At 57.4% G+C, this 48,961-nt stretch carries 46 protein-coding genes and 3 pseudogenes; 34 read left to right on the plus strand and 15 right to left on the minus strand.

Annotation, left to right across the window (positions count from 1 at the left end):
- Positions 1 to 130: 130 nt before the first annotated feature.
- The 7 genes and pseudogenes from ACXAH8_RS21930 to ACXAH8_RS21960 all read right to left on the minus strand — a co-directional run bounded on the left by ACXAH8_RS21930 (position 131) and on the right by ACXAH8_RS21960 (position 6,734).
- A pseudogene (locus tag ACXAH8_RS21930) lies at positions 131 to 972 on the minus strand (fumarylacetoacetate hydrolase family protein).
- Positions 973 to 1,073: 101 nt separating this feature from the next.
- Positions 1,074 to 2,576, minus strand: a complete 1,503-nt coding sequence (locus ACXAH8_RS21935) for an aldehyde dehydrogenase (NADP(+)) (protein WP_475220649.1) — start codon at positions 2,574 to 2,576, stop codon at positions 1,074 to 1,076.
- A gap of 12 nt (positions 2,577 to 2,588) precedes the next feature.
- Complete coding sequence (locus tag ACXAH8_RS21940; RefSeq protein ID WP_475220650.1) at positions 2,589 to 3,701, minus strand: fumarylacetoacetate hydrolase family protein; 1,113 nt, start codon at positions 3,699 to 3,701, stop codon at positions 2,589 to 2,591.
- A gap of 1 nt (position 3,702) precedes the next feature.
- Entirely contained in the window at positions 3,703 to 4,533 is an 831-nt protein-coding gene (locus ACXAH8_RS21945) for an amidohydrolase family protein (protein WP_475220651.1), read from the minus strand.
- A complete protein-coding gene (locus tag ACXAH8_RS21950) occupies positions 4,530 to 4,958 on the minus strand; it encodes an RbsD/FucU family protein (protein WP_475220652.1) in 429 nt (142 codons plus the stop codon). Before ACXAH8_RS21950 ends, ACXAH8_RS21945 begins: the two co-directional genes overlap by 4 nt.
- Positions 4,948 to 6,000, minus strand: coding sequence for an aldo/keto reductase (locus ACXAH8_RS21955; RefSeq protein ID WP_475220653.1), 1,053 nt, complete (start codon positions 5,998 to 6,000; stop codon positions 4,948 to 4,950). Before ACXAH8_RS21955 ends, ACXAH8_RS21950 begins: the two co-directional genes overlap by 11 nt.
- Complete coding sequence (locus tag ACXAH8_RS21960; protein ID WP_475220654.1) at positions 5,997 to 6,734, minus strand: GntR family transcriptional regulator; 738 nt, start codon at positions 6,732 to 6,734, stop codon at positions 5,997 to 5,999. The genes ACXAH8_RS21955 and ACXAH8_RS21960 overlap by 4 nt, the downstream gene beginning before the upstream one ends.
- Before the next feature lie 83 nt (positions 6,735 to 6,817).
- Here ACXAH8_RS21960 and ACXAH8_RS21965 point away from each other — a divergent pair, with 83 nt between their 5' ends.
- The 4 genes from ACXAH8_RS21965 to ACXAH8_RS21980 are packed head-to-tail and all read left to right on the plus strand — an operon-like array spanning position 6,818 to position 11,929.
- The gene (locus ACXAH8_RS21965) at positions 6,818 to 8,371 is read left to right on the plus strand and encodes a UxaA family hydrolase (protein ID WP_475220655.1); all 1,554 of its coding nucleotides are present in this window, start codon (positions 6,818 to 6,820) and stop codon (positions 8,369 to 8,371) included.
- A 41-nt stretch (positions 8,372 to 8,412) separates the two neighbouring features.
- Positions 8,413 to 9,936 (plus strand): sugar ABC transporter ATP-binding protein, encoded by a 1,524-nt coding sequence (locus tag ACXAH8_RS21970; RefSeq protein ID WP_475220656.1) that lies wholly within the window; start codon positions 8,413 to 8,415, stop codon positions 9,934 to 9,936.
- On the plus strand, positions 9,936 to 10,943 hold the full coding sequence (locus ACXAH8_RS21975; RefSeq protein ID WP_419740786.1) for an ABC transporter permease: 1,008 nt from the start codon (positions 9,936 to 9,938) through the stop codon (positions 10,941 to 10,943). The genes ACXAH8_RS21970 and ACXAH8_RS21975 overlap by 1 nt, the downstream gene beginning before the upstream one ends.
- Positions 10,944 to 10,984: 41 nt before the next feature.
- Positions 10,985 to 11,929 (plus strand): ABC transporter substrate-binding protein, encoded by a 945-nt coding sequence (locus ACXAH8_RS21980; RefSeq protein WP_170378167.1) that lies wholly within the window; start codon positions 10,985 to 10,987, stop codon positions 11,927 to 11,929.
- A 92-nt stretch (positions 11,930 to 12,021) separates the two neighbouring features.
- On the opposite strand, the gene ACXAH8_RS21985 is transcribed toward ACXAH8_RS21980, so the two are convergent.
- Positions 12,022 to 13,068, minus strand: a complete 1,047-nt coding sequence (locus ACXAH8_RS21985; RefSeq protein WP_475220657.1) for a LacI family DNA-binding transcriptional regulator — start codon at positions 13,066 to 13,068, stop codon at positions 12,022 to 12,024.
- Between the two features lie 152 nt (positions 13,069 to 13,220).
- Between ACXAH8_RS21985 and ACXAH8_RS21990 the strand changes: the two genes are divergently transcribed.
- The 16 genes from ACXAH8_RS21990 to ACXAH8_RS22065 all read left to right on the plus strand — a co-directional run bounded on the left by ACXAH8_RS21990 (position 13,221) and on the right by ACXAH8_RS22065 (position 27,413).
- Positions 13,221 to 13,403, plus strand: a complete 183-nt coding sequence (locus ACXAH8_RS21990) for a hypothetical protein (RefSeq protein WP_170378170.1) — start codon at positions 13,221 to 13,223, stop codon at positions 13,401 to 13,403.
- Between the two features lie 26 nt (positions 13,404 to 13,429).
- Complete coding sequence (locus ACXAH8_RS21995) at positions 13,430 to 14,575, plus strand: TRAP transporter substrate-binding protein (RefSeq protein WP_170378172.1); 1,146 nt, start codon at positions 13,430 to 13,432, stop codon at positions 14,573 to 14,575.
- A gap of 115 nt (positions 14,576 to 14,690) precedes the next feature.
- Positions 14,691 to 15,206 carry a TRAP transporter small permease gene (locus ACXAH8_RS22000; protein WP_170378174.1) on the plus strand — a complete coding sequence of 172 codons (516 nt, stop codon included), beginning with the start codon at positions 14,691 to 14,693 and terminating at the stop codon, positions 15,204 to 15,206.
- A gap of 11 nt (positions 15,207 to 15,217) precedes the next feature.
- Positions 15,218 to 16,546, plus strand: coding sequence for a TRAP transporter large permease (locus ACXAH8_RS22005; RefSeq protein WP_170378176.1), 1,329 nt, complete (start codon positions 15,218 to 15,220; stop codon positions 16,544 to 16,546).
- A 10-nt stretch (positions 16,547 to 16,556) separates the two neighbouring features.
- Positions 16,557 to 17,864 (plus strand): histidinol dehydrogenase, encoded by a 1,308-nt coding sequence (gene hisD / locus ACXAH8_RS22010; RefSeq protein WP_170689176.1) that lies wholly within the window; start codon positions 16,557 to 16,559, stop codon positions 17,862 to 17,864.
- A 41-nt stretch (positions 17,865 to 17,905) separates the two neighbouring features.
- Entirely contained in the window at positions 17,906 to 18,628 is a 723-nt protein-coding gene (locus ACXAH8_RS22015; protein ID WP_475220658.1) for an SDR family NAD(P)-dependent oxidoreductase, read from the plus strand.
- Entirely contained in the window at positions 18,625 to 19,605 is a 981-nt protein-coding gene (locus tag ACXAH8_RS22020; RefSeq protein ID WP_475220659.1) for a zinc-dependent alcohol dehydrogenase, read from the plus strand. The genes ACXAH8_RS22015 and ACXAH8_RS22020 overlap by 4 nt, the downstream gene beginning before the upstream one ends.
- Positions 19,606 to 19,616: 11 nt before the next feature.
- Positions 19,617 to 19,907, plus strand: coding sequence for a UxaA family hydrolase (locus tag ACXAH8_RS22025; RefSeq protein ID WP_475220660.1), 291 nt, complete (start codon positions 19,617 to 19,619; stop codon positions 19,905 to 19,907).
- 12 nt (positions 19,908 to 19,919) lie between these two features.
- Positions 19,920 to 21,101, plus strand: coding sequence for a UxaA family hydrolase (locus ACXAH8_RS22030; protein ID WP_170467617.1), 1,182 nt, complete (start codon positions 19,920 to 19,922; stop codon positions 21,099 to 21,101).
- A 49-nt stretch (positions 21,102 to 21,150) separates the two neighbouring features.
- Complete coding sequence (locus ACXAH8_RS22035) at positions 21,151 to 22,161, plus strand: Ldh family oxidoreductase (RefSeq protein ID WP_475220661.1); 1,011 nt, start codon at positions 21,151 to 21,153, stop codon at positions 22,159 to 22,161.
- Between the two features lie 71 nt (positions 22,162 to 22,232).
- Positions 22,233 to 22,640: a universal stress protein gene (locus ACXAH8_RS22040; protein WP_475220662.1), complete on the plus strand. Its 408-nt coding sequence runs from the start codon at positions 22,233 to 22,235 to the stop codon at positions 22,638 to 22,640.
- A 281-nt stretch (positions 22,641 to 22,921) separates the two neighbouring features.
- A complete protein-coding gene (locus ACXAH8_RS22045; protein ID WP_475220663.1) occupies positions 22,922 to 23,566 on the plus strand; it encodes a lysophospholipid acyltransferase family protein in 645 nt (214 codons plus the stop codon).
- A gap of 572 nt (positions 23,567 to 24,138) precedes the next feature.
- Positions 24,139 to 24,507 (plus strand): hypothetical protein, encoded by a 369-nt coding sequence (locus ACXAH8_RS22050; RefSeq protein ID WP_475220664.1) that lies wholly within the window; start codon positions 24,139 to 24,141, stop codon positions 24,505 to 24,507.
- Between the two features lie 121 nt (positions 24,508 to 24,628).
- Positions 24,629 to 25,822 carry a YcaO-like family protein gene (locus tag ACXAH8_RS22055; protein WP_475220665.1) on the plus strand — a complete coding sequence of 398 codons (1,194 nt, stop codon included), beginning with the start codon at positions 24,629 to 24,631 and terminating at the stop codon, positions 25,820 to 25,822.
- On the plus strand, positions 25,819 to 26,538 hold the full coding sequence (locus ACXAH8_RS22060; RefSeq protein ID WP_475220666.1) for a TfuA-like protein: 720 nt from the start codon (positions 25,819 to 25,821) through the stop codon (positions 26,536 to 26,538). The genes ACXAH8_RS22055 and ACXAH8_RS22060 overlap by 4 nt, the downstream gene beginning before the upstream one ends.
- On the plus strand, positions 26,535 to 27,413 hold the full coding sequence (locus tag ACXAH8_RS22065; RefSeq protein ID WP_475220667.1) for a DMT family transporter: 879 nt from the start codon (positions 26,535 to 26,537) through the stop codon (positions 27,411 to 27,413). Before ACXAH8_RS22060 ends, ACXAH8_RS22065 begins: the two co-directional genes overlap by 4 nt.
- A gap of 100 nt (positions 27,414 to 27,513) precedes the next feature.
- Here the strand turns inward: ACXAH8_RS22065 and ACXAH8_RS22070 are convergent, their stop codons facing one another.
- Positions 27,514 to 28,296, minus strand: a complete 783-nt coding sequence (locus ACXAH8_RS22070) for an IclR family transcriptional regulator (RefSeq protein WP_475220668.1) — start codon at positions 28,294 to 28,296, stop codon at positions 27,514 to 27,516.
- Between the two features lie 244 nt (positions 28,297 to 28,540).
- On the opposite strand from ACXAH8_RS22070, the gene ACXAH8_RS22075 reads away from it, so the two are divergent.
- The 6 genes and pseudogenes from ACXAH8_RS22075 (at position 28,541) to ACXAH8_RS22100 (ending at position 33,607) form a co-directional block, all read left to right on the plus strand.
- Positions 28,541 to 29,260 carry an ATP-binding cassette domain-containing protein gene (locus tag ACXAH8_RS22075; RefSeq protein WP_475220683.1) on the plus strand — a complete coding sequence of 240 codons (720 nt, stop codon included), beginning with the start codon at positions 28,541 to 28,543 and terminating at the stop codon, positions 29,258 to 29,260.
- A gap of 5 nt (positions 29,261 to 29,265) precedes the next feature.
- A complete protein-coding gene (locus tag ACXAH8_RS22080) occupies positions 29,266 to 30,375 on the plus strand; it encodes a mandelate racemase/muconate lactonizing enzyme family protein (RefSeq protein WP_475220669.1) in 1,110 nt (369 codons plus the stop codon).
- Positions 30,376 to 30,395: 20 nt separating this feature from the next.
- Positions 30,396 to 30,703 (plus strand): annotated as a pseudogene (locus ACXAH8_RS22085) (L-rhamnose mutarotase).
- Positions 30,704 to 30,710: 7 nt separating this feature from the next.
- Positions 30,711 to 31,460 (plus strand): SDR family oxidoreductase, encoded by a 750-nt coding sequence (locus ACXAH8_RS22090; RefSeq protein ID WP_475220670.1) that lies wholly within the window; start codon positions 30,711 to 30,713, stop codon positions 31,458 to 31,460.
- Positions 31,461 to 31,475: 15 nt separating this feature from the next.
- Positions 31,476 to 32,321, plus strand: a complete 846-nt coding sequence (locus tag ACXAH8_RS22095) for a fumarylacetoacetate hydrolase family protein (protein ID WP_475220671.1) — start codon at positions 31,476 to 31,478, stop codon at positions 32,319 to 32,321.
- Positions 32,318 to 33,607: an L-fuconate dehydratase gene (locus ACXAH8_RS22100; protein ID WP_475220672.1), complete on the plus strand. Its 1,290-nt coding sequence runs from the start codon at positions 32,318 to 32,320 to the stop codon at positions 33,605 to 33,607. The genes ACXAH8_RS22095 and ACXAH8_RS22100 overlap by 4 nt, the downstream gene beginning before the upstream one ends.
- Positions 33,608 to 34,020: 413 nt before the next feature.
- On the opposite strand, the gene ACXAH8_RS22105 is transcribed toward ACXAH8_RS22100, so the two are convergent.
- From ACXAH8_RS22105 to dctP, 5 genes are all read right to left on the minus strand, one after another.
- Positions 34,021 to 35,535 (minus strand): malonate--CoA ligase, encoded by a 1,515-nt coding sequence (locus ACXAH8_RS22105; protein WP_475220673.1) that lies wholly within the window; start codon positions 35,533 to 35,535, stop codon positions 34,021 to 34,023.
- Positions 35,536 to 35,540: 5 nt separating this feature from the next.
- Entirely contained in the window at positions 35,541 to 36,797 is a 1,257-nt protein-coding gene (locus ACXAH8_RS22110; RefSeq protein ID WP_475220674.1) for a malonyl-CoA decarboxylase, read from the minus strand.
- A complete protein-coding gene (locus tag ACXAH8_RS22115; protein ID WP_170463731.1) occupies positions 36,794 to 38,110 on the minus strand; it encodes a TRAP transporter large permease in 1,317 nt (438 codons plus the stop codon). Before ACXAH8_RS22115 ends, ACXAH8_RS22110 begins: the two co-directional genes overlap by 4 nt.
- Before the next feature lie 5 nt (positions 38,111 to 38,115).
- On the minus strand, positions 38,116 to 38,658 hold the full coding sequence (locus ACXAH8_RS22120) for a TRAP transporter small permease (RefSeq protein WP_475220675.1): 543 nt from the start codon (positions 38,656 to 38,658) through the stop codon (positions 38,116 to 38,118).
- Positions 38,659 to 38,751: 93 nt separating this feature from the next.
- Complete coding sequence (gene dctP / locus ACXAH8_RS22125) at positions 38,752 to 39,738, minus strand: TRAP transporter substrate-binding protein DctP (protein ID WP_170467593.1); 987 nt, start codon at positions 39,736 to 39,738, stop codon at positions 38,752 to 38,754.
- 134 nt (positions 39,739 to 39,872) lie between these two features.
- Between dctP and ACXAH8_RS22130 the strand changes: the two genes are divergently transcribed.
- The 8 genes from ACXAH8_RS22130 (at position 39,873) to ACXAH8_RS22165 (ending at position 46,966) form a co-directional block, all read left to right on the plus strand.
- Positions 39,873 to 40,532 carry a GntR family transcriptional regulator gene (locus ACXAH8_RS22130; RefSeq protein ID WP_170681104.1) on the plus strand — a complete coding sequence of 220 codons (660 nt, stop codon included), beginning with the start codon at positions 39,873 to 39,875 and terminating at the stop codon, positions 40,530 to 40,532.
- A 184-nt stretch (positions 40,533 to 40,716) separates the two neighbouring features.
- Positions 40,717 to 41,391, plus strand: coding sequence for a Crp/Fnr family transcriptional regulator (locus ACXAH8_RS22135; protein ID WP_475220676.1), 675 nt, complete (start codon positions 40,717 to 40,719; stop codon positions 41,389 to 41,391).
- A gap of 102 nt (positions 41,392 to 41,493) precedes the next feature.
- Complete coding sequence (locus ACXAH8_RS22140; protein ID WP_475220677.1) at positions 41,494 to 41,703, plus strand: YgaP family membrane protein; 210 nt, start codon at positions 41,494 to 41,496, stop codon at positions 41,701 to 41,703.
- Positions 41,703 to 42,137 (plus strand): YeeE/YedE family protein, encoded by a 435-nt coding sequence (locus tag ACXAH8_RS22145; RefSeq protein WP_475220678.1) that lies wholly within the window; start codon positions 41,703 to 41,705, stop codon positions 42,135 to 42,137. Before ACXAH8_RS22140 ends, ACXAH8_RS22145 begins: the two co-directional genes overlap by 1 nt.
- 3 nt (positions 42,138 to 42,140) lie before the next feature.
- Positions 42,141 to 42,578, plus strand: coding sequence for a DUF6691 family protein (locus tag ACXAH8_RS22150; RefSeq protein WP_475220679.1), 438 nt, complete (start codon positions 42,141 to 42,143; stop codon positions 42,576 to 42,578).
- A gap of 24 nt (positions 42,579 to 42,602) precedes the next feature.
- A complete protein-coding gene (locus tag ACXAH8_RS22155; protein WP_475220680.1) occupies positions 42,603 to 43,487 on the plus strand; it encodes an MBL fold metallo-hydrolase in 885 nt (294 codons plus the stop codon).
- A 21-nt stretch (positions 43,488 to 43,508) separates the two neighbouring features.
- Complete coding sequence (locus ACXAH8_RS22160) at positions 43,509 to 45,188, plus strand: bifunctional protein tyrosine phosphatase family protein/NAD(P)/FAD-dependent oxidoreductase (protein WP_475220681.1); 1,680 nt, start codon at positions 43,509 to 43,511, stop codon at positions 45,186 to 45,188.
- Between the two features lie 23 nt (positions 45,189 to 45,211).
- Positions 45,212 to 46,966, plus strand: a complete 1,755-nt coding sequence (locus tag ACXAH8_RS22165) for a SulP family inorganic anion transporter (RefSeq protein WP_475220682.1) — start codon at positions 45,212 to 45,214, stop codon at positions 46,964 to 46,966.
- Between the two features lie 211 nt (positions 46,967 to 47,177).
- On the opposite strand, the pseudogene ACXAH8_RS22170 reads toward ACXAH8_RS22165, so the two are convergent.
- Positions 47,178 to 48,125: pseudogene (locus ACXAH8_RS22170) on the minus strand (IS5 family transposase).
- Positions 48,126 to 48,961: the final 836 nt, after the last annotated feature.

Consider the following 48,961-nt stretch of genomic DNA (forward strand, 5'->3'; position numbering starts at 1 on the left):
GCGTGACAAACACGCCGAGGCACCACAGGCCGCAGAATAAACCCACCAAAACACAAACAATCCAAGCGCCGCCCAAAAGGGCGGCGCTTTTCGTTGATACCGTGCTGTCTAATAGAAACGGCGCTATCGGTTATCCGGCGACGACACTCTGCCGTTGTACGCCCAATCCTTCGATTCCAAGCTCCATGCGGTCGCTTGGCTTCAGAAAGGTTTGCGGGTTCTGCCCCATGCCAACGCCGGGAGGCGTCCCGGTCGAGATCACATCGCCCGGTTGCAGTGACATAAATTGCGACAGGTGCGAGATCACCATCGCAACACCGAAATGCATCGTTCTGGTCGAGCCGTCCTGATAGCGATGCCCGTTCACCTCAAGATACATCGCCAGATTTTGCGGGTCCGAGATCTCATCCCGTGTCACCAGCCATGGGCCGATGGGGCCGAAAGTGTCAGCCGATTTGCCTTTGACCCACTGGCCCGAGCGGTGTAGCTGAAAATCACGTTCGGACAGATCGTTGACGACGCAGTAGCCCGCGACGTGGTCCAACGCTTCTTCTTCCGAGATATATTTGGCCTCTTTCCCGATGACGACGCCCAGTTCGACCTCCCAATCAGTTTTGACCGAGCCGCGCGGGATTTCGACGGTATCGTCCGGGCCCATGATTGCCGAGGTGGCTTTGAAGAAAATCACCGGCTCTTGCGGCAGTTCCATACCGCTTTCGGCGGCATGATCTGCGTAGTTCAGACCGATGCAAATGAACTTGCCGACTTGGCCGACGCAAGCACCGATACGGGGGGGCCTTCGACCGTTGGCAAGCTGGCGGGATCCAGCGCCCGCAACCTCGCAAGCGTTTCATCGCCCAGCGCTTCGCCCGAGATGTCACTGACGATGCCCGAGAGATCGCGGATCGCCCCGCCATCGTCCAGAAGCCCGGGTTTCTCGGCGCCTTTGGGGCCATAGCGGAGCAGTTTCATATCAGGTTCCTTCGTTGATTGGATCGTTCAGCCGCCGTCAAGGGCTACGGCTGTTCCGCGGTATTTCTGCTGACATCGCTCGCAAGGGGCATCCCGCAGCGTTAAACATCCTCGGGAAGCAGATCAGTGGGAATGTCCTGGTAGCACACCGGCCGTAGGAAACGACGTATCGACAGAGTGCCAACCGATGTCGCGCCGAAATTCGTCGATGCCGGGTAAGGACCGCCATGAACCATGCTGTCGCAGACCTCGACCCCTGTGGGGAAGCTGTTGGCAAGCAGACGCCCAGCTTTCCGCTCGAGCAGAGGCAGCAACGCCTGTGCGTCGGACTTATCGCTGGGGTCCAAATGCAAGGTGCAAGTCAGTTGGCCTTCGATAGCGCGCGCAATCTGCTGCATCTGAGCTGAGTCGCGGACGCGGACAACGATGCCGAGCGGGCCAAAGACCTCTTCTTGCAGTTTGTGGTTGGCCAGCCAGTCATCACCCGACACCGTGAACAAGTAGGGGGCCGCATCACGCGTCGCGCAGCTGGTACCCATGATCTGGGTGACTCCGGTGCCCGCTGCGACACGCGAAACCCCCTGACGGTAGGCATCGGCGATGCCATCGGTCAGCATGGTTTGCTCGGCTACGGCGGACAGGCCCGCCTCGGCGGCGGACTGGAATGCATCTGCCTCAGGGCCGTCAATGATAACCGCGATGCCGGGATTGGTGCAGAACTGCCCAGCTCCCATGGTCAATGAGCCAGACCAGCCGGTCCCGATCTCAGCCCCGCGCGCGGCGGTGGCTTGCGGTAGGATGAACATTGGATTGACTGAGCCAAGCTCACCGAAGAACGGGATTGGTTCATCTCGTTGCGCGCACAGATCGAACAGGGCGCGGCCACCAGCAAGGCTGCCGGTAAACCCAACCGCCCGGATCAGAGGATGCTGCACCAGACGCGTTCCCACATCCCGTTTACCGCCTTGCACCAATGAGAACACACCGGGATGAACGCCTGTCGCCTTGATGGCAGCGTCGATGGCCTGCGCGACGATTTCACCCGTACCCGGATGCGCCGAATGGCCCTTGACCACGACGGGGCAGCCTGCGGCCAAAGCCGCAGCCGTATCGCCCCCTGCGACCGAGAAGGCCAGCGGGAAGTTGGACGCGCCGAAGACAGCCACAGGTCCCAGAGGACGCTGGATCATGCGTAGGTCGGGGCGGGGCAGGGGAGCGCGATCGGGCATCGCCGGATCGTGGCGCATGTCCAGATAGTCGCCCGCCTCAATGTAATCGGCGAACAGACGCAGCTGACCGACGGTACGGCCACGTTCGCCTTGCAAACGGGCCTCGGGCAGGCCGGTTTCTTGCGTTCCGATTTCAGTGATCGCATCGCCACGTGCGTCAATCTCGTCGGCAATTTTGCGCAGCAAGGCCGCCCGCTCGGCCCGGGTTGACCATCCGAATGAGGCAAAGGCCTCCTCGGCGGCGTCTACGGCACGGTCAACCAACGCGGGCGTGCCAACGGCAAAGTCATGGCTGGGACCATGGGCAGGTTCCGATGCAAAAGTGGCGTCTGCGCCGACCCATTCGCCAGCGATCAGGTGTTTTCCGGTTAACATGTTGGTTCTCTCTTAAAGCAGGTCGCGTTGGGCGAGGTTTCGCATCAAATGTGAGGCCCCGAAGGTCCATTCAGGGCATTCCGTGGACAGGCGCACCGTGTTTGTCAGTGCCCCAAGCTGGCTGTTGGCGATGGTGACGATATCGCCAAGTTTATGGGTGAAGCCTCCTCCGGGCGTGTCGCGGTCCTGGGTTGGGGCAAAGAGCGTGCCCAGAAACAACATCAGCCCGTCCGGATATTGGTGGTGGCGTCCAATGGTCTGTTTCACAAGATCCGCCGGATCGCGGCTGATCTGGGACATCGAAGACGCGCCGTTCAGAACAAACCCATCGGGCCCGGTGACAGTCAGCGTCAACTCGGCCTTGCGCACGTCGTCGAGGGTGAAGCCATCGTCGAAGAGCCGGATCATCGGCCCGATCGCGCACGAGGCGTTGTTGTCCTTGGCCTTGCTGAGCAACAGGGCCGAGCGCCCCTCGACATCGCGCAAGTTCACATCGTTGCCCAAGGTCGCGCCCTTGATTTCGCCGCGAGAGGTTACGGCCACAACCACCTCAGGTTCGGGGTTGTTCCAGGTGGAAATCGGGTGCAACCCGATATCCGCATCCGAGCCGACCGAAGACAAAACCTGCGCTTTGGAGAATACCTCGGCATCCGGTCCGATTCCGACCTCGAGGTATTGGCTCCAGAGCCCTTCATCGATCAGCGCCTCTTTGACTTTTGCGGCCTCATCCGAGCCGGGCGTGATATTGGACAGGCTGTCGCCGATCCGCTCCCCGATGCGAGACCGTATCGCATCAGCTTTGGCTGGGTCGCCTGCGGCCTGCTCCTCAATTACGCGCTCGACCATTGAGCCGGCAAATGTGACGCCGCAAGCTTTGACCGCTTGCAGGTCGCACGGCGCGAGCCAGTGGTGATCCGCGTCAAACGGGCCAAGGTCTTCGCCTTGCGCTTTGCGGACGTAATCCGCTGCATCGTCCCGCTCGAGAATATCCCGAACGGTTGGCGCAGTTTTCGATGTGATATCGACCACGTGGCCATTTCGCAGGGTCACAACGCAGGGGCCGATCCCAGCGCGCTCAATACGTCCGAGCCACAGCCCGTTGGAGTCCAGATTTGGTAGAGTCATATCAATCCCTGAGGTTATAGGCCCGCGCGGCGTTGCCACCCATGACGGCATCTCGTTCGGAGCTGCTGAGTTGGCTCAGCAAAAGGTCCGTAGTTTCCAGCCAGCGTTCATAACTGCTGGCCAAGGTGCAAACCGGCCAGTCGCTGCCCCAGATCAGGCGGGACGAGCCGAAGGTATTCAGCAGGTGGTCCACATAAGGTCGCAGATCATCGACGGTCCAATCGGATGCCGCTTCGGTGACAAGACCGGACAGTTTGCACCATGCCTTGGTCTCGCTGGCCAGCGCTGCCATATCCTCAGCCCAACCCTCGAGTTTTGCGTCCCGGATCAGCGGCTTGGAGCCGTGATCAATGACAACCTTCATGTCCGGATGACGAGCCAGCAGTTTTCTGAGCGATCCCAAATGCTGCGGCAAGGTCAATGCATCGAACGTCAGTCCCCGCGCTGTGAGTTCAGCAAAGGCTGGAATCAGAGCGTCGCCGAGCATCCAGTGCGGGTCGATAATGTCCTGGATCATCGGACGAAGCCCAACCAGCGCCGGGTGCGCATCCAACGCAGCGATCTGGGTAGGCGCATCCGAGGCTTCGAAATCGACCCAACCCACAACACCTTTGATAAATGGGGTCTCATCGGCCAGGGACAGCATATAATCCGTCTCGGCCACTGTCGGTGCCGCCTGCACCAGCACGGTGCCTTCAATGCCTGCGTCTTTCAGCATCGGGGCCAGATCATTGGGGGTAAAATCGCGGTAGATCACGTCCAAGTCAGGCGTCAGCCAGCCATAGTCCCCCCGCGCCAAGGTCCAGAAGTGCTGATGCGCGTCAATCCTCATGCGACAACGCCCTTTTTCAGGATGATATTGCCATAGAGCCTGCGCTCACCCGTTTGGACGATGGCAAATGCGTAGGCCGCTCGTTCGTAGAATGCGAACCGCTCAAGCCCCCGTACTTTGGCCGGGTTGTCCGCTGTCGCGTCGATGATGTCCTGAAAATCGACGACGGCTTCGGGAATTGCGTCCGGATCACCGACCACCTGCATGGTCAGGGCCGGGTCGGTCACGAATGTATCAAGAGGCATCACGGACAGCACAGCCCGCAGCACTTCACTGGCGGTTGAGCCATCCGCTCGGATACACTCAGAGCCGGTGCTTGTGCCGGGAAAATTCGCATCCGCGATCACGATTTCATCACCGTGTCCCATGGCTCTGAGCGCATGCAGCAGGTCGGGCGAAAGAATGGGGTCGATGTTACGCAGCATCAGCAGCCTCACTCGGAAGCGGTGCATCCGGTCGGATCAGCCCCTCGGAGCGCAGATCAGACCAGAGGCCCGGAGGCACTTCCCGCTCTAGCAGGGCCACGTTGGACTGTACCTCGGCTGCGCTGACAGCGCCCGGCACGACTGTTTTGACGCACGGATGGCCCAAAACAAATTGCAGGGCCGCCGCGATCAGAGGGGTGTCATGCGCGGCGCAAACGGCCTCGATCTTACGAACCCGCGCCAGTATTTCCTCGGGCGCATCGGCGTAGTTGTATTTTGCACCCGGCACGGCTCCGGTTGCGAGGATGCCGGAGTTGTATGGCCCGCCCAGAATGATCCCCACGTCGCGCTTTTCACAAAGGGGCAGGAAGCTGTCCAATGCTTCTTGCTCAAGCAACGTATAGCGACCGGCCAGCAGGAAACCGTCGAAATCACCCAGGCCCAGCAGCTTTTCACATACCTGCCATTCGTTAACACCTGCGCCGATGGCGGCAATCTCTCCGGCGTCGCGCAGCTCAACCAGTGCCTTGTAGCCGCCACCGTCGAACAGCTCACGCACTTTGGCGTCCGACATTTCCTGACTGCCCTGGCTGAAGACGCAGACGTCATGCACCAGAAGGATGTCGGTATTTGCGACCCCGACCCGCTCACGGCTGGCTTCGTAAGAGCGCATCACGCCGTCATAGGTATAGTCGAACACGATCCGTTTTTGCGGAACGTCCACGAAGGCCTCGGGCGTGACCTCATGGGGTTCGCAATCCAGCAGCAGACGCCCGATCTTGGTGGACAGCTGGATGTTCTCGCGTCCAAAGCGGGCAATCGCCTCGCCAAAGCGGCGCTCGGACCGTCCAAGCCCGTATTGCGGTGCGGTGTCAAAGAAACGAATACCCGCATCATAGGCGGCCTGAAGCGCGGCCTGCGCGTCCTCATCCGACACTTTGCGGTACAGGTTTCCCAGCGGGGCGCCGCCAAATCCCATCCGGGTCAGGGGAACGGGCCGCGCGGTGCGGTTATTGAGCAATTCTGTCTGTGAAACGGTCATCCTGCCTCGCTATGCGACTGTTGGGTGAGGTTGAAAAGGTGGGGTTTTTGCTGCCTGAGTTCCTCGATGCGCGGCATCAGCTGTCCCAAATGGGCGCGCATGGCGTCCTGAGCGGTCTGTTCGTCGCGGCTGCAAATTGCGTCAAAAATGGCTTTGTGTTCTGCCAGCGTTTCCGCAATCCGGCCGGGGGTCGGCAACAGCAGCATCCGCGCCCGGCTCACTTGAAGGGAAACGTTCTGCGCCACGTTGGCGAGGCGGCGAAAGCCTGTGAAGTCCATCAGCATGCCGTGAAACTCTTCGTCGGCCTGATAGAAGCCAGGAATATCGTCATCTTCGATCAAAAGCTCTTGCAGGCGCATATTGCGGCTGAGACGTTTGCGCTGATCTTCGGTCAGGTCCCGCGTCACTTTGGCGACGGTTGCAAGTTCGAGTGCTTCGCGCAGAAAGGCACCTTCGCGGATTTCATCCATCGAGAAATAGGACACGCGCGTCCCCGATTGCGGGACCACATCCACCAAACCTTCAGATGCCAGTCGGGCGATGGCGTCCGCAACAGGCGCGCGTGACACGCCTAAACGCTCGCAAACCGGGGCCTTCCGTAGGTTCGCGCCTGGCGGAAAGTCCAGCGCTAGAATCGCTGTTTTCAAAGAGTGGTGAACCCGCTGAGCCAGCGATCCTTCGGTGACCGTAATCTCGGGCAGGAGAGAGGCATCAATATCTTGGAGCTTGTTCATAGCCAGGTTTTAACATTCTAACATGTTAGTTGACAAGAGAAGATCTACCACTTAGCAACATGGACCAAGCAAGCGGGGAAGTGATGCAAGCACACGACGGCATAAATGTTCTGGAAAAGGCGACGCGGGACGTCGTTCAGCTTAACCCTGATGACAATATTGTTATTGCCCTGCGTGACTTGCAGGCGGGCGAGCAGCCGTCACATGTGCCGACACCTCTGACCTCGCAAGTGGCCCGCGGGCACAAGATTGCGACGATGCCGATTCGGGCTGGCGAAAACGTGATCCGTTACGGCCAGATCATCGGTCAGGCCAAAAGCGACATCGCACCGGGTGAGCACATCCATGTCCACAATCTGGGGATGGGCGCGCATCAACAGGACTATGCGCATGCCAGCGCCAATGCTCCGCTGCCCGCGCTGACTGCGGATCGCACGTTTGACGGGTATCACCGTGCTGATGGCCGGGTAGGGACTCGCAACTATATCGGCATCCTGACCAGCGTGAATTGCTCGGGCTCGGTTGCAAGGTTCATTGCAGAGGCGGCCGAAAAGTCCGGGCTGCTGGATGATTTCCCCAATGTCGATGGGGTGGTGCCGATTGTGCATGGCACGGGCTGCGGCATGTCCGGCAAGGACGAAGGCTACGCCACCTTGTTCCGCACACTGGCCGGTTACGCGCAGCACCCGAACTTCGGGGGTATCCTGCTGATCGGGCTGGGCTGCGAGGTCATGCAGGTCGCTGACCTTGTCGGTGGTCGCCCGATCCGGTCAGACGGCGCGTCGCGCTACATGACCATCCAGAACGAGGGCGGCACGCGCCGCACCATCGAACGTGGCTTGGATGAGCTGCGGGGGATAGCCGAACTGGCCAATCAAGCTGAGCGCGCGCCCGCTCCCATCAGTGCAATCACGGTTGGAATGCAATGCGGTGGATCGGACGGGTATTCCGGGATCACGGCCAATCCGGCCCTTGGTTATGCATCGGACCTTTTGGTGCGCCATGGCGGAACAACGATCCTGTCCGAGACATCTGAAATCTACGGGGCGGAGCATCTTTTGACCCGCCGAGCCGAGACCATCGAAGTGGGCCAAAAGCTCATAGAGCGCATCCACTGGTGGGAAGACTATACCGAGCGCAATGGCGGTGAGATGGACAACAACCCAAGCCCCGGCAACAAGCGCGGCGGGCTGACGACAATTCTGGAAAAATCGCTGGGCGCTGTCGCCAAAGGCGGCACGGCACCGCTGCGCGATGTTTATAAGTTCGGCGAGAAGGTGGAAAAACACGGGTTCGTCTTCATGGACAGCCCCGGATTTGATCCATGCTCGGTTACAGGGCAGGTGGCCTCAGGCGCGAACCTGATCGTGTTCACCACCGGGCGTGGTTCGGTGTCGGGTTATCAGCCAACACCCTGCATCAAATTGGCGACCAGCTCGGAAATGTATGCCCGGATGGCAGACGACATGGATCTGAACTGTGGCGACATCGTCACCGATGGCGTCAGCATCGAAGCCAAAGGCGAAGAGCTGTTCGAAATTCTGATCCGTGTCGCCTCGGGCGAGAAAACCAAAAGTGAAGAACTTGGCTTTGGGGGCGTGGAGTTCGTTCCCTGGCAAATCGGCGCGGTGATGTAAGCCGCACCGCCCTTGGGGAGAGGGGCAGAATGGGAGGAAAAATGACGAAACTGGTCGACATGACGGGGATTGATAAGCACTTTCCCGGTGTGCATGCGCTGAAATCCGTGCAGTTCGATCTGTTTCCGGGTGAAGTTCACGCGCTGATGGGCGAGAATGGTGCCGGGAAAAGCACGCTGATGAAGATCCTGTCCGGGATCTATCAGCGTGACGGCGGCGATCTTGTGATCGAGGGGAAATCCGTTAGCCCAACCACCCCGCGCGAGGCGCAGGATCTGGGCATTGGCATCATCCATCAGGAACTGAGCCTGATGAATGACCTGACCGTCGCGCAGAATATCTTCATCGGACGCGAACCGCGCAAAAGCTTTGGTCGTCTGGACGAAGCCGCGCTGAATGCGCAAACGGCCGAGATCTTCGCCTCGATGAACCTGAACCTCGACCCCAAGGCGCTGGTCGGCAGCCTCACCATTGCAAAACAGCAGATGGTCGAGATCGCCAAGGCTTTGTCCTTCCGGTCGAAAGTTCTGATCATGGATGAGCCGACCGCGGCCCTGAACGACGCCGAAATCGCCGAGCTGTTCGTGATCATCCGCCGCCTCAAGGCGGAAGGTGTGGGCATCGTCTATATCAGCCACAAAATGGATGAGCTGAAGCAGATCTCGGACCGGGTCACGGTCATGCGCGACGGGGAATATGTCGGCACGGTGGGGGCCGCAGAGACCCCGATCAGCCAGATCATCGCAATGATGGTGGGGCGCGAGGTGAATGAGGAACCTCTGGACGTTCCCGATCTGGGCGATGCTGAGGTTGCGCTGCAGGTTTCGGGCCTGACCCGCAGCAAAGAGATACACGATGTCAGCTTTTCGGTTCAGAAAGGCGAGATACTCGGATTTGCCGGATTGATGGGCGCTGGCCGGACCGAGGTCGCGCGGGCAATCTTTGGTGCCGACCCAAAAGATGCCGGTGAAATTCGGGTGCATGGTCAGTTGGTTTCGATCAAATCGCCCACCGACGCGGTGAAGGCCGGGATCGGTTATCTATCTGAGGACCGCAAGCATTTCGGCCTCGCCACAGGGATGAATGTCCGGGACAATATCGCGCTGGCCTCGATGGATCTTTTTACAAGCACTGGCGGCGTTCTGAACGACAGTGAAATCAGTACCACCGCCAAAGGCTACATCGCGCAGCTGGGCATTCGGACGCCATCAGATGTGCAAGAGGTTCGGCTGTTGTCCGGCGGTAATCAGCAAAAGGTTGTCATCGCCAAATGGCTGCTGCGCGATTGCGATATCCTGATCTTCGATGAACCCACACGGGGCATCGACGTGGGCGCAAAATCCGAAATCTACAAATTGCTCGAGGAACTGGCAGAGCAGGGCAAGACGATCATCGTGATCTCGTCGGAATTGCCCGAGATCATGCGCCTCAGCCACCGCATCGCCGTGATGTGCGAAGGCCGGCTGACCGGCATTCTGCCCGGCGGAAAAGACACCACACAAGAAGACATCATGCATCTCGCCACGCAGCGGGCGGCGGCGATGCAGGTAACGGGGACAATGTAATGACCACAGCTACGGATATCGACAAGAAAAAGCCCCTTGGGGGGTTGTCGGAAAGCGGCGCCTACCAGAAAATGCTGGCTTTCGCGAGCCTTGTAGCGCTGCTGATCGGCTTTTCGATCGCATCGCCGAACTTCATGCAAACCTCGAACATGATTGCGATTTTGCAGGCGACCTCGGTCAACGGAGTGCTGGCGGTTGCTGCGACTTTGGTGATCATCACCGGCGGGATCGACCTGTCGGTGGGCACGTTGATGACCTTTTGCGCGGTGATCGCGGGGGTGGTGCTGACCTATCTGGGCATGCCGTTGCTATTGGGTGTCGCGGCCGCAATCGCGGCGGGTGCGTTCTGTGGCCTGTGTTCGGGGACCTTCGTCGCCAAGATGAAAATCCCGCCCTTCATCGCCACACTCGGCATGATGCTGATCCTCAAGGGGCTCTCGCTGGTGATCTCGGGGACGCGACCGATCTACTTCAACGACACGCCGGGCTTTGACCAAATCTCGCGCGGGTCGCTGATCGGAGAGGTTTTCCCAGCGCTGCCCATCCCCAATGGCGTGCTGATCTTGTTCATCGTTGCGATCGCTGCCTCGTATATCCTGAGCCGTACCGTTCTGGGCCGCTATACTTTTGCGTTGGGGTCGAACGAAGAGGCCGTACGCCTGTCGGGCGTCAACACCGATATGTGGAAGATCCGCATCTACGCACTGGCCGGAGCGATCTGCGGCATCGGCGGCATCCTGATCGCCTCGCGCCTGAACTCAGCCCAGCCTGCTTTGGGCCTTGGGTATGAGCTGGAGGCTATTGCGGCGGTTGTCATCGGCGGCACGTCGCTCTCGGGCGGTCGCGGCACGATCCTTGGCACATTGATCGGCGCCTTGATTATGGCGGTGCTGACCAACGGGCTGCGGGTCCTGTCCGTCGCGCAGGAGTGGCAGACCGTTGTCACCGGCGCGATCATTATTCTGGCGGTCTATGCCGACATGGCACGGCGCAAGAAATCCGGCTGAGAATAACAAAATAGAAAACGACCAACTGTGGAGGAGAAAACATGTTTTCACGTCGTTTCATTCTGGGGGCGCTGAGTGCCGCAACCCTGGCAGGTCCCGCCTCGATGGCGGCTGCCGAAGAAATCTATATCCCGCTGGTGTCCAAAGGCTTCCAGCACCAGTTCTGGCAGGCGGTGAAGTCCGGCGCAGAGCAAGCAGCGGATGAGTTTGACGTCACCATCACCTTCGAAGGCCCGGACAACGAAACTATGGTGGACCGTCAGATCGACATGCTGGCAGCAGCCCTGGCCAATAATCCCAAAGCCATCGGCTTTGCCGCGCTGGACAGCCAAGCGGCGATCCCGCTGCTGAAACAGGCCAATGACAAGGGTATTCCAATCATCGCCTTTGACAGTGGCGTCGACAGCGACATCCCGCTTTCGACCGCAACCACGGATAACCTTGCGGCGGCCGGTCTGGCAGCGGACAAGATGGCCGAGAAGATTGGCGGCAAAGGCAAGGTCGCCGTTGTGGCACATGACCAGACCAGCCGTACAGGGATCGACCGCCGCGACGGGTTTGTAAACCGTATCGCCGAGAAATACCCGGACATCGAAGTCGTTACCGTTCAATACGGTCAGGGCGATCACCTGAAATCGACCGAGGTCACCAAGGCAATTCTAACGGCAAACCCGGATCTGAATGGTATCTTCGGCACCAACGAAGGCTCAGCTATCGGCGTTGTGAATGGCGTTCAGGAACTGGGCACCGAAGGTCTGGTCATTATTGGCTATGACAGCGGCAAGGCGCAGAAAGACGCGATCAAAAGCGGTCTGATGGCTGGGGCGATCACGCAGAACCCCGTTGGTATTGGCTATGAAACCGTCAAAGCTGCCGTTTCGGCCCTGAAAGGTGAAGAAGTGCCGAGCCTCATCGACACGGGCTTCTACTACTACGATGCCTCGAACATCGACGACCCGAAAATCTCGGCCGTTCTGTACGACTAAGACCACTCACTCACGATGAACCGTTCGGCCTGCCCCAACTGGGTGGGCCGGATGCTCTAGAGGCAGCTCGCGCCAACTAGTGGCCATGGGTCCTAGACCTGGGGTGCAGGCCCGAGTGACTCGCGTATCTTTGTCGTGGCTTCGAGCTGTACACTTGACCCCGCATCCTCACCTTTGCGCAAAGCGACCAGCATACGAGCGGCCCCTTTACCCATGTTTCGATGAGGAACATGAACCGTCGTCAGGGTCGGTGTTACGATCTCTGCTATTTCAATGTCATCAAACCCGGTGATGGACACATCTCTCGGCACTTCAAGGCCCATTTTCCGGGCCTGCCTGAGAGCACCGGCGGCAAGAACATCGTTGCCGCACAGGATCGCAGTCGGCCTCGGGTCCAATTCCATCGCCGCCTCAAGGGCGCGCGCTCCGTTGTCGATCGAGTAGGGCGTTTCGATGACGTGCAGGTTGCCGACATCTAGGTTCCGAGACAGCATCGCTTGCTCGACGCCTTCACAGCGCAACCGAGCTCTGTCGTTGCCGTCCCTCTCTGCCGTGACAAAGGCGATGGTGCTATGTCCCAGGTCGAGTACCTGTTCGGCCAGTGCACGCATGGCTCTTCGGTTGTCAAACCCGATGGACAGGTGCGTTTGGTCAGGATCATATACCCAGGCGACCACACACGGGATCCGTTGTTTCTTAAGGAAATCGTAAACCTGTGGGGTTCGGTCAAAGCCTATCAGTAAAAGCGCATCCGCACCGCGTGCCACGAGGCTGCGGATCTGCTCTTCTTCAAGCTCAGGGTTATATGAAGAGCTGGCGACAAGGAGGGTTATGCCATGCCTCTGAAGTTCTTCCTGAAAAGCTTGGAGGCCACGTGCGAAGATGGCGTTTTCCATCGTCGGTATAATTGCGCCAAAGGTTCTGGTGCGTTTGGCGGCAAGGGCCTGAGCCCCGAAGTTCGGTGTGTAGCCAAGTGTTTTGACTGCGCTGAGGACCCGTTCTCGGGTTTTCTCGGACACCATCTTAGGATTGTTGAGGCACCTCGAAACAGTGGCCGTGGAAACGCCTGCACGCTGCGCAACGTCTTCCAGTGTCGGTGACGCCCGGCTTGGCTCGTCTGGAAATGGTGCCTTCGTCATCTACCTAACTACACTCGTGGCTTTGGCGCTCCATTTGCGCCCTTCGGAATGCGGGGTCAACTAGGGTGTCCTTCTAGGTACAGTGTAAGCGCTTGCAATGCAAAATGTAAGCGCTTACAGTGACCTCGAATCGGAGAAGGGGGGATTTGGCAATGTTCATTTTCGCGGCCATTGCGCTTTTTCTGGCGTTCCTGATCAACGTCGTCGCGGGCGCATTTGGCTACGGCCAATTCCTGGGCGACGTCGGAGAGATGGTGTTGCTGTTCGCGGCATCGCTCGCATTCGTTGTCGTCACGCTTAGGAAAGAGGCGGCTGCAAAATCAAAAAAACAATAAATGACATGACCCATAGGGAGGAAAACATGGATCGTGAAAAGCAGGAATTGACTTCGGCTTCACGCCGGAACTTCTTGAAGCTGGCAGGAAGCGGTAGCTTCACCGCAGCTCTGGTTGCAGGCGCTGCGGGGACCTTGTGGTCCAGCGAGGCCGCGGCACAGACCGCCAAGGAAGAGCGTGAGCGCGAGGATGCAGCGGAATTCACGATGACCCTTGCGACAGCGTATGTCTTGGGTGCGTCGCGCAGCTATCCGATCATGCAGCTGGACCTGAAGGAAAACATCCAGAACGCCACCAATGGCAAGGTCTATGTCAAGCTGGCACCGGGTGGTCAGCTCGGGGCAGGTGGTGCCTTGGTGCAGGCGGTGCAGGCTGGCACCATCCAATGCGCACAGCATTCCCTGTCGAACTTCGCGCCCTATGCGAGCGCGGCTGACCTGATCAACATGCCCTATTTCTGTGGCTCGAACCAGCGCTTCACCAACCTAGTGACCTCGGATGCGTGGAAAGCCGAAGTACACCCCAAGATCGAAGCCGCAGGTTTCAAGGCGCTTTTCTACATCAATATCGACCCGCGCGTTGTGGCCGTGCGCAAGGGCGGAAACGCAGTAATCACGCCCGGCGACATGGCGGGGGTCAAGTTCCGAGTGCCCGGCTCGAAGATGCTGCAGCAGTACTATCGCATGGTCGGCGCGAACCCGACGCCGGTGGCCTGGGGCGAAACGCCTTCGGCGATCAAGCAGGGCGTGGCAGATGCTCTCGACCCGTCGGTTGGGGCGCTCTTTGTGTTTGGTTTCAAGGACATCCTGAGCCATGTCACCTTTACCCAAGCGGTGCCGGACAGCCAGATTTACTCGATGAACCTGGAATGGTTCAACTCGCTACCCGCAGATGTGCAGGAAGGCATCGAGTTCGCGGGCGAGCTGACCTCGCATCAGAACCTGGCCAAGGTTCCATCTGCGCGCACCTACGCAATGGCGGAACTGCGCAAAGCAGGTGTCGAGTTCCACAGCCTCAGCGAGGATCAGCTGGCTGAATGGAAAGCCGCTGGTGGGTACCAATTGTCCGATTGGGACGAATTCAAGGTCGAGCTTGCCGGTTCCATGGACAACTTTGCCAAGCTGGAAGAAGCGGCTGGCACGAAAGGGCGCTACTACGTCCACGATGCTTGATACGCCTCGTCGCGTTTCAGGGGCGGCATAGTTACCGGCCGCCCCAAAAATCTGACGACAACTTGGAAATCCGGCTGCCGGCTGCCCTTGAGGTGCCGGTGAACGGGAGGATTGTATGCAACGAATACTGCAAGAACTGAACCGGAATGCCGAGCGCTGGCTGCTGCTCGTGTTCTACACGATGCTGGTGGCGACGATGTTCATCGAAGTGCTTCGGCGCGAGTTGTTGTCCTATTCCTCGATTTGGGGCGAGGAAATCGTCCGATACTCGTTCATCTACCTCGCGTGGATCGGCGCTGCCGCTGCGGTTCGTGAACGCGGACATATCCGCATTGACGTGATCATGCACTATGTCAGCCCGCGGATTAAGGCGCTACTCTATCTCTTTGGGGATTTTGTGATGGTCGCCGTGTCGGTCGTGGCGCTCTACTATTCCTACGAAACAGTTCACGTTTCCGCGAAATTCGGATCTGTCACAGACGGTCTGCGCATCAGTCGCGTCTGGTTTCTGATGGCCGTTCCAATCGGTTTCGCGCTGGTTTTGCTTCGCCTCTTCCAATCCATCCTCCGCGACATCGCGGACCTTCGTGCGGGTCGTCCCGTTTACGAAGGTGACAAACTGTTCGACTGAGGGGGCTGGACATGCTTTGGAATCAACTCGATCAATCCGTTGTCCTCGGCTGGGATTTTTATGGTCCGGTCATCCTGTTCGTCGTACTTGTCGCACTTGCCGTTCCCGTCTGGGCCGCCATCGGTTCTGCCGCGATCCTGATGCTTGTCTGGTCAGGGGCTTTGCCTTTGAGCCTCGTCGGGGAAAAGCTGTTCTCTGGCATCGACTTTTTCGCGCTGACGGCTGTGCCGCTGTTTATCTTAACGGGCGACGTCCTAGTAAGAACCGGGCTCAGTCGAAAATTTCTTGATGTGGCCGAGGCTCTAACTCAGTTCGCCAAGGGCGGCTTTGGATCGGCCACGGTGCTTGTCTGCGGGATGTTCGCCGCGATTTCGGGCTCGGACGCCGCAGGGGCAGCAGCTGTTGGCCGCATGACGATCGACCGACTGGTCGAATCCGGATACCCCCGGCCATATGCCTGTGCTCTTGTTGCTGCGGGTGCCTGTACCGGTATCCTGATCCCTCCATCGATCGCATATATCATCATCGGCCTTGTTTTGGGGATTTCTGCCTCGACACTGTTTCTGGCCGCTCTGATCCCTGGCATTGCGATCCTGCTGTCCATTCTTGCCACCAACATCATCATGAACCGCCTCAAAGGCTGGGAAGGTGGGGGCAACATCAGCATGGGCGAATACTTCTCGCGGCTTGGCAAAGCCCTGAAGTCCGGTTGGTATGCCTTTCTGGTGCCCGGCATCATCTTCTACGGCATCTTTTCGGGTCGTCTGACGCCGACCGAAGCAGGCGCGACAGCCGTAGTGGTAACGATCGTCATGGGCTTCATCCTGCGCACTCTGAGCCTGAGCGATTTTCCAGCGATGCTGGTCAGTTCAGCCAAAGTGAACGGGGTCATTCTGCCGATCATCGCCTTTTCGGCCCCTTTGGCAGAAGCCCTAGCCATCATTGGTGTACCGCAGGGCTTTGTAGCAGCCGCCACCTCGGTTAGTGACGAACCACTTGTCCTGATCTTGATGATGGTCGGCATTCTGATCGCAGCGGGCTGCGTGATGGAGACCACCCCAAACATCGTGATCCTCGCGCCGATCCTAAAGCCGCTGGCGGATGACATCGGTATGAACGAGATCCAGTTCTGCATCATGATGATCACCGCTTTGGGCGTTGGTTTTATCACGCCACCCTTGGGGCTGAACCTTTTCGTGGTCGCAGGAATAACGGGCGAGTCGATCCTGAAGATCGCTTATCGCGCCATTCCGTTCGTCCTGTTCATGCTGATCGTCACCCTGTTCATCGCTTACGTGCCGACGATCTCGACCGTTCTTCTGCCAGATATTTACAAATAGGAAGCAATCAATGCCGAGAGAATATCTCAAAAAAGCGACGCTGACCTCGAAAAGCGATGCTTCAGAAACCAAGAAAATCGTCCGCGACATTCTTGATGAAATTGAGGCCGGCGGGGATGAGGCAGCCATGGCCTACGCCCGGAAGTTTGACAATTACGATGGTGAAATCCTGTTGTCACCTGAGGCCATCGAGGCTGCCTCGGCCCTCGTGCCCGAAAAGCTGAAGCAGGACATCCAGTTCAGCCACGCCAACGTTAAGAAGTTCGCCGAAGCGCAGTTGGGCACGGTCAAAGACTTTGAAACTGAGGTTGTGCCGGGCTTTATCGCCGGTCAGAAGGCGATCCCGGTGGATGCTGCAGGCTGCTATGTGCCCGGCGGGCGGTATAGCCACATCGCAAGCGCGATCATGACCGTCACAACGGCGAAAGTCGCTGGGTGCAAGCACATCGTCGCTTGCTCGCCGCCACGTCCTGATGTGGGTATCGCGCCTGCCATCATCTATGCGGCGCATATCTGTGGTGCAGACAAAATCTTGGCCATGGGCGGTGTTCAGGGCGTTGCGGCGATGACGTTTGGCCTGTTTGGCTTGCCCAAGGCCAATATTCTCGTAGGTCCGGGAAACCAGTTCGTGGCTGAGGCGAAGCGGATGCTGTTCGGCCGTGTCGGCATCGACATGATTGCCGGCCCGACCGACAGCCTGATCCTGGCCGACAATACAGCCGATCCGATGGTGGTTGCAGCCGATCTCGTGGGTCAGGCCGAGCATGGTTATAACTCGCCGGTTTGGCTGGTCACCGATGACCGCGCGCTGGCTGAAGAGGTCATGCGGCTGGTGCCAGAGCTGATTGCCGATCTGCCAGAAGTGAACCGCGACAATGCCACCGCCGCCTGGCGCGATTACGCAGAGGTCATCCTTTGCGCGGACCGTGAGGAAATGGCCGCAACATCCGATGCTTATGCACCCGAACACCTGACGGTTCAGGCGGAGGATCTGGAGTGGTGGTTGGATCGCCTCAGCTGCTATGGCTCGTTGTTTTTGGGCGAAGAAACCACCGTGGCCTTTGGCGACAAGGCGGCAGGCACGAACCACGTCCTGCCGACCTCTGGGGCGGCCAGCTACACAGGTGGCTTGAGTGTACACAAGTACATGAAAATCGTGACCTGGCAGCGCGCGACCCGTGAAGGAGCCAAGCCCGTCGCTGAAGCGACCGCACGGATTGCACGCCTCGAAGGCATGGAAGGCCACGCGCGCACGGCTGACATCCGCCTGAAGAAGTACTTCCCAGACGAAGAATTCAACCTGACGGCGCAAGGCTAAAACACTTGTCTTCCTCACGATTATTTAGCGTTGACGGTCACGTGGCCGTTGTGACCGGGGCCAGTTCTGGCCTCGGACAACAAGCGGCAACGATCTTGGCAAAGTCCGGTGCAAAGGTGGTGGGCGTCGCCCGCCGCGCCGAAGCCTTGGCAAGCTGGGCGGACGAGATGGGCGGAAACGTTGCCGTGGTCGCAGGCGATGTGGCCGATCTTGAAAACCAACCGGAGCTGGTGCGCGAAATCGCTGCTCCGTTCGGCGCGCCGGATATTCTTGTTCACGCTGCGGGTCTCAACCCAAGATTGCCTGCCGAGGACCTGTCACCAGACATTTGGAACGCGACCCTCGCGGTCAACTTGTCTGCCCCCTTCTTCCTGAGCCAGGCTTTTGTTCCGGCCATGAAGGCAAAAGGCTGGGGACGGATCCTCAATTTTGCGTCGCTGCAATCCTTTCGGGCCTTTCCAAACGGGCTGCCCTATGGGGCGTCAAAGGGCGGCGTGGCCCAAATGACCCGCGCCATGGCCGAAGCGTGGTCGTCTGCGGGGATCAATGTGAATGCAATTGGTCCGGGCTTTTTTGAGACCGAACTGACTGCGGCGGTCTTTGCTGATCCCGAACGGGCCGAACGTAACGCAGCTCAAACTTGCATTGGCCGCAACGGGGCGCTCGGAGATCTCGATGGGCCTCTGCTCTTTCTGTGTTCAGAAGCCTCTCGCTACGTGACCGGCCAAATCCTGATGCTGGATGGAGGGTTCACCGCCAAATGAAAGCTCTTGTTTATACAGAAGTTAAAGCCCTGTCTTACGAAGAGACCAGGGACCCAACCCCACAGCTGGGCGAGGCGCTGATCCGGGTGGAAAGCGTGGGCATCTGTGGCTCGGACATGCATGCCTATCTGGGTCACGACAACCGTCGCCCGGCCCCTCTTATCCTTGGGCACGAAGCGGCTGGCACCATCGTTGGCGGACCTCGCGCAGGTGAGCGTGTGACGATCAACCCTCTGGTCAATTGCGGTGCATGTCCGGCCTGTGTTTCCGGACGTGAAAACCTGTGTCCAACGCGGCAGATCATCTCGATGCCCCCGCGCGAGGGCGCTTTCGCTGAGCTTGTACGCATCCCCGAAGCCAATTTGGTCACGGTTCCTGACGATGTTTCACTGGCCAAGGCAGCACTGGCCGAACCCATCGCCGTCGGCTGGCATGCGGCCCGACTTGGCGTTGAGGCGCTGCATCCATCGGAATCTCGCCACGCGCTTGTCATTGGTGGTGGCGCAATTGGAGTGGCCGCCGCTTTGTCCCTGCAAGCGATGGACTTTGAGGAAGTTTTAATCGTCGAGAGAAATGACATCCGCCGAGAATACCTCTCCTCCACCTGCGGGATGCAAGTCGCCAAGGAGGTTCAGGGCGAGTTCCCTGTTGTTGTCGACGCTGTCGGATTTGCGGCAACAAGGGCAGCTGCTTCTGCAGCTGCCAAGCCTGGAGGTGTGGTTCTGCATATCGGCCTGGGTGAAGACACAGGCGGTCTGGATGTGCGTCGCATGACCCTGCAAGAGATCACCTTTATCGGCACCTACACCTATACCGCACAAGATTTCCGCGACACCGCCGCCGCCATGTTCGAGGGCAGGCTGGGCGCGCTGGACTGGGTGGAAAGCCGCCCGTTGTCAGATGGCGCGCATGCCTTCGAGGACATTCTGGCAGGGCGCGTTGCGGCCCCGAAAATCATTCTAAAACCTGACGCCTGAGGAGACTACAAATGGCTGAAATCCCCCACTTGCTCGTCCACGAACATGCCGACAATGTCGGTGTTGTCGTGGTCGAGGGCCTGACGGCCGGCACCGATATGCTGGTCTGCGTAACCCATGACAATTCGACCTTCCGCCTCACATCGGGCGCTGATGTGCCAATCGGCCACAAGATCGCGCTGAAAGACTTCAAGGACGGCGATACCGCGATCAAGTATGGCGAAGACATTGGCAAGATTGTCGCTGACATTCCCAAAGGCGGTCACGTCCACACCCACAACTGCAAAACAAAGCGCTGGTAAGGAGTCCTCTTCATGGCACTCGATTTTAAAAATATGTCTGTGCATGCTTACCGTCGTGAGAATGGCCGTGTCGGTGTTCGAAACCACGTGGTTATCCTACCGGTCGACGATATCTCGAACGCGGCCTGCGAAGCCGTTGCCAATAACGTCAAAGGCACACTGGCCATCCCGCATGCCTATGGCCGCCTGCAGTTTGGCGCGGATCTGGAGCTGCACTTCCGGACCATGATTGGCACCGGGGCGAACCCCAATGTAGCTGCTGTTGTCGTGATCGGCATAGAGCCCGGTTGGACCAAACGGATTGCGGACGGCATTCGCGAAACCGGCAAACCGGTGGCCGAATTCTCGATCGAGCAGAAAGGGGACTTTGAAACCATCCGTCAGGCCAGCTGGGCCGCGAAGGAATTCGTGCATCTGACTTCGGAGTACCAGCGCGAAGAGTGCGCGCTGAACGAGCTTTGGATCTCGACCAAATGCGGTGAATCCGACACCACCACCGGTCTAGGGTCCTGCCCGACGGTTGGCAATATGTATGACAAGCTGCTACCCGAAGGCATCACCGGCTTTTTTGGCGAAACTTCGGAGATTACCGGCGCTGAGCACATCTGCCAGAAGCGCGCGATCAACGAAGAAGTGGGCGAACGCTGGTACAAGATGTGGAAAGCCTATCAGGACGACGTGATCTTTGCGCACCAGACCGACGACCTGTCGGATTCCCAGCCGACCAAAGGCAACATCGAAGGCGGCCTGACCACGATTGAGGAAAAAGCCTTGGGCAACCTCGAAAAGATCGGTCGGACCTCGCAATATATCGACATCCTCGATGCCGCCGAAGCGCCAAGCTCGGGCGCAGGGCTTTACTTCATGGACAGTTCCTCGGCCGCTGCGGAGTGTGTGACCCTGATGGCGGCCGGTGGCGCAGTCATCCACACTTTCCCTACGGGTCAAGGCAATGTGGTGGGCAACCCGATTGTTCCGGTTATCAAGATCACTGCGAACCCTCGGACTGTGCGGACGATGGGAGAGCACGTGGACGTCGACGTTTCGGGTATCCTGCGCCGGGAACAGACCATTGACGAAGCGGGCGATGCACTGATCGACATGATCCGCCGCACAGCCAATGGCCGCAACACAGCCGCCGAAGCGCTTGGCCATCGCGAATTCTCGATGACCAAGCTCTATCGCAGCGCCTAAGTCGGGCAGGGGCGGCCCAAAGGTGCCGCCCCGCCACAAAAACAACACCATGGAACACGCGGAAAACATCAGCCTTTCCGAGGCTAAGGCCCTCATTTCAGGTGCATTGATGGCTCAGGGGGTTTCCAAGGAACACTCTGAGTCCGTCGCAAATGCGCTGGTGGCGGCAGAAGCCGAAGGCCAGGCGGGTCACGGGTTTTCGCGCCTCGGGGACTATGTCGCGCAGGTGCGCAGCGGAAAGATTAACCGGGACGCAAAAATTACTTCTCGCCTGACCAGTCAAACAGCGATTTCCACTGACGCCGATTTCGGTTTTGCGTACCCGGCGCTGGATCATGCCATCTCACAGGGCATAAGCGTGGCGCGTTCATACGGCACGGCCACGATGTCGGTCAAAAATTCACATCATGCGGGGACGTTGTCGGTGCAAGTCGAAAGGCTCGCTGCTGAGGGTCTTGTCGGCTTGATGTTTGCCAATGCCCCTCCGGCAATCGCACCCTGGGGCGCCGCGAGCCCGGTTTTTGGCACCAACCCCATCGCCTTTGCAGCTCCGCGGCGCGATGCGCCGCCACTGGTGATTGATCTGGCGCTTTCGAATGTTGCGCGCGGCAAGGTCATGCATGCTAAAAAGACATGCCAGCCCATCCCTCCGGACTGGGCCTTTGACAAAGACGGCAAGCCCACGACCGACCCAGCCGCCGCATTGGCTGGTTCTATGGCCCCAGCCGGAGGTGCAAAGGGAACCGTCCTCGCCTTGATAGTCGAGGTTTTTGCCTCGGTTTTCACCGGTGCAAACCCCAGCTTGGGCGTGGCTTCTTTTTTTGATGCGGAGGGTCCTTCTCCGGGGTCCGGGCAGTTCCTGCTTGCCATGAGCCCGAGCAATCTGGACGCCTTCACGGATCGTCTCGAAATGGTGCTAACGGCCATCGAAAGCCTCGAAGGCGCACGGCTTCCGGGGGATCGGAGGGCAAACTCGATCAGCCGCGCGCAGGCGCATGGCATAGCGGTTCCCGGTCAATATCTTGATCTGGCTCGCGAACTCGCGCGTGCAAGTGTCTGAGGCCACCAAGATGATCGTTTCCCGCGGCACGGCCGCCACAAACGCCCCCTAAATCGACAAAGGAACTGACTATGTACAAGCACATTCTCATCCCGGTTGCTCTGGACCACGAAGGCGTTGTCGCCAACAAAATCGCCGCTGGGCGCCGTCTGCTTGCCGAAGACGGCCGGATGACCTTGTTGACAGTGCTGGAAGACATACCCGGTTTCGTCGCCGAATTCGTGGAGTCGAAACCCGAGAACCACCTAACAGCGCGCATCAAGGACGAACTGGATCGCCTTGCGAACGGCGCGGACGACATCTCGACCGAGGTTATCACTGGCAAGCCCGGCCTGAAGGTTGCGGAGTTTGCCCGCGAGAACCATGTTGATTTGGTTATTGTCGGATCTCACAAACCTGGCGTTCGAGACTATCTTCTGGGCTCGACGGCGTCGCGTATTTCACGCCGCGCGCCGTGCTCCGTCTTTATCCTTCGATGAGAGGTAAGGGGTCTCAGACCCTCAAAAGGCCCGGTACTGGCCGCCCGGACAAAGAGACTCGGCTTTTGCTTGGCCAGAGCGACGGAACAAACCTGAGCGAGCAGCCCTATGATCGGCGCCGCTTGTCTTATGCGTCCACATTCAGCAACCCGGTACAGCGATGGGCGATCAAAGCTATTGAGCTGACTACAAGCAAATTCCATTTGTTGCGTCGCATCCGAAAATTCGAGGCAATGGGCGTGCCCGTTGGGCAACCCTTCTGGGGGCAGGCCCTCGAGGTGATGGGCATCGCGCTGCAAACACCCGATGAAGAAATTCGTCAAATCCCGAGCAAAGGGCCCGTGGTGGTTGTCGCCAATCACCCGCACGGACTTGTCGACGGCATGATCCTGGCCGAACTGATCGGTCAGGTCCGAACCGACTATAAAATTCTAACGCGTTCTCTGCTGACGGGTGTCGTTGAGATTGACCAGTTCATGATCCCGGTCCCCTTTGATCATGAACCCGACGCTCTTGAAAAGAGCCTGGAAATGCGCCGAAAAGCTATGGAGCATCTTGCGAACGGAGGGTTAATCGCATTGTTCCCTTCCGGGGTTGTTGCCTCGTCGGGCAGTTGGTGGGGGCCTGCGGTCGAACGCGAATGGAATCCCTTTACAGCCAAGTTGATCCAGCGCTCTGGGGCCACAGTTGTCCCCATTCACTTTCCCGGACGCAACAGTCGCGCATATCAAATCGCCAGCAATGTCTCCGCCACGCTGCGCCAAGGGTTGCTTTTGTACGAAGTGCGGCATGCCTTGGATAAACCCCAGCGCCCGATCGTCGGTGACCCTATCGAGAGAGACGAGATTGAAAAACGGGCCGGCAATCCACGGGACCTACTCAGCTTTCTAAGAAGGCACACTGTCTCTTTGACCAGTCGGCGTTGATCTCCCTTAGGGCCAATCAAAAAGAGAGCGACTTGGGTAGGCGAGACTGTTTAGTGCATACAACTATTGCTCATTGCACCTTGCACACAGCGTTCGGTTCATGGGCTTGGAAGACATGCAGTTTGTTCTGCATTGTGGTCTGCGCTTTTGCCGCAAACACAGCTTCAAATAGAAAGAATATCGACTGCGCAGACCATTCGAGTTTGTGCCTGGAGAGGTGACAGCGAGTCAATCGACAGTTGCGCAGACAGCGACCAATGCCAGAAAACTAGGTCACGCCCGGCCAAATTTGACGGCCCCGTTTCGGCCGATAGTGCCGAAATTCGTCACGCAATGAAGGAGCACCAAACAACAAGTTTTGCTTTAGGTTTGAGAAGGCTTACAGCTCCAAAGTCTGTCAAACCGATGCCTTTCCTTTTGGCCTGAACGTAGGTTCTCATTCCAACTCATCTGGAAAAGCGCCAGTCATGCGCCTTGGTGATCATGCAAATTCTATGTTAGTGAAAGGCGCGCTCTGGTTCTTGAAGTGCAAAACAAATTTGAACGACGATTCCAACAAAGGGAGAAATTAAATGTTTGAAAACAAAAGAACTGTTCGTGCGCCTGATGGCCGTCTGATCACCATCGATCAATCCGGAGTTTTTGCTCAGCCAGGTACCAATTCTGCACATCGCCACTCTGCGATCACTACCGAAGACGTATGCCACGGTGACCCTTCGCAGGTCGGTGCCAAGATTGACCCCGGCCAGCATGGAGCCAAAATTGACCCGTCTCAGCTGGGTGCAAAGATTGACCCGGGCCAAATCGGGGCCAAGATCGATCCACGCCAAATTGGTGCCAAGATTGACCCCGGCCAACACGGAGCCAAAATTGACCCGTCTCAACTGGGAGCAAAGATTGATCCGGCCCAAGTCGGGGCGAAGATTCAACCAACTGCTTAAAACCAGTCCAAACAACGTATTTGAGTGTTGGCTCAAGCCTTTGAGCCAACATTCGTGTCGCGCAGTATGAATCGTCATTGCGCGCACTGATAGGTTGTTCCCAGTCGCGTGAGAACTTGGTTTGAAACAATATTTTGATGGGACACATCGCATTCGCTCGCCCAAGCAGACGGTTGAGCTTTTGCGGGACCTGTTTCCGGTTTTTGGCATCACGCGTATAGCGGATGTCACGGGGCTTGATCGTGTTGGGCTACCGACAACCGTCGTATGCAGGCCAAACTCGCGATCAATGGCCGTTTCTCAAGGGAAGGGCGTGACATATGACGCTGCGGTCGCTTCTGCCGTGATGGAGTCCATCGAGATTTTCCACGCGGAACGCATTGTGGCTCCGGTCATACTCGCGAGCCTTGAAGATATCAGATACACACACAGTGTTTTGCCAGTTGATCAGTTGCCGCTTAGCAATGAGTTGGAGTTTGATCCTTTCGCACCGAACCTCTGGATCGAAATGCAACTATTGACGGGTTCCGGAAATGTGTGGGTTCCCTACGAATTGGTACATACAAACTACACGCGCCCTCTCCCACCCGGGAGCGGGTTCTTCCTGTCGAGTTCGAACGGTCTGGCCTCGGGCAACTCACTTTCCGAGGCAAAGATACACGGCTTGTGCGAGGTGATCGAACGGGACGCTGTTGCGCTATGGTCGCGTTTGCCGTGGCAAGAGCGTGACGCACGTCGAATTGATCAACGGACGATCGAAGATCACGGTTTGTGCCAGACCCTAAGCAAATTCAAGGACGCAGACATAAACTTGGCGATCTGGGACGTGACGACGGAAATCGGCGTGCCCGCCTACTTGGTATGGGCATGTGAAAACGGAAACGTGCCGATACTTCTCTCGCGCCCATCTGTCGGCGCAGGGTGTCACCCTTGTCGGCAGATCGCGCTCTCGCGCGCCCTGACAGAAGCTGCACAGGAACGACTGACATTGATCACAGGCGCGCGCGATGATCTGCACTCGGACTACTACTCTGAGATGAAGTTCCAAGAAACGATTGCCCGACCTGGATGCCTGAGTTTTGACTCCAGGCAGTCGTATGAAAGCAAATCTCCCGAGGGAGATCTTGTTTGGCTCAAATCGCGATTGATTGCAGCTGGGCTTGACGGCGCCTGCTTCATCGACATTACAGTCGACTATGTTTCCGCCCACATTGCTGTTGTAAGGGTTCTTGTTCCCGGGTTGGAGGGGCCGCATGACGACCCGCGCTACACGCCGGGATTGCGTGCGCAAAATGCGACAGAGTTAATGCAATGACCGTTTTTGTTTTCTGCGGCCCCACCATTCACGAAAGTGAAGCCAAACAGATTTTAGCGGGTGAGTATCTGCCGCCGGCGGCTCAGGGGGATGTATTGGATGCGGTCGCGCGAAAGCCACGCGCCATCGGAATAATTGACGGCTATTTTCAGTTCACACCGTCTGTCTTGCACAAGGAAATACTCTGGGCGCTTGATCAGGGTGTACATGTATTCGGCAGCTCCAGCATGGGCGCCTTGAGGGCAGCGGAACTGCATAGTTTTGGCATGCAAGGGGTTGGCCGCATCTTTGAGGAATACCGCGACGGTCTATTGACGCGTGACGACGAGGTTGCTTTAAATCACGGACCTGCAGAACTGAAATACCCGTCGCTGTCAGAGCCGCTTGTAAACATCAGAGCAACACTTGAAGTTGCTTCGGAAAACAAAATAATTTCTCAAGGAACGGCCGATAAGCTCCTGATTCTTATGGATCAAGAGTATTTCTCCAACCGCTCGTACAAACACATGCTGCACCTCGGCGAACAGGACAATGTTCAACCCGATGAATTGCTTCGGCTTGAACGATGGCTTGAGAACAATACGGTCAATCTGAAGAAAATTGATGCGATCGAAATGCTTAAGTCTATGAACGCATTTCTACGCGAAACACCTGGTCCGTTCACTGCGCGCTTTCGGCTGGAACGCACGTCGATTTTTGATCAGCTCACGTCATGATCGCCCGCCTCAAATCATCGCAACTCTACGCCAATGGTCCAGCTTACTTTGCGCTTGGCGTGTTTTTTATGTCTGCGATGGACGCGGTCGCCAAGGTATTATCCGAGACGTATTCCGGGCTTCAGATCATCTTGTTTGAAAGCGCCTTTGGCCTTGTGTTTTTCCTTATGTTCATTGCGCCTCGAAACTGGAGATCTTTGGCCTCACCAAGATGGCTACTATTGATGGCCAGGGGATTGCTGACCCTAGGCACAATGTACTTTTTCATTTCCGGCCTTCAAAATTTGCCGCTTGCCGAAGTGACCATGATTTTCATGGTCGCGCCTATCTTTTCGATGGTCTTGTCTTCACTTGTGTTTCGAGAACATCCCGGGCTTCCACAACTACTTGCACTCGTTTCAGGTGCTATGGGCGCTTTACTTTTGATACGCCCGCCGGGCCTAGGTCTTAACGTGGCAGCCTTTTTTCCATTGGCGGCGGCGTTGTGTAGCGCACTCGGCTTAATCACAGCGCGTGCCCTTTCAAGACGGGATAAACCGGAAGCAATCGCTGGATATGAGTATCTCATGGTCTTTGCCGCAGCCGCTGTTTTGGTTCCCTATGGGAGCTACGTTCCAAGTTCTTCCGACATCTGGCTCGTTGGCTTGCTGGGTGTTTGTGGCGCTTTGTGTGTGTATTTCAGAACGTCAGCATGTTCCTTCTCACCAATTAGTACACTGGCCTCGATTGAGTATTCCGGAATGCTCTGGGCAGTATTCTTCGGATATTTGATCTGGAATACCTTGCCCGATTTGTGGGGCTGGATAGGCGCTGGTCTCATCACAGTTGGCGGTCTTTTAGCTAACAAAACCAAAGAGAGCGCAACTCTTGTTTAAAGATGCGATTTTTGGCGAAAACAGCCTCTTCTCACATGAACCAGGACGGATATGTACTAGCCTGCCTGACCTTATCCCGTGGTGACAAGCGACTGGTAGGTCAGGCTTGCGACTTGCCCGTATAGAAATTGGTCAATTCTTCCGCCAGCGATTTGTAGAGTTGATGCACGTCTTCAATTCCCGGAACTTCAAGCTGATCGATCCTTTCCAAAAATGGGCAGTTCACAACGCTGATTGCCTGCCCTTCTTGGTCCAGCACAGGGTAGGCGAGGTTCGTCACACCAACAGCTGTGGCTGACGGCATTCGCTCGTAGCCCAATTCGCGTATGCGGGCGACATGTTCCTTGAATTCAACGACGTCCAATTCCGGCTCACCTTGCGCAAGCCTGTGATTGTCCAGCAGGTCGTCAAGGTCGGCGTCACTGCGAAATGCAGCAAGAACGCGGCCGGTGCCGGTATTCCCAAGGCCAATCACGGTTCCGACGCGCAACGCCAAGCCCCAGTTCCCGGGCGAGGCGATCGAGGCGACAACAACTATGTCTCCATTGCTTTCCATCCCCATATGGCAGGATTGCCAGGCCTTTCGCGTTACGGCGCGCATTTTGGGTGTCGCCATCTCAAGCAACCGCTCGACCGGAGGATACCTTTGGGAAATCGCAAACATCTTCAGACTGAGTGAATAGAGATCATCTTCATGGGACCGGATCACATAACCGCGCCGCACCAGCGTGGACAACATCCGGTAAATCTCGCTCTGGGACCGATTCAGAGCGCGTGCAATGTCACCTTGCGCCAGCCCATCTGCATGCTGCGATAGCAACTCAATAATGTCCAAACCCTTCTCAAGTGCAGGGGCACGATATTTCTCTGAAGTAGCCGGCACGTTTTCCTCCCAATTCGCGCTTGCGTGCGAATGCGTGGGCAAAGTGACTTGAATGCGCAGTAGATGTCAATGTTGATTTAAAAGTGAATAACTGATTTACATGCAAAAAACAATGGCACGCGAGAGCTGCCAAAAAAGAATTCAGGGAGTAGCAAGTGATGAATTCGTTCCGTAAAATATGTAGCTTGCTTGAAAGCCGCGCCGTTTTGCGAGTAGCGGCAACGCATGCCGAATCGAACTGTGGATCGTTCGCCGAAGCTGCAGAAAGTCCACAACTTTACGCATGATCACGGGGTTCGAGGATAAATCCGATGGTGAGATTTCCATCGGCAGCCGGGCGGTCAACGACCTGCCTCCGCGTGAAAGTAACATCGCGATCATGTTCCAGAACTACGCGCTGTACCCGGATATGACCGTGCGCGAGAATCTGGGCTTCACACTTCAGATCGCCAAACGCCCCGAGGCCGAAATCACCAAGGTCGAGACCGAGGTCGCGGCGATCCTTGAGCCGGACGAATTGATGGGCGACAAACCAGCGGAACTGTCCGGTGGTCAGCGCCAGCGCGTCGCCAATGCCATCATCTACGTGACCCATGATCAGGTCGAGGAAATGACGCTGGCTGACCGCACCATTCTGAAGGATGCGCTCACGGTCCCGGCCTCGACGCGCGACCTTGTAAGAGCGGGACATGTGGTTCAATACGGCTACCGCGCCGACAATCTCATGCAGGTCGGCCACGCGGTCGAGGAAAAGGGCGCTTTGGTCGATCTGGAGCTCACGGTTGCACTGGAAGAACCGTTGGGCACCGAAACCCCGCTGCTTGCCGATCTGGCAGGGGTCGAGGTCCAGGCCAAGATGTTCAACCCGCGCCCAGTGGATCCGGTTGAGACGCTGCCATTCCATCTGGTTCCCGACAAATGCCACGTCTTGGACGCGGGCACCGGCGAGGCGCTGAGAGGGTAAGCACCATGGCCACCATCACCCATATCGAACTGCGCATGTTTGACCTGATCCCAAAGGTCAAACGTGTAGATGCCATCCAGTCCTTCGTCAGCCAGGAAACGCCCATCGTGACCGTGACCGATAGCGACGGGGCGCAGGGTGTGGGCTACTGCTATACCATCGGCACCGGCGGCCCGTCGGTTATGGCGCTGCTTGAAAAAACGCTGGCACCCGCTCTGATAGGGCAAGATGCGGATCGGATCGAAGGCATCTGGCGCGATCTGTTGTTCCTGACACATGCGACGGCGGTGGGGGCGATCACTTCGCTTGCTTTGGCCGCGATTGATACCGCTCTTTGGGATTTGCGCTGCCGCAAACAAGGGCTACCGCTGTGGAAAGCCGCGGGGGGATCGCGGGATCGCATCCCGCTCTATTCGACCGAGGGCGGTTGGCTGCATCTGGACACACGGGCCTTGGTCGATGACGCGCTGGCGATGCAGGGGCAGGGGTTCCGCGGCTCGAAAATCAAGATCGGGCGAGACCACCTAAGCGAGGATGCCTCCCGTTTGGCTGCGGTGCGTGAAGCGGTTGGGCCGGGATATGAAATCCTAACCGATGGCAATCAGGGCTTTACCCTGTCTGAAGCGATCCGCCGAGCTCAGGTTTTGGAAGACTATAATATCGGCTGGTTCGAGGAGCCTTTGCCCGCAGATGACGTCGCAGGCCACGCCGAGCTGTCGCGCCGGACTTCGATGCCGATAGCCGTCGGCGAAAGCATGTACTCGCTGAGCCAGTTCAAAGACTATCTGCACGCGGGCGCGGCCAGTATTGTGCAGGCTGATGTGGCGCGGATCGGAGGCATTACCCCATGGTTGAAAGTGGCGCATCTGGCCGAGGCGTATAACGTCATGGTCTGCCCGCATTTTTTGATGGAACTGCATCTGCCACTGGTCTGTGCGGTGCCAAATGCAAAATGGCTGGAATACATCCCACAGCTCGACAGCGTTACGACGGACGCGATACGCATTGAGGATGGGCTTGCCTTTCCGTCAGATGTGCCCGGGCTTGGTATCGCGTGGGACTGGAAGGCCATCGCCGCCCAGTCCACGCCGATTGAGATCAGGGAGGGCGCATGATGCAAGGTATGGCCATGGTGATGGCAGCGAAGCCCAAAAAGCTATGCGAATACAAGCGTCTGCACGCTGCCTTCTGGCCGGATGTGCTGGCTCAGATCTCCAAAAACAATATCCGCAACTACACGATCATTTTGCGTCAACCCGAGAACCTGCTGTTTGGGTACTGGGAATATCACGACACCGATTTCAAAGGGGATATGGCCGCATGGCGCAAGACCCCAAAACGCGGGAATGGTGGAGTTTCACCGACCCTTGCCAAAACCCTCTGCCCAGCCGCGCCGAAGGCGAGCAATGGGCACCCATGATTGAAGTATTCCATACGGATTGAGGACGACATGACCAAATCACAGGGCCGTCTGGCCGGAAAGAAAGCACTGATAACCGCAGCAGGGCAGGGCATCGGCCGCGCCAGCGTCGAGAAATACGTGGTCGAAGGCGCGCAGGTGATTGCCTGCGATATCAATGATGCAACGCTTGCAGAACTGGCTGCGATCGAGGGTGTCACGGCTCTGAAGCTGGACGTCACCGATGCGGACGCGGTGGCCGAGGTGGTCGCGACCGCCGGAGAGTTGGACGTGTTGTTCAACTGCGCAGGTTTCGTTGGCGCCGGTTCGATCCTTGAATGTGACGATGACCAATGGGATTTCAGCTTTGATCTGAACGTCAAGGCAATGTACCGGCTAGCAAAGCTGGTTCTGCCCGGCATGTTGGAGAATGGCGGTGGCTCGATCATCAACATGTCCTCGGTCGCCTCGTCGATCAAAGGCGTGCCGAACCGTTTCTCGTATTGTGCGTCCAAAGCGGCTGTGATTGGCCTGACGAAATCCATCGCTGCCGACTTCATCACGCAGGGCATCCGCTGCAACGCGATCTGCCCCGGCACCGTCGACAGCCCCAGTCTGCACGACCGCCTGCGCGCCACCGGCGACTACGAGCAGGCAATGAAAGACTTCATCGCGCGCCAGCCCATGGGCCGCATCGGTCACGCGGACGAGGTTGCCGCCTTGGCCGTCTATCTGGGCAGCGATGAGACCGCATTCACCACCGGACAGACCTTCGCCATCGATGGCGGCTGGACCGTTTGATCAGGGAGATTTGAGATGAAACTGCTGCGTTACGGTCCGTTTGGACAAGAAAAGCCCGGCCTGATGGATGAGAGTGGCACGATCCGCGATTTGTCGGGTGTCATTGGCGATATCGCGGGCGACGCGCTGTCGGATGCCGGACTTGATGCCCTGCGCGCTTTGGATGTGGATGCTCTGCCCGTGGTCGAAGGTACGCAGCGCATTGGGGCCTGTGTCGGTCAGGTGGGCAAGTTCATCTGCATCGGCCTGAACTATGCCGACCATGCCGCTGAATCCGGCATGGCGCTGCCCGAAGAGCCGGTGATCTTCTTCAAGGCGACCTCGGCGATCATGGGGCCTGATGACACTGTGGAAATACCCCGAAACTCGGTCAAGACTGATTGGGAGGTCGAGCTGGGCGTCGTCATCGGCAAGCATACCAAATACGTATCCGTTGAGGACGCGCTGGACCACGTTGCGGGCTATTGCGTGGTCAACGATCTGTCCGAACGCGACTTTCAGCTGCACCGTTCGGGCCAGTGGGTCAAAGGCAAGTCCGCCGACACGTTTGGCCCCATCGGCCCATGGCTGGTGACGCGCGATGAGGTCTCGGATCCGCAAAACCTGCCAATGTATCTTGAGGTGAACGGGCATCGCTATCAGGACGGCTCGACCAAGACGATGCATTTTGACGTAGCAACCGTGATCTCGCATCTGTCGCAATTCATGTCGCTGCAGCCGGGCGATGTGATCTCGACCGGGACGCCTCCGGGCGTGGGCATGGGGCAGACCCCGCAGACCTACCTCAAGCCCGGCGACCGGATGGAGCTGGGGATCGAAGGGTTGGGCGTTCAGCGCCAAACCGTTGAGGCCAGCAAGTGACCCGGATTACCGGCATTCGGACCGAGGATCTGAGGTTCCCAACCTCGGACAGTCTGGACGGGTCGGATGCGATGAACCCCGACCCCGACTACTCGGCGGCTTATTTGGTGCTGGAAACCGACGGCGCGCATGAGGGCCACGGGCTGACCTTCACCACCGGGCGCGGCAATGAGATCTGTGTGGCCGCGATCCAAGCCCTCGGTGCGTTGATCAAAGGGCTGGAGCTGGACTGGATCGCCGAAGATATGGGCCGGTTCTGGCGTCATATCACCGGCGACAGCCAACTGCGTTGGATTGGTCCCGACAAGGGGGCGATCCACCTAGCGACCGGCGCGGTCGTGAACGCCGCGTGGGATCTGTGGGCCAAAGAGGCGGGCAAACCCGTCTGGCAATTGGTCAGCGAAATGACCCCCGAAGAGATCGTGCGCCTGATCGACTTCCGCTATCTGACCGATGCGATCACTCCGGATGAGGCGCTGGCGATGCTGCGTGTCTCTGAACCGGGTAAAGCGGAACGCATCGCGAAACTGAGGGCCGAAGGCTACCCCTGCTACACGACCTCGGCGGGCTGGCTGGGCTATCCCGACGACAAGCTGCGCCGTCTATGTCAGGAGGCCAAGGAAGCGGGCTTTACCCACACCAAGTTCAAGGTTGGCCGCGATCTGGATGACGACATTCGCCGCCTGACCATCGCCCGCGAAGTGCTGGGCGACGACGTGAACATCATGATCGACGCCAATCAGGTTTGGGAGGTCGATCAGGCGATCGACTGGGTCAAGGCGCTGTCCTTTGCGCGGCCCTTCTTCATCGAAGAACCCACCAGCCCCGACGACATATTTGGCCACAAGGCGATCCGGGAAGGTGTCGCTCCGGTCAAGGTGGCGACGGGCGAGATGTGCCAGAACTGGATCATGTTCAAGCAGTTCATCAAGGAAGGCGCGATCGATATCGTTCAGATCGACGGCTGCCGGATGGGTGGGCTGAACGAGGTGCTGGCGGTCATGCTGATGGCCGCGAAATACGAATTGCCGGTTTGGCCCCATGCCGGGGGCGTGGGCCTGTGCGAATACGTCCAGCATATGTCGATCATCGACTACGTCGCGATCTCGGGCGAGAAGGATAGCAAGCGGATCGAATATGTCGATCACCTGCATGAGCATTTTATCGACCCCTGCCTGGTGAAGAACGGGGCCTATTTGGCGCCAACGCAGCCCGGGTTCTCGATCGAGATGAAACGCAACAGCATCAGAGATTTTCGGTTTCTGTCCCCAATGGCAGCCGAATAAACCCCTATGGCCTGCCTCTAATAACATCAATCGGGCTGCGCTTTACCCGACCTGAAGGAGATACAAAACGTTCAACTTTGGGAAAACGGCCTTTAGGACCGCCCGTTTGTTTTGCTTGGTACAACCGAGGCTCTGGCGCAACGCCGGTTTACTGAAGGAAACTTTGACCCGCCATGCGCTATACATGACATCATCCAAGTATTGGCTCAAGTTTTCGAACCATACCATGACGCATGGCCAGCTGATTCGTCATGCGGGTTAAGAAAATATGTATATCTGCGAACAGACCGAGACTCCTCGACAGGTTTGACTAAGTGACATCTAACGTGTTTTTCGCGCACGGCTTTTGCAAAATTGGGGCAAGCCGCAGTTACCCCGACGTTGCATTGTTTGATCGGAAAAACGGCATCCTCTCATGCGGCCACGAACATATCCTTGTACTGTTCACGTAGGATGTTCTTTTGAACCTTGCCCATGGTGTTGCGGGGAAGTTCATCCATCAGGATCAACTTGCGGGGGTGTTTGAACCGCGCGAGGCTGTTGCATACCGCAGCCTGCATCTGTTCAAGGTTTGGGGTCTCGCCCGTTTCCGCGACAATCACACCAAGAACCGTTTCTCCGAAGTCTGGGTGGGGTACGCCAACGACGGCGCTTTCCAGCACGCCGGGTTGGTCATCGAGCACCAGTTCAATCTCCTTGGGGTAGATGTTATAGCCACCTGAGATGATCAGGTCTTTGTTTCGGCCTACGATCTGGACATAGCCCTCTTCATCGATCCGGCCCAGATCGCCGGTGATGAAAAAGCCGTTCTCCCGTAGCTCGGCCGCGGTTTTTTCAGGCATTTGCCAATAGCCTTTGAATACGTTTGGTCCGCGCACCTCGATCTCTCCGATCTCGCCATTGGGCAGGGCGTTGCCGTCAGAGTCGCAGATTTTCAGTTCAACCCCGGGCAGTGGCACGCCAACGGTGCCTGCGCGACGCTCCCCTTCATAGGGGTTTGACGTATTCATGTTGGTTTCGGTCATGCCGTAGCGTTCGAGTATGCGGTGTCCGGTGCGCTGTTCGAACTGCACATGCGTTTCCGCCAGCAAGGGCGCGGAACCGGAAACAAACAGGCGCATGTGTTCGGCCAGTTCGCTTGTGAACCGATCGTCATCCAACAGGCGGGTATAGAAAGTGGGTACGCCCATCATCGTCGTGGCCTGAGGCAACTGACGGATAATCTCATCCAGATCGAACTTAGGCATGAAAATGATGCTGCTGCCCGCAGCCAGGGACACATTGGTTGCCACAAACAGTCCGTGAGTGTGAAAGATCGGCAGCGCGTGCAGCAGCACATCGTCGGATGTGAAACGCCATTCTTCGACGAGCGTTTCGGCATTCGACAACAGGTTGTTCTGGGTCAACATCGCGCCCTTGGACCGGCCCGTGGTGCCCGATGTGTAGAGGAATGCCGCCAAATCCTCGCCGTCCCGATCGACTGTGTCGAAACTGATAGGCATAACCGATGCCTTTTCCATCAGGCTACCGCTGCCATCCGCGTTCAGGGTCTCTACGCGCGCGCTCAGTTGCGCGCCAATGGGGGCAAGTTTCTCTTCACTTTTGGCGTCACAGACAATCAGCGAGGCACCGCTGTTTTCAATAAAGTAGGTCAGCTCATCGACGGTATAGGCGGTATTCAAGGGTAAAAACACCAGGCCGGCCTGCGCGCAGGCGGCATAGAGGGCCAGCGCTTCTGCTGATTTCTCGATCTGCGCCGCAACCCGGTCGCCGGGTTTTAGGCCTAACTGTGTGGTCAGGTGGGCGATCTGCGCTGCGGTGTTCAGAAAGTCCTGATGCGTTATCACCGAACCGTCGAGCAGATGCAAAAAAGGTGTGTCCTTACCGGCGTGAGCGCCGAACAAACCGTCATAGAGAGGATTGGCCATAGGGATTACCTTTCCTGTGTCGATGTGAGAGAGGCGGACGCGGCAAGCGATTTGACCTCGGTCGAGGCGATCACCTCGCGGGTATTCGCAAATTGCTCGTGGTTCTGCGCCACGCGGCTAAGGTCATAGAGATAGTTGACCATGGTGCCGCCGGACTGTGCCCGCCCCTTGTCCGAAGTATCGGCATCGGCATGAACCGCGTGAATCAGCGCACCGTTGCCAAGATGGAACCGCGCCACCGGGTCGAAAGGCATTTTGCCCCGACCCTTGGCGTTCAGCAGGTAATGCGCCGCCAGTGCCTTCATCTGATCGGGCTTTTCGATGTCCCATTCGATGTTTTCCTGCGTCAGCCACTGGCTCAGGCCAGGAATGGGCGACAGGGTGACAAAGGTCTTCAGCCCCGACATTTCCGCCGCCAAATCCGAGGCCACTTGCTTGATCAGCGAGTTGCCGAACGAGATGCTGGCCAACCCGGCCTGACAGTTCGAGATCGAGTAGAACACAGCCGTATCTGCCTGATCTTGCGGCAGCGGATCGCGGTCTTCGGCAAGCAGCGCCTGAACCGAGCCCGGGATACCTTGGTTCAGCGCCACTTCGACAAAGATCAATGGCTCATCGGGCATTGCGGGGTGGAAGAAGGCAAAACAGCGCCGGTCAGTGGGCTCGAGTCTGCGGCGCAAGTCATCCCAGCTGTCGATGGCATGGACCGCCTCATAAGCGATGATCTTTTCCAAAATATGCGCCGGGCTTTCCCAATTGATCGGGCGCAGCACCAGAAAGCCACGGTTGAACCAGCTGGCGAATAGATGCCGGAAATCCAAATCCAGCGCCTGCAGTTCAGGCTCCTTCCCGCCCAGTCGCAGCAGATCGGCACGCATTTGTACCAGCGCGCCGGTGGCACCGGGCACCCTGTTCAATCGGCGGATCAATTCCTGTCGGGCCGGTTCCACCGCAGCCGCAAAGCTGCGATAGGTCGCTTTCGAGGGGTCGCGTTCGTATTCATCCAGCGACGAGCGCACCGCCTCGGGGTCGATATTCATGGCTGAGGCGATATAGCGGAAGAACTCCAGCTTTTCGTCGTCGTCCAGGGTATCGAACCGGGTCAGGATTTCCTCGGCCAGCGCCAGCCCCGAGGTCTCGCCCGCTGACCCGACCAGCGCATCGGCCAACTCGGTCAGCGGGCGGCCATCTAGGGCCGCTGCGCCCGAGCGGCGGTAGCGTCGCTCAAACACGGTGGACAGAAGATCCGCCAATAGGGTCATACCGCCGCTCCCATCACCAGGTCAGGCAACCAGGTGGCAAGACCGGGGAACAGGCAGAGCAGGACAATCGCAATTACCATGCAGGCCACGAAGGGGAGGGAGCCGGTCAGGATGGTTTTCAGCGAGATGTCGGGCGCGATGCCGTTGATCACATAGAGGTTCAAGCCGACGGGGGGTGAGATCAGGCCAATCTCCATGTTGATTGTTAGTACAACCGCAAACCAGATCGGATCAAAGCCAGCGGTGGTGATGATCGGCAGCAGGATCGGTGCCGCCATAAGGATCACAGCCACGGGCGGCAGGAAGAACCCGGCGATCAGCAGGAACACGTTGACCGCACCCATCAGAACCCAGCGGTTCACATCCAGCGTACCGATCCATTCAGCAATCGCCTGCGTGATGAACAGCGAACTGAGCATGTATGAGAACACACCGGCAGCGGCGATGATGAAAAGGATCATCACGCTTTCCTTGGTGCTGTCGCGCAGCACGACCCAGATGTCCTTGGGGTTCCACAGCTTGTAGATGATCATTGCGATCAGCAGGCAGAGCAGGGCGCCAACGGCAGCGGTTTCCGATGGCGTGGCGATCCCACCATACATTGCATAAAGCACGCCCAGAATGATGCCGAGGAAGGGTAGAACCCGCGGTAGGATCTCGAAACGTTCGCGCCAGGTGTAGCTACCAGACCCCAGACGGGTGGCGTCACCGGATTTCCAGGTCGAATAAAGCGACCAGGCCATGAACAGACCAACCAGCATCAGGCCGGGGATCACGCCGGCCAAAAACAGGCGACCAATCGAGGTCTCGGTGGCGATGCCGTAGACGATCATGGTGACCGAGGGCGGGATCAAGATGCCAAGCGTACCACCTGCAGCGATGGAACCTGCGGCAACGCCGTCGGGATAGCCGCGCTTGCGCATCTCGGGAATGCCCATCTTGCCGATGGCGGCACATGTGGCAGGTGAAGATCCGGACATGGCTGCGAACAAAGCGCAGGCGCCAAGGTTGGATACGACCAACCCTCCGGGTACACGGGTCAGCCAGCGTTCCAAGGCTTCATAGAGGTCAGCTCCGGCCCTCGTCGACGCAATGGACGCCCCCATGATGATGAACATCGGGATCGACAGAAGGGCAAAGTTATCCAGCTTTCCGAACAGAATCTCAGGCATCAGTTCCAGCGAGCGCGGACCGTCGAAGACAATCAGAAACCCGGCTGAAACGATCAGCAAACCGATGGCGACCGACACGCCCGAAAACAGAACAAGGATGGTGGCGATGGCGACAATGGCGCCGAGCAGAAGGGGATCCATCGGCTTTACTCCAGACCAAAGGGTTTATCGATACCAAGCAGGACGGCGACGAGGTCAGCGATTAACTGAAGCAGCAGCAGTCCAAAGCCGACCGGGATAGACAGGTAGGGAATCCACAGCCGCACACCCCATACGGTGTCGGATTTCCAGCCACGCTCCCATGCGAAGTGCCAATACTCGTAGCCGTAGAACAGCATGACCGAGACGATGGCGATGGACAGGGCCGAGGTCAGGATCGCCATAAAATAGCGGGGGCGCGGGGCCAGCGAGATCGGGATCAGGTCGACATTCACATGCCCGCGCAGGCGTTGCACATAAGGTAGACCGACGAGGGTGGCGGCGATGACAAGATAGATGACCGCTTCGGTTTGCCAGATGGTCGAACCATTCAGGATAAAACGCACGACGATCATTTGGCAGGTGATGGCGACGGCAGCAACGATCATGGCTGCGGAACACCATCCGGCCAGTGTTGAAAGCGCAGCGACAAGACGAAGGAAAGGATTGTTCCCGGTATGGGAAGCAACGGCAGAGCTATGGCCAGCCATTTGCGTCTCCTAGTGATTGAGATGCAATTAAGTCTGAAGATCAGAACTGAGATCAGTGCCGGGCGGCAGCGGGGCCGCCCGGGCGAGAGAGGGTCACTCGACCGCCAGAGCCTTGTCCAGCAACTCCTGACCGTCCGGCACTTCTTCTACGAACGCCTTATAGGATGTTTCCTGTGCAAGAGCGCGCCATGCTTCAAAGTCTTCCGCGCTCATTTCAGCGATCTCGACTCCCGCTTCGGCGAAGACTTTGGCCGAGTTTGCGTCCTGCTTCTTGGCTTCTTCCAGATAGTAAGTCTGTGCCTTTTCAGACGCGGCAAGTAATGCAGCTTGCTGATCTTCATTCAGCCCGTCGAAGGTGGATTTGTTCATCAGCAATGGCTGGTACATGAACCACAGGGCAACGTCGCCCGCTGGCGTGTAGCAGCTGACCTGTTCGTAGATGCGATAGCTGACAAATGACGATGACGAAGTGTTGGCCGCCTGCAGAACACCGGTTTGCATGGCGTTGTAGATTTCCGATGACGCCATCGAGGCGATTGAGGCATCGGCCCCCGCAAGCATTTGCTCAAAGGATTTACCTGCTGCGCGGGTCTGCAAACCGGCGATGTCTTCGGGCTTGGTGATACACTTATCCTTTCCCGCAAAACCACCGGCCAGATAGCCATGGACGAGAACCATCACGTCATCCTCGGCCATCTTCTCTTCCAACGCCTCCATGAAGGGAGATTCGGAGAGACGCGCTGCGTGATCGTGGTTTTTCACCAGACCGGGCATCAAAGTCAGGTTATAGGCGGGCTGCTGACCGCCGGCATAGCTGAGCGGCAGAACGGTCATGTCCAGCTGACCTCGGCTGAGTGGCTTGTACTGCTCGCGCGGTTTGAACAGCGATTTCGAGCCGAAAATCTTAATCTCAAGATCAACATCGGCGGCGGCAACCTCGTCGGCCACGATTTGGGCGACCTGGTGACGGATGTCCTTGTTGGACCACTGGTGCGACAGGCGCAGCTCTTTTGCGGATACAAGCGTGCCGGCGGATACAAGCGCGGCGACAGCAACGGCTGTCTTAAAAATGGTTTTCATTTTTTCCTCCCTGGTTCGACCCGGCGCACCGGGGTCAGGGTATGCTTAAGCCTGTTATGTTTTTTAGTCAACGTTTTTGTATACAAGATCAATGCTCTTGAATTTTTTACAAATTGAGTCCTATACATAATCCTATGGACCTACGACTTGCCGATAATATCGCCCAGGAACTGGAAGAGTTGATCTTTGACGGTACATTCTCAGATGGCGACCGTCTGGATGAGGTCAAACTGGCCGAACAGTTTGGAGTCTCAAGAACGCCACTTAGAGAGGCATTTCAACGACTTGCGCTGTCGGGACTGGTCGATCTCATTCCACGCCGTGGTGCTTTTGTGCGACAGCCGGGTCCAGTAGAACTGATGGAGATGTTCGAGGTCATGGCCGAGCTCGAAGCTGTCTGCGGCCGACTTGCCGCTATGCGCATTTCCGAGGAGGCTTTGAAAGATCTGACGGACGCCAACGCGAGATGTCAGCAGGCCGTCGATGCCGGTGATCCAGATACGTACTACCTCGAAAACGAACGGTTTCATCGCATTATCTATAAGCAATCCGGGAATTCGTTTCTGGAACAAGAGGCCTCCAAACTGCATCGGCGCCTCAAACCTTTCCGGCGGCAACAGCTTCGATTTCGTGGCCGTATGGCGCAGTCGATGTCCGAACATGAGGACATCGTTCGCGCTCTTGAGGACGGTTTGGCGGACGATACTGCCAATGCCCTTCGTTCCCATGTCGCAGTTCAAGGCGAGAAGTTTCATAACCTGATGGCATCGCTTAAAAACACTGCTGAGCGATAAGCGGGCGGGGGTTCACCACCTCCAGCCACGCAGCCCAATTCTATTCCAGCACGGGGAAATGCCATGTGAAGGAATGGCATCTTTCAGAACGCGGTTGTTCGCCTCACATTCAAAATATCGCATTGAACAACAGCGCCGTTCTGACACAATTGCTGCGGCAAGCAAAATGGTAGGATTTTCGGCTATGCAACACTCTTGGATTGATAAGTTCAAAGGTCTCAGCCGCTTACCGGATACTGTGCGCGCCGACCTGATCAGCGGCAGTCAGATCGTCAACGTTCCCGCTGGCACGCAGATATTCGCGCCTGGCCAAACGGCTGACAATCTATTGCTACTGCTGGAGGGAACCGTCCGGGTTCAGCAGAAATCTGAGACCGGGCGCGAGGTGTTCCTCTACCGTGTTCACGCCGGTGAAAGCTGTGTGCTGACCACGGCGTGTATGCTGGCCTTCGAAGACTATTCCGCCGACGGCATCGCCGAGACAGACGTTTCAGCGGTAGCTATCCCGCGCCAAACGTTCGACGATCTGGTTGCGAAATCTCGTGTGTTTCGCGAGTTCGTCTTTACAGCTTACTCTCGCCGGATCACCGATCTCTTTACTTTGATCGACGATATCGTGTTCAAGCGTATGGACGTACGGCTGGCTTCGCGGCTGCTAGAGCTGGCAGGGGTAGGCGAGACCGTACACGCAACGCATGCAGTGTTGGCTACAGAGTTGGGTACGGCGCGCGAAGTGATCTCGCGTACCTTGGCGGAATTCCAACGCCGTGGCTGGGTGGAGCAGTCGCGTGGCGAAGTCTGCCTGACCGACCGCGAGGGGCTGGAACGCTTGGCCAGATCGGCGGCGCCCGAGGTCTGAATTCAAATTTTGAATTTGCTTCGGCAGTTTGGTGACCATGTCACCAAAGCTGTGAGCTGCGCTGTGCAATTGTCATTTCATCGATTCCCGATGGAGTGTGACATGACCACAAATATGGGCAAACTTGACCGCGCGTTGCGCATTCTGATTGCTGCGATGCTTTTATACATAACTTTGGGCACGAATGTGCTGGGAGGCGCATTCCAGTTCTGGCTGGCGTTGATCGTGGCGGGTGTGTTCACCCTTACCGCCTTTGTCGGCAACTGCCCGCTTTACCGCATCATTGGCCTCAAGACCTGTCAGGACTGCTGATGATCGAGACGGCATTTACCCCTTGGGCGTCGCTGATGGGCGGCGTTCTGATTGGTGTGGCCTCGGTTCTGCTGATGTTGCTGTTGGGGCGCGTGATGGGGGCAACCGGAGTTTTGGCCGGCCTGTTGCGGCCTGCATCGTCCAGTGATTTTGCCTGGCGCGCTGCTTTGCTGGCCGGCATGGCGACCGGCCCCTTGGTGGTGAGGTTGATGACTGGGCAGATGCCTCAGGTGCAGGTGCCGGTCTCCACTGCCGGGTTTGTTCTGGGCGGTGTGATTGTCGGTGTCGGCGTGACCCTGGGTGGAGGTTGCACCTCGGGCCACGGTGTGTGCGGAATGGCCAGGCTAAGCGTTCGCTCGATCACAGCCACAGCAACGTTCATGCTGTTCGCCTTTGCCACCGTTTTCGTCACACGCAACGTTTTCGGAGGATAAAGCGTGAAACTCATCGCAACCTATCTGATCGGTCTGCTCTTCGGTGTCGGCATCTCGCTTTCCGGCATGGCGAATCCGGCCAAGGTGCTCAATTTCTTTGACCTGTATGGTGCCTGGGACCCGTCCCTGATCTTCGTCATGGGAGGTGCGCTGATAACCACCTTTGTCGGCTACAAGATGGTCTTCGGCAGCGCCGCACCCGTGCTTGAACCTACGTTTCATTTGCCGTCGGCGCGAACAATCGACGCCAAGCTCGTCGGTGGGTCCGCCTTGTTCGGCGTCGGTTGGGGCATCGCCGGATTTTGCCCGGGTGGCGCATTGCCAGCACTAGGCACGGGCCGATGGGAGGTCTTTGCCTTCGTCGGTGCCTTGGTTGTGGGCATTGCCCTCGCCAAGGGCCTGCAGGCAGCGCTGGCTTCTGATTTGCAAACACGTAACTGAATTAAGACCCGGAGGAGACAAGATATGGCCGTTTACCCCGTAAACATGTCGATCAAACCAGACGTATTTGCGTTCTTTGACGCTGCAACGAACACGATCAGCTACATCGTGAAAGACCCGGATTCGAGCGCTTGCGCGATCGTCGACAGTGTCATGGATATCGACTATGCGGCCGGGCGTATCACTTTCGACCACGCGGATGAACTGATCCAGACTGTGATCGACAAGGGCCTGCAGTTGGAGTGGATTATCGAAACCCATGTGCATGCCGATCATCTGTCCGCCGCGCCGTATATTCAGGAAAAACTGGGGGGTAAGATCGGGGTCGGTTCCAAGATCACCGTGGTGCAGGACACGTTCGGCAAGGTCTTCAACGAGGGAACCGAGTTTCAACGTGACGGCTCGCAATTCGATGCGCTGTTCGAAGATGGCGACACGTATATGATTGGGAATATGCAGGCCTACGCCATGTACACGCCCGGACACACGCCAGCCTGCATGGTTCATGTTATGGGTGATGCGGCCTTTGTTGGGGATACGCTGTTCATGCCCGATGGGGGCTCTGCCCGGGCCGATTTTCCGGGCGGCGACGCGGGCGTTCTGTATGACTCGATCCAGAAAGTTCTGGCATTGCCGGATGAGACACGTCTGTTCATGTGCCACGACTATGGGCCGAACGGGCGCGATATTGCCTGGGAAACCAGCGTAGCCGAGGAAAAGGCCCACAATATCCATGTTGGTGGTGGCAAGACGAAAGAAGAATTCGTCAAGTTCCGCACCGAACGTGATGCAACACTGGCGATGCCAAACCTCATTATTCCTTCACTACAGGTCAACATGAGAGCAGGCGAGGTGCCCAAGGATCCCGACGGCAACCCGATGCTCAAAGTGCCTGTAAACGCCCTCTGACAGGCCAGAAGGAGAACAGAGATGGAGTTTCGCACGATATCACCCAAATTCACCGTCAGCCCTCAAATCTCGGTCGAGGATGTCGGGACAATCGCTGCGCAGGGTTTCCGCGCGATCATCTGTAATCGGCCAGATGGCGAAGGGGCGGATCAGCCGTCGTTCAAGGAAATCGCCGCCACAGCCGAAGCCGCAGGGATCGAGGCCCGCTATGTTCCCGTGCAATCAGGCATGGTGAAAGATGGGGATGTCGAGGCGTTTGGCGCAGCGCTTGAGGACCTGCAACGCCCGGTGTTTGCCTATTGTCGCACCGGGACACGCTCGGCCACGCTATGGTCTTTTCATGAGGCTATGAAACGGCCGATCGCAGAAATCCTGACGGCCGCCAAGGCAGCCGGCTACGACATGAATGGCGTGGCCCGCCGGATCGCAAATGGCGGCAAGACACCAACAGATACGGGCGACGCCCATTTTCAGGTTGTTATTGTCGGCGCGGGGGCTGGGGGGATCTCGGTCGCAGCCAGTCTGAAATCGCGGCAACCCGATCTGGATATTGCCGTCATTGATCCGGCAGATGTTCATTACTATCAGCCCGGTTGGACCATGGTGGGCGGCGGTATCTTTGATGCCCAGACGACGGCCAAGACCATGGGCAGTCTGATTCCCAAAGGTGCGCATTGGATAAAGGCGGCCGTCGCTGCATTTGAGCCCGACAGCAACGCCGTCGTTCTGGATGGCTGCCGAGTGGTGAAATACGACCGACTTGTCGTCTGCCCGGGTCTGAAGCTGGATTGGGGCAAGGTCGAAGGGTTGGAGGAAACTCTTGGCCGCAACGGCGTAACCTCGAACTATCGCTATGATCTTGCACCATATACGTGGCAGTTGGTGCGTGAGATGCAAAAGGGCAGGGCAATTTTCACCCAGCCACCGATGCCAATCAAGTGTGCTGGTGCGCCGCAAAAGGCCATGTACCTGTCCGGCGACGCGTGGTCTCGGCGGGGCGTATTGAACGACATTGACATCCAGTTCATGAACGCCGGTGGAGTGCTGTTCGGCGTCAAAGACTATGTCCCGGCGCTGGAACGCTATGTAGAAAAATACGACGCTTCGTTGAACTTCTTCCACAACCTCGTTGCAATCGATGGGCCAGCAAAGACGGCGGTGTTCGAGGTGACCCAACCAGATAGTGAACAGCGCAAGGTCGAAGTGTCCTTCGACATGATCCATGTCTGCCCACCGCAGACCGCTCCAGATTTCGTGCGGGTGTCACCGCTTGCAGATGCGGCGGGGTGGGTCGATGTCGATCAGGCTACGCTTAGGCACAAGAGTTATGACAATATCTGGTCCCTGGGTGATGTGATGAGTGCGCCGAATGCCAAAACAGCGGCGGCGGCGCGCAAGCAGGCGCCCACCGTGGCGGATAACATCGTGGCTGACATCGCAGGTCGGTCTGCGACAGCGCAATATGATGGCTACGGTTCGTGCCCGCTGACCGTCGAACGCGGCAAGATCGTATTGGCCGAGTTCGGCTATGGTGGAGCGCTCAAGCCCAGTTTTCCGCGTTTTCTTATAGATGGCACGAAACCCAGTCGTTTGGCGTGGTTTCTGAAGGAAAGCGTGCTGCCGCCGGTCTATTGGAAGGCAATGCTGCGTGGCAAGGAATGGATGGCGCGTCCTGAAAAACTGAACGTGGTCCCGGAATAGTCCTGCGCATCGGAAGACCTCAGATGATCAACAACTTTCGCCGATTGGTCCCCGTTCTGGATTGGGGCCGGAATTATACGCGCGTCGCATTTTCCAACGACCTGATTGCGGCCTTGATCGTGACGATTATGTTGATCCCGCAATCGCTTGCCTACGCTCTGTTGGCGGGATTGCCGCCCGAGGCTGGCATCTACGCGTCGATTGTTCCGATTGTGCTTTATGCGATCTTCGGGACAAGCCGCGCGCTGGCAGTCGGGCCGGTGGCCGTGGTGTCGCTTTTAACCGCCACCGCGATCGGGCAGGTGGCGGAGCAGGGCACTGCAGGGTATGCCGTCGCAGCGCTGACCTTGGCCTTTCTGTCTGGCGCGTTTTTGGTGCTTATGGGCGTGATGCGGTTGGGGTTCATGGCCAATTTCCTCAGCCACCCGGTGATTGCGGGGTTTATTACAGCTTCGGGCATTTTGATTGCGACCAGTCAGCTCAGGCACATCCTGGGGGTCGATGCGCATGGGCACACACTGCCTGAAATGATCGGATCAATCCTGGCCCATTTACCCGAGACAAATTGGGTGACGCTGGTAATCGGTAGCATTGCCACCGGCTTTTTGTTCTGGGTGCGCAAGCACCTCAAACATTTTATTGGGTTCTTGGGGGCAGGGCCGGTTCTCGCCGACATTCTGACGAAAGCCGGGCCTGTCGCCGCGGTGGTCGCCACAACTGTTACCGTCCGGTTATTGGGTCTGAATGCTCAAGGGGTGCAGATTGTAGGGACGGTGCCACAGGGCTTGCCTCCGTTCACAAGGCCTGATCTTTCCTTCGATCTTGTAGGAGAGCTGATCGCTCCTGCGATCCTTATTTCGATCATCGGATTCGTTGAAAGTGTCTCGGTCGCGCAGACACTAGCCGCAAAGAAACGCCAGCGGATCGATCCAGATCAGGAGCTGATCGGTTTGGGCGCAGCCAATCTGGGGGCAGCGTTTACTGGGGGCTATCCGGTTACGGGTGGGTTTGCGCGTTCGGTTGTCAATTTTGATGCCGGAGCGGAAACACCGGCTGCCGGTGCATTCACTGCCGTAGGGCTAGCCATCGCCGCCTTTGCACTGACCCCGTTGGTTTACTTCCTGCCCAAAGCCACTTTGGCCGCGACGATCATTGTTGCCGTCCTAAGTCTTGTGGATTTTTCAGTCCTGAAAAAGACATGGGTCTATTCTCGCGCAGATTTTGTAGCGGTCGCCGCCACCATTGGCCTTACGTTGGGGTTGGGGGTCGAGGTGGGGGTTGCCTCGGGCGTGGTAACCTCGATCCTGCTGCACCTTTACAAGACTTCGCGCCCGCATGTGGCCGAGGTGGGGCTTGTGCCCGGCACCCAACATTTCCGCAACATTCGACGACACGAAGTTGAAACGATCCCGTCCATAGTGACGTTGCGCGTGGATGAAAGCCTGTATTTCGTCAACGCGCGGTTTCTGGAAGATCTGATCCAGCACCGTGTGCCTGAAGGAAGCAATGTCAGTCATGTGATTTTGATGTTTTCTGCGGTGAACGAAGTTGACTACTCCGCGTTGGAAAGTCTTGAGGCGATCAACCACCGTCTATCAGATATCGGCGTCGGTCTACATCTGTCTGAGGTCAAGGGGCCGGTCATGGACAGACTGAAGCGATCTCATTTCCTTGAACAGTTGAACGGTCTGATATTTCTATCGCAATATGAGGCTTGGATCACGGTCGGCGCGCAAGACAAAGTTGTTGAGACAGTCCGAAACCATTCGACGCTTTAGATTTGTCAGGCTTAACGTCCGATTGAAGTGCGGCGCTTAAGCCCTGTATAGTGAGTGTTTTGCGGGCAATAAATGGCAGTCACGAATCCTCTGACCGGGGTATCTCCGCGAGATAAGGCAGCCTCATACCCAAATCCTTTATTCGAAAAAGACCAACGTTCGTCAGTTTATCCAAGAGCTACCGAGCGACGAAGGCTGCGTAGAGAAATTGTTAAATTTGCTCTTCGGTCAGGAGGGCATATTTGCATAAATCGGTTCGAAGGCGGAATTCAGTTTCCGCGACCTGCGGGTCGAAGTCTCTGATCATCAGGGATTGGCCACGAAGTTTGATGCAATTCTTCTTGGCCTCGACGTGGCTTCAGCGATGATATCCACTGCTTCGTCGCCAGATTGATCGACGCTGGCATCGCTATGCATTTACGACCTCGTTCAAAGCTATGGCACCGGCGTTCGAGGGTTTCCAGAGTTTGGCATTCTTGCGCGGCGTGAGCACCGAGCGCAGCGATCGAGTCAAGGCATCTGCAGGTGTCATAGGCCCTGTCGGCGGTCACTGATCCGATGGTCTGATTGTCCGGGATTTGATCAAGCAACTCCGGCAACATGGGGGCATCAAATGCCCCCTCGGCGCATCCGCAAGATGCTACTGAGAGAGTCCCACATTGCTCGTCGTGACCTCCACCACCCGCATTTAAAGAGTTTCCTCGTCGATCTCAATACGTATGTTGAGACAGATGCGGAGTCTGGTGCCGCCATGCTTTCGCGAGTTCTACTCGCCTTCAACCCGTTGCATTGATAACGGTGCTGTCCACTGCCCAGCAGGGCATTGCGTTGCAATGTCCCGTGAGGGGATTAGAGGGTTTAGCGAACCCGCTGCGCGCGATAAGCCGGGCTCGCGCTCAGTGTCTTCTGGCGGCAGTACAGGATGCAGTAGTCGGGCACGGCCGGCCGTAGAAGGCTCGCCATAAAACCTGCCGTTTGCCGCAATGGCATGCCAAACAGCACATTCATTGTCAGGCAGGTCTGGATCGCCACATCTCTGAACCGTTGTTGCCGTCCGTGCTTGCCGTTCGGCCGCGGAACCCAGACCATCTTGGACTAAGACCAAAATGGCCAGCGATACGCGCTGCTTCAAGGCTGTGTTATACGAGGGAGAGTTTATGGTCTTGTACTTCGCCGGGTCTCAACTACTCATTCTGACCAGTTGTCAAATTGGATTCAAACAGTGAACCTCAAACTTTTCTGTGAGATAATGCGGTAATAAGCCAATGTGATCCTGCAAATGCAAATTATGTAGCAGTAAATTGCAAGAATTTTCGTACACTAGACTCTCATTTCTTCTGCCTGATCCTGTGTTATCAGATTTGCCGGTTTCGAGATTGAGCCCTGGGTAGTGTTCACACAAAAACCTTCTGGTGGAGTGCTTCTACGGCCATCGCCAGACGAGGCCGCGGGATCGATTAATTCAGGACGCCTTGAGCCTCATTTAGTCTAGCTCGACATGGTTCCGGTTGGAACGATTTATGGTGTTTTCCCAATTGTCTGTGAAGCTCCTCAACCGCATCAAGCGTGATCGACACCGTCGTTGGGAATGCAATCGAGGCAATATTCTCTCTAGATTTGCTATGGCGTAACACTCTGACATCTCCAAATGCTAAGTCGTATCGCTCCGGTGTGTGAAGCGTCGTAAAGTGTGTGCAAAATGAGCGGAAGCAAGATGATACCATGCATGCCTTTGAACTTTGGCCGCGCAGTTAGCTCAAATATCTTTGTTTTCAAAACTATGCGTCAAGTCAAGTCCCCGCTAATGAGGAGACTAGCTAAGTTCTCAAGTCCGATCACAGTTTTCTTATGCTCGGGAATACACTCTATAAATTACCATAATCATAATTATCCAACAATCGATGTGAGAATGGCGGTGAGAAAGTCGACCACGGTAGCGGCGGGATGACCCTGCTGCGGGCGGCGTAAAAGTCGTCCATCTTTGCCCTTTCTTTT

It is taken from the genome of Ruegeria sp. ABV3_008, assembly GCF_056161185.1.

What these genes read in the sequence shown, in the direction of transcription:
- ACXAH8_RS21970 (WP_475220656.1), top strand. Translation starts at nt 8,413, where the DNA reads ATGACGAAACTGGTCGACATGACGGGGATTGATAAGCACTTTCCCGGT.
- ACXAH8_RS22035 (WP_475220661.1), top strand. Translation starts at nt 21,151, where the DNA reads ATGGAACACGCGGAAAACATCAGCCTTTCCGAGGCTAAGGCCCTCATT.
- ACXAH8_RS21960 (WP_475220654.1), bottom strand. Translation starts at nt 6,734, where the DNA reads ATGAACAAGCTCCAAGATATTGATGCCTCTCTCCTGCCCGAGATTACG.
- ACXAH8_RS21985 (WP_475220657.1), bottom strand. Translation starts at nt 13,068, where the DNA reads ATGACGAAGGCACCATTTCCAGACGAGCCAAGCCGGGCGTCACCGACA.
- ACXAH8_RS21940 (WP_475220650.1), bottom strand. Translation starts at nt 3,701, where the DNA reads ATGACTCTACCAAATCTGGACTCCAACGGGCTGTGGCTCGGACGTATT.
- ACXAH8_RS22080 (WP_475220669.1), top strand. Translation starts at nt 29,266, where the DNA reads ATGGCCACCATCACCCATATCGAACTGCGCATGTTTGACCTGATCCCA.
- ACXAH8_RS22040 (WP_475220662.1), top strand. Translation starts at nt 22,233, where the DNA reads ATGTACAAGCACATTCTCATCCCGGTTGCTCTGGACCACGAAGGCGTT.
- ACXAH8_RS21935 (WP_475220649.1), bottom strand. Translation starts at nt 2,576, where the DNA reads ATGTTAACCGGAAAACACCTGATCGCTGGCGAATGGGTCGGCGCAGAC.
- ACXAH8_RS22000 (WP_170378174.1), top strand. Translation starts at nt 14,691, where the DNA reads ATGCAACGAATACTGCAAGAACTGAACCGGAATGCCGAGCGCTGGCTG.
- dctP (WP_170467593.1), bottom strand. Translation starts at nt 39,738, where the DNA reads ATGAAAACCATTTTTAAGACAGCCGTTGCTGTCGCCGCGCTTGTATCC.
- hisD (WP_170689176.1), top strand. Translation starts at nt 16,557, where the DNA reads ATGCCGAGAGAATATCTCAAAAAAGCGACGCTGACCTCGAAAAGCGAT.
- ACXAH8_RS22030 (WP_170467617.1), top strand. Translation starts at nt 19,920, where the DNA reads ATGGCACTCGATTTTAAAAATATGTCTGTGCATGCTTACCGTCGTGAG.
- ACXAH8_RS22140 (WP_475220677.1), top strand. Translation starts at nt 41,494, where the DNA reads ATGACCACAAATATGGGCAAACTTGACCGCGCGTTGCGCATTCTGATT.
- ACXAH8_RS22060 (WP_475220666.1), top strand. Translation starts at nt 25,819, where the DNA reads ATGACCGTTTTTGTTTTCTGCGGCCCCACCATTCACGAAAGTGAAGCC.
- ACXAH8_RS21965 (WP_475220655.1), top strand. Translation starts at nt 6,818, where the DNA reads ATGCAAGCACACGACGGCATAAATGTTCTGGAAAAGGCGACGCGGGAC.
- ACXAH8_RS22005 (WP_170378176.1), top strand. Translation starts at nt 15,218, where the DNA reads ATGCTTTGGAATCAACTCGATCAATCCGTTGTCCTCGGCTGGGATTTT.
- ACXAH8_RS22160 (WP_475220681.1), top strand. Translation starts at nt 43,509, where the DNA reads ATGGAGTTTCGCACGATATCACCCAAATTCACCGTCAGCCCTCAAATC.
- ACXAH8_RS21980 (WP_170378167.1), top strand. Translation starts at nt 10,985, where the DNA reads ATGTTTTCACGTCGTTTCATTCTGGGGGCGCTGAGTGCCGCAACCCTG.
- ACXAH8_RS21990 (WP_170378170.1), top strand. Translation starts at nt 13,221, where the DNA reads ATGTTCATTTTCGCGGCCATTGCGCTTTTTCTGGCGTTCCTGATCAAC.
- ACXAH8_RS22155 (WP_475220680.1), top strand. Translation starts at nt 42,603, where the DNA reads ATGGCCGTTTACCCCGTAAACATGTCGATCAAACCAGACGTATTTGCG.
- ACXAH8_RS21950 (WP_475220652.1), bottom strand. Translation starts at nt 4,958, where the DNA reads ATGCTGCGTAACATCGACCCCATTCTTTCGCCCGACCTGCTGCATGCG.
- ACXAH8_RS21995 (WP_170378172.1), top strand. Translation starts at nt 13,430, where the DNA reads ATGGATCGTGAAAAGCAGGAATTGACTTCGGCTTCACGCCGGAACTTC.
- ACXAH8_RS22020 (WP_475220659.1), top strand. Translation starts at nt 18,625, where the DNA reads ATGAAAGCTCTTGTTTATACAGAAGTTAAAGCCCTGTCTTACGAAGAG.
- ACXAH8_RS21955 (WP_475220653.1), bottom strand. Translation starts at nt 6,000, where the DNA reads ATGACCGTTTCACAGACAGAATTGCTCAATAACCGCACCGCGCGGCCC.
- ACXAH8_RS22025 (WP_475220660.1), top strand. Translation starts at nt 19,617, where the DNA reads ATGGCTGAAATCCCCCACTTGCTCGTCCACGAACATGCCGACAATGTC.
- ACXAH8_RS22105 (WP_475220673.1), bottom strand. Translation starts at nt 35,535, where the DNA reads ATGGCCAATCCTCTCTATGACGGTTTGTTCGGCGCTCACGCCGGTAAG.
- ACXAH8_RS22145 (WP_475220678.1), top strand. Translation starts at nt 41,703, where the DNA reads ATGATCGAGACGGCATTTACCCCTTGGGCGTCGCTGATGGGCGGCGTT.
- ACXAH8_RS22165 (WP_475220682.1), top strand. Translation starts at nt 45,212, where the DNA reads ATGATCAACAACTTTCGCCGATTGGTCCCCGTTCTGGATTGGGGCCGG.
- ACXAH8_RS21975 (WP_419740786.1), top strand. Translation starts at nt 9,936, where the DNA reads ATGACCACAGCTACGGATATCGACAAGAAAAAGCCCCTTGGGGGGTTG.
- ACXAH8_RS22050 (WP_475220664.1), top strand. Translation starts at nt 24,139, where the DNA reads ATGTTTGAAAACAAAAGAACTGTTCGTGCGCCTGATGGCCGTCTGATC.
- ACXAH8_RS21945 (WP_475220651.1), bottom strand. Translation starts at nt 4,533, where the DNA reads ATGAGGATTGACGCGCATCAGCACTTCTGGACCTTGGCGCGGGGGGAC.
- ACXAH8_RS22045 (WP_475220663.1), top strand. Translation starts at nt 22,922, where the DNA reads ATGGGCATCGCGCTGCAAACACCCGATGAAGAAATTCGTCAAATCCCG.
- ACXAH8_RS22095 (WP_475220671.1), top strand. Translation starts at nt 31,476, where the DNA reads ATGAAACTGCTGCGTTACGGTCCGTTTGGACAAGAAAAGCCCGGCCTG.
- ACXAH8_RS22065 (WP_475220667.1), top strand. Translation starts at nt 26,535, where the DNA reads ATGATCGCCCGCCTCAAATCATCGCAACTCTACGCCAATGGTCCAGCT.
- ACXAH8_RS22130 (WP_170681104.1), top strand. Translation starts at nt 39,873, where the DNA reads ATGGACCTACGACTTGCCGATAATATCGCCCAGGAACTGGAAGAGTTG.
- ACXAH8_RS22090 (WP_475220670.1), top strand. Translation starts at nt 30,711, where the DNA reads ATGACCAAATCACAGGGCCGTCTGGCCGGAAAGAAAGCACTGATAACC.
- ACXAH8_RS22110 (WP_475220674.1), bottom strand. Translation starts at nt 36,797, where the DNA reads ATGACCCTATTGGCGGATCTTCTGTCCACCGTGTTTGAGCGACGCTAC.
- ACXAH8_RS22115 (WP_170463731.1), bottom strand. Translation starts at nt 38,110, where the DNA reads ATGGATCCCCTTCTGCTCGGCGCCATTGTCGCCATCGCCACCATCCTT.
- ACXAH8_RS22120 (WP_475220675.1), bottom strand. Translation starts at nt 38,658, where the DNA reads ATGGCTGGCCATAGCTCTGCCGTTGCTTCCCATACCGGGAACAATCCT.
- ACXAH8_RS22135 (WP_475220676.1), top strand. Translation starts at nt 40,717, where the DNA reads ATGCAACACTCTTGGATTGATAAGTTCAAAGGTCTCAGCCGCTTACCG.